We start from the raw sequence: 55,641 nt of genomic DNA, 5'->3' as shown, positions 1-55,641 counted from the left end.
GGGTCGTGTCGGTTCGGGCTTCAGACATGTGGGAAGTCACCCCGTTGTGATCGCTTACGTGTTTGTCTCCGGAGCCGTCACGCCACCGTCACCCGAGAACGGTCACCGTCGGCGACCCCCGGTGCGTGGATGCGTGAGCCCCGGTCCAACCTTAGACCGGAGGGTCTAACGGGGACCCGTACGCCCCACCAGAGGCGCCTGTCCCAGTGGAACCGGTCTGCACAGAGAAGGAGGCGCCACGGCCGCGGACGGTTGCATATCGCTTTCCGTTAATCGGGCGTCCGGGAATCCGCTGTCCGGGCATCCCGGCCGCGGGTGTCCGGCTTGCGGGTATCCGGACGCGGACGGTCCGGCGGCCCGTTCCACGTCCGGCGGCGCCTCCAGGAACGCCACCGCGCAGTCCGTCTCCCCGTTCGCGTACGGAAGTCCGAGCACTCCCTCGCGCGTCCATACGCCGCTGCCGGCCAGCCACCCCTCGGGTACGGGGAGCTGGTGCAGCCGGCGGCCCGCGGGACGCCACACGCCCACCCAGCTGCCCGCCGCCCCGTCGATCCGCAACGCCACCGCGCAGCTCTCCGGCATCAGCATCTGTCCCGGCTGCACGGCGAACGGTGTCACCGCGACATCCGGCAGCCGAAGGCACTCCGGGAATCGCACCGGCAGACAGCTGCCCAGCACGCCCCAGCCCAGCCGGTCGTGCCCCGGCGCGTCCGAGCGGATCAGCAGGAGGCCGCTGTCCGGGTCGGCGAGCAGCAGCCGGTCGTCGCTGTCCGGCGCGATCTGCAGCAGCGGTGTCATCTCGGCCCCCCGGCCCAGATCCACCGCGACCGCCTTCACCGGGCCGCCCCCCACCGGCTCCCGGTTCAGGGCCAGCAGCCGGCCGTCCCGGTCCAGCCAGACCCCGCCGGAGCAGCGCCCCGGCAGATCCGCCACCTGCTCGGGCCCGAACGCGCCGCCGGCCACCAGCCAGAGTTGGGTGGAGTGCTCACCGACGGACAGGGCGTACGCGCTGACGCCGTCCGGCGAGGGCGGCAGCAGGGTCAGTTCCGCGCACTCGACCGCCCCCAGTGGCAGTTCGCCCGTACCGGGCCCGGTCGGGTAGAGCAGCGAGAGGGTGTGCCGGTCCGCGACCCGGCGCCTGATGAGCACTCGCCCGTCGGCGAGCGGCAGCACCTGTGAGTCGGGCTCCTCCGGCTGGTCGAGGGGGAGTGGCACGGCGTACGGCTCGGGCCCGTCCAGCGTCCAGCGCTCCGGGAACCAGGCCGTGGCGGCGTCGGTGCCCGGCTCGCCGTTCCCGGCGCAGCCGGTCGTGAGCCGCGCCGCGTACGCGCCGTTCGCCGTGATGGTGAACGGGGGAGCCGGCGCGGCTGTCGCCTTCGCATCGGCCGACGCGGATACGACCGCCGGAAAAACCGTTTCAGCAGGGGCGGTTTCAGCAGGGGTTTCAGTAGGGACGGAATCAGCGGGGACAGATTCAGTGAGGGCAGATTCAGCGGGGACGGCTCCGGCGGGGCCCGACTCGGCTGGGCCCGTCCCGGCGGGGCTCGCCTCCGCCGGGACCGATTTCGCCGGGTCCGGCTCCACAGCCGAATACCCCACAGCGAAATGCCCCACAGCCAGTTGCCACACAGTCAGTTGCTCCGCCGGCGTGCGCTCCACCGGCAGGCCCCGGGGTTCAGCCACCCCGGCCGTCGCGTCATCCGTATCCGTATCCGTCACGGCGTCAGCCGACGCGTCCGCCGCCGGCTCCGCCGGCTCCTCGGCCCCGTCCGGCTCCGGCTCGTCGGACCCCGGCTCCACCGTCTCGCCGGCTTCGACCGCCGCCGCGGTCCCGTCCTCGATGGCACAGGCAGTCATCGACTCGTCACCTCCGGCAACCGAAGCTAGTTTTCGCACTTCCTGCCGAACAACACGAGCCCCGTCACTTCACACATATGGGTGGCGGTGCCCGGATTCGCCTGAGAGTGAGGGGGCGGCTGTGCTGCGCGAGAAGGGCGCGCCTAAGGTGAGGCATCCCTAAGTGTTGCCTGTGTGGCCCCTGTGACCTCTGAGACCTTTGAGATCCCTGTGGCCTCCGTGACCCCCAGCTGGAGCAAGTGATGTCCCTTCGACGCCGCGGCACCGCCGCAGTCGGCTTGGCCGTAGTCGCCGCCCTGTCCCTCTCGGCCTGCGGAAGCGACGACGGAGGATCCGGCGGCTCGGGCAAGTCCGGATCCGGGGGCGAGAAGAAGGCCGCCGTCGCGACGGGCGGCAAGGACTTCGGTGACGCGGCGAAGAAGACCGCGGAGTACGGGACCGACGCCCCGGCGGGCACGTTCCCCCGCACGCTCACCCACGCCATGGGCAGGACCGAGCTGAAGGCCACCCCGAAGCGCGTCGTCGTGCTCGACGTCGGCGAGTTCGACAACGTCGTGTCGCTGGGTGTGAAACCGGTCGGCTACGCCCCGTCCGAAGGGGACGCGGCCATCCCCTCGTACCTGAAGAAGGACGCGGGCAGTCCCAAGAACGTCGGCACGATCAACAACCTCAACCTCGAGGCGATCGCGGGTCTGAAGCCCGACCTGATCCTCGGCAGCCAGCTGCGCGCTGCCGACAAGTACGACGAGCTGTCCAAGATCGCGCCGACCGTGTTCTCCATCCGTCCGGGCTTCACCTGGAAGGAGAACTACCTCCTCAACGCCGCGGCGCTGGACAGGACCGCCAAGGCCGAGTCGGAGCTGGGCGCCTACGAGGCGAACGCGAAGAAGCTGGGTGAGGACATCGGCCCGAAGAAGCCGACCATCTCCATGGTCCGCTACCTGCCGGACCGGATCAGGCTCTACGCCAAGGCGTCCTTCATCGGCACGATCCTCGAGGACACCGGTCTGCCGCGGCCCAAGAACCAGCAGATCAACGAACTCGCCGCGGAGATCAGCCCGGAGAAGATCGACGAGGCGGACGCCGACTGGATCTTCACCGGGGTGTACGGCGAAGCGAAGGCGACCAAGCGCGACACCACCCAGTCCAACCCGCTGTGGAAGAACCTCCGGGCGGTCAAGGAGGGGCGGGCCAAGAACGTCTCCGACGAGACCTGGTACCTCGGCCTCGGCGTCACGGCCGCGAACCTGGTCCTCGACGACCTGCGCGCCGACCTCGTGAAGTAACGATTCATGACTGGCCGTCGCCCGGTCGTACGGGACGCGGCGGCCATGCTCTGCGGGGCACGGAGGGCAGGTAGCCTTTCCTCCGTGCCCCGTCTGTCTGAAGTCATCGCCGAGCTCGACGCCCTCTGGCCGCCCGAGCGGGCCGAAGGATGGGACGCGGTCGGCACCGTCTGCGGTGATCCGGACGCCGAGGTCGACCGGGTGCTCTTCGCCGTCGATCCCGTCCAGGACATCGCGGAAGAGGCGCTGAAGCTCGGCGCCCAGCTGATCGTCACCCACCACCCGCTCTATCTGCGCGGTACGACGACCGTCGCGGCCGGCACCTTCAAGGGCCGGGTCGTGCACACGCTGATCAAGCACGACATCGCGTTGCACGTCGCCCACACCAACGCCGACTCCGCGGACCCCGGTGTCTCCGACGCCCTCGCCGGCGCCCTCGACCTGCACGTCGAGCGGCCCCTCGTACCGGACCCGACGGACCCCGCGGGCCGCCGCGGCCTCGGCCGGATCTGCTCGCTCGGCCATCCGCAGACCCTCGGTGAGTTCGCCGCCCGCGCCGCCGCCCGGCTGCCCGCCACCGCGCAGGGCATCCGGCTGGCCGGTGACCCCGACGCCCTCGTGCGCACCGTCGCCGTGAGCGGCGGATCCGGCGACAGCCTCTTCGACGCGGTGCGTGCCGCGGGGGTGGACGCCTTCCTCACCGCGGACCTGCGCCACCACCCGGCCTCCGAGGCTGTCCAGCACTCGTCGCTCGGCCTGGTCGATGCCGCACACTGGGCCACCGAATGGCCCTGGTGCGAACAGGCCGCCGCACAGCTCGACGCGATTTCCGACCGCCACGGATGGGACCTGCGGGTCCACGTCTCGAAGCAGGTCACCGACCCCTGGACCACCCACCACTCTTCTGGAGCCCCCAACTGAACGCCGCGCCCGCCGACCAGATCCGACTCCTCGACGTCCAGGCCCTCGACCAGCGTCTCTCCCAGATCGCGCACAAGCGCAATTCCCTTCCCGAGCACGCCGAGATCGAGTCGCTCACGACCGACCTCGCCCAACTCCGTGACCTCCTCGTCGCCTCGACGACCGAGGAGAGCGACACCGCCCGCGAGCAGGTCAAGGCGGAGCAGGACGTCGACCAGGTGCGCCAGCGCGCCACCCGCGACCAGCAGCGCCTGGACTCCGGGGCTGTCACCTCGCCCAAGGACCTGGAGAGCATCCAGCGCGAGATCGTCTCGCTCGCCAAGCGCCAGGGCGACCTGGAGGACGTCGTCCTCGAGGTCATGGAGCGCCGGGAGTCCGCCCAGGAGCGCGTCACCGAGCTGACCGACCGCGTCTCCGCGGTCCAGGCCAAGGTCGATGACGCGACCGCCCGCCGGGACGCCGCGACGAAGGAGCTCGACGAGGAGGCCGGGAAGGTCACCAAGGAGCGCGAGATCGTCGCCGGTTCCGTCCCCGCCGACCTGCTCAAGCTGTACGACAAGCTCAGCGCCCAGCAGGGCGGGGTGGGCGCCGCCCGCCTCTACCAGCGCCGCTGCGAGGGCTGCCGTCTCGAGCTCAACATCACCGAGGTCAACGACGTGAAGGCCGCGTCCCCCGACACGGTGCTGCGCTGCGAGAACTGCCACCGCATCCTGGTCCGCACCGCGGACTCGGGCCTGTAGTGACCCTCCCGCACCAGTTCGTCATCGAGGCCGACGGCGGCTCCCGGGGCAACCCGGGGCCCGCCGGGTACGGCGCGGTCGTCATCGACCCGGTGACGGGGGAGACGCTGGCCGAGGCGGCCGAGTACATCGGCGTCGCGACCAACAACGTCGCCGAGTACAAGGGCCTCATCGCTGGCCTCAGGGCCGCGAAGGCGCTCGTGCCGGACGATGCCCCGGGCGACGGCGGGATCCGGGTGCACGTCCGGATGGACTCCAAGCTGGTCGTGGAGCAGATGTCGGGCCGCTGGAAGATCAAGCACCCGGACATGAAGCCGCTCGCGGCCGAGGCCGCCCGGATCCTCCCGGCGTCCGCCGTCAGCTACGAGTGGATCCCGCGCGAGAAGAACAAGCACGCGGACCGGCTCGCGAACGAGGCGATGGACGCGGGCAGGAGCGGCAAGCAGTGGGAGCCGTCGTCATCGACGGCCGCGCTCGACACTCCGAGGTCAGCGGTGGCCGGTGCTCTGCCGCCGGTCTCCGGACCGCCGGGTGACGCGGCGGCCGGCGCGGCCAGGGCCAGGGCGGCGCTGAACCGGCCCGGCACCGACATCGCCCGGCCCGCCGCCGAAACCCCGCAGGTCGGCTGGGGCGCCGCCGCCGACCTGGGCGCGCCCGCCACCTTCGTCCTGCTGCGGCACGGCGAGACTGCCCTCACCCCGCAGAAGCGGTTCTCCGGCAGCGGCGGCACCGACCCCGAGCTCTCTGCCGCCGGCCGCCGCCAGGCCGAGCACGCCGCCGATGCCTTCGCCGCGCGCGGCACGGTGCAGGAGATCGTCAGCTCCCCGCTGTTGCGCTGTCGTGAGACGGCCGGTGCGGTGGCCGCTCGGCTGGGCCTTGAGGTCCGGATCGAGGACGGCCTGCGCGAGACGGACTTCGGTGCCTGGGAGGGGCTGACGTTCGGTGAGGTGCGGGAGCGCTACGGCGCCGACCTGGATGCCTGGCTCGCCTCCGAGGAGGCCGCCCCCACCGGTGGCGGCGAGAGCTTCGCCGAGGTCACCCACCGCGTCTCGGCCGCCCGCGACCGCCTCGTCGCCCGCTATGCGGGGCGGACCGTGCTCGTGGTCACGCACGTCACGCCCATCAAGACCCTGGTCCGGCTGGCGCTCGGTGCACCGCCGGAGTCGATGTTCCGGATGGAGCTCTCAGCGGCGTCCGTGTCGACCGTGGCCTACTACGCGGACGGAAACGCCTCGGTACGGCTGCTGAACGACACGTCCCACCTGCGCTAGCCGCGGGGGTCGCTGCCCCCCCGGACAGCACTCGGCCCCATCGGCGGGGGGAGGCCGATGGGGCCGAGGCGGTTCCGGCAGGCCGGGGGATTGCCTGCCGGAACCCGGGTCACCCGGAGTCCCGGGTCACGTGTCCCTGAAAGGTCTCGTGCCCCGGCTGCCGGGGAGCATGCACGCGAATCCGCGCAAGTCCGCGGTGATCGGTGAACAGCGGTCCGCGAACGACGGTCCGCGAACGTGATCGGTGAACTGCGGTCAGCGAAGAACGGCGATCAGCCGCGCAGCGCCGCCGCCTCGGCCGCCAGCCGCTCCACACGAGCCCAGTCCCCGGCCGCCACGGCGTCGCCCGGCACCATCCAACTGCCGCCCACGCAGCCGACGTTGGGCAGGGCCAGATAGGAGGGCGCAGAGGCGAGCGAGATGCCGCCCGTCGGGCAGAACCGGGCCTGCGGGAGCGGGGCGGACAGAGCCTTCAGATACGCCGTGCCGCCCGCGGCCTCGGCGGGGAAGAACTTCATCTCGGTGACCCCGCGCTCCAGCAGGGCGACCACCTCCGACGTCGTCGAGACGCCCGGCAGGAACGGCACCCCCGACGCCTTCATCGCGTCCAGCAGGGTGTCGGTCCAGCCGGGGCTGACCAGGAACCGGGCCCCCGCGGCCACGGTGTCGGAGACGTTCCGCGCCGAGATCACCGTGCCGGCACCGACGACGGCGTCCGGGACCTCCGCGGCGATGGCCTTGATCGCGTCCAGTGCCGCGGCGGTCCGCAGGGTCACCTCGATCGCCGGGAGCCCGCCCGCGACCAGGGCGCGGGCGAGCGGCACCGCGTCGGCGGCGTCCTCCAGGACGACGACGGGCACGACGGGGGCGAGGTCCAGCACGGATGAGGTCATGACCTCATCCTGCCGCGAAGACCGCATCGTGCGCAACGAGCGTTGCACATAATGCAACGAGCTCGTGAGCTCACGCGGGCTCAGGCTCACGCGGGCTCAGGCCCACGCGGGCTCAGGCCCACGCGGGCACGAGCTCCCGCGTGCACGGCCTCAGTGGATCTCCGTCACCACCACATCGAGCTCCCATGCCCGCCCGGACCGCGCGGGCGCCTCGGCCTCCACCACGTACCCGAGGTCACGCAGGACCGTCACCAGCTCCGCGGGTCCCTTCGGTGCGGCGCCCGACTCCAGAAGGTCCCGGACCATCCGGCCCTTCGTCGCCTTGTTGAAATGGCTCACCACCGACCGCTTCTCCACCCCGTCCACCAGTTGGGAGTGCAGCACGCGCACGCTCGCCGTGCGCTCCGCGACCTCACCCTTCGGCTTCCACGCCGACGTGTACGCGGACGAGCGCAGGTCCAGTACCAGGCCGTCCCCGGCCGCCTCCGGCATGACCTCCGCCATCGGTGTGCGCCAGAACGCCCCCAGCGCCCCGAGGCCCGGCAGCTTCACCCCCATCGAGCAGCGGTACGAGGGAATCCGGTCGCCCACCCGTACCGCGCCCCACAGCCCGGAGAACACCAGCAGCGACTTCCCGGCCCGGCGGCGGGCGGCGGTGTCCAGGGACGCCAGATCCAGCGCGTCGTACAGCACCCCGGTGTAGATCTCCCCGGCCGGACGCGTGCCGGCCGTCCGCAGCTCGACGTTCTTCGCGATCTCGCCGCGCAGGCCCTCGCTCAGCCCCAGCACCACGCGGGCCTTCTCCTCGTCCGCCACGGACAGCTCCACCAGGGCGTCCAGTACGGCGGCCCGCGCCCCGGCCAGACCGGGCAGCGACAGCGACTCGGGCTTCAGGGGCGCTCCGCGCCCCGAGGCGGCCTTTCCTTCGGAGGGCGGCAACAGCACGAGCACGGCGGTTCTCCTTCGTACGTACGGAAAGGGGGCGACCGGACGGCCGGCGTTGCGGACCGGCACACGGCTCCCGGCCCCCGGCGGTGCCGCCGGAGACCGTCACACCCCTCGCGCCAGCGTACGGGGAAGTCCGGGCCCGGCCTCCGCCACCCGGGATGCCGCCCGCCCGGCCCGGCCATACGCTCGGTCCATGCCCCGCCGCCATCTCCATATGACCGGCGCAGCCGGCACCCCGCTGCGGGCGGCCCTGCGCGGGCTGCGTACCGAGCTCGGACTCCCCGGCGACTTCCCGCCCGACGTGCTCGCCGAAGCCACCGAGGCGGCCGGGAACCCGGAGATCGCCGGCCACGAGGACGCCACGGAGCTTCCGTTCCTCACGATCGACCCGCCCACCTCGACCGACCTCGATCAGGCCATGCACCTCGAACGCCGCTCCCACGGCTACCGCGTCCACTACGCGATCGCCGACGTCGCCGCCTTCGTCCGCCCCGGCGGCGCGCTCGACACCGAGGCGCACCGCCGGGTGACGACCCTCTACTTCCCCGACGGCAAGGTGCCGCTGCACCCCACGTCGCTCTCCGAGGGCGCTGCCAGCCTCCTCCCCGGGCAGACCCGGCCCGCCGTGCTGTGGGAGATCGACCTCGACGCCGAGGGCGGCGCCGTCGCCACCCGGGTGCGCCGGGCACTCGTACGCAGCCGCGCGAAGCTCGACTACGCGGGCGTGCAGCGGCGGATCGACGCGGGCAACGCCGAGGAGTCGCTCGCGCTGCTCAGGGAGATCGGCGCCCTCCGCGAGGAGCAGGAGGTCGCCAGGGGCGGCATCTCCCTCAACGTGCCCGAGCAGGAGATCGTCGAGCGCGACGGTTCGTACGGGCTCGAGTACCGGGCCCCGCTGCCCGCCGACGGCTGGAACGCCCAGATCTCACTGCTCACCGGCATGGCGGCGGCCCACCTGATGACCGAGTCCGGCACCGGCATCCTGCGGACGCTGCCGGTAGCCCCGGACGGCGCCGTCGCCCGGCTCCGGCGCTCGGCCGAGGCCCTGCACATCGCCTGGCCGCACCACGTCCCGTACGCGCGGATCGTCCGCTCGCTCGACCCGAGGAAGACCAACCACGCGGCCTTCCTCCAGGACTGCACCACACTGCTGCGCGGCGCCGGCTACACCGTCTTCGAACACGGCGAACTGCCCACCCCCGCCGTCCACGCGGCCGTCGCCGACCTCTACACGCACTGCACCGCCCCGCTGCGCCGCCTCGTCGACCGGTACGCGGCCGAACTGTGCGTCGCCGCGGCGGCGGACCGGGAACCGCCCGAGTGGGTCCTGGCCGCGCTGCCCGCCCTGCCGAAGGAGATGGCGGACGGAACCCGGCGGGCCAACACGGTGGAACGCGAGTGCGTCGACCTGGTCGAGGCCGCGCTGCTCAAGGACCGGATCGGTACGGTCTTCGACGCATACGTGGTGGATGTGAAGGAACGGGAGCCGACCACCGGCACCGTCCACATCGACGACCCGGCGATCGTCGGCCGGATCGAGGGCGGCACCACCGGACTCCCCCTAGGGCAAAGACTGCGGGTGCGGCTCACCCAGGCAGATCCGGGCTCGGCGAAGGTGCTGTTCGCACCGGCGTGAGTGCGGCGACGACGGACCGCGGGTCATCGGCGTGGAACCGCACCGTGTGCGCCAGCCCGCGGCCCCCGAGCGGCCGTACGAAGCCGGCCGGCGCGGTCAGCTCCACGGTCACCGTCGTCTGGCTGCCCACCGCGATGTCCAGCACCCCGTCCGGGTGCAGCCGCACCGGCCTGCCGTCCGGATAAAGCCGTTCGACCCTGGCCGAGGCGACAGCGGCAGCCGGGACCCGTAGGTCGAACAGCACCCCGTAGCGGATCCGCAGTGACCCGTCCGCGCCCACCACGTGCGGCCGGGTCACGCACGAGGCGTGCAGGGCGAGCACCATCACCACCCCGTACACATCCAGGACAAGCAGGATCCGGTGCACGACCGGCCAGGGGACGAGCAGCGCGAACATCACCGTCTCCACCACGGACACGAAGAGCAGCCCGTAGATCATCGCGGTCTGCGGTCCGGTGTACGGGGCGGCCAGCGCCCCTTCCGACACGGCGTGCCGCCGCCGCAGCACCCACAGCCCCAGGCTGTACAGCCCGCGCACCTCGTGTCCGAGAAGCCGGCGCGCCTGCTCCGGTACGACCGTGCGCAGCACCGCAACCAGCGCCTCCCGCGGCGTGGCGCCCGCCCGCCGGCCCGTGCGCCACAGCTGCCCCAGCACGACGGCCTCCAGGGCCAACGCGGCCAGTACGGCACCCTCGACGCCGGTCAGCAGGGCGTTCGGTATCCGAACCCCGGCCAACAGGGACACGGCCAACGTCAGTTCGGCAGGAACCGCCACAGCGGCAATGAGCCGTGCCCCTCGTATCCCGTTCATTGCGGCCCACTCTCCCTGTCGCTCCTGCTCCGCACGGTCAACGCCTCCATCACCCGGCGCACCACCTCGGCCTGCGCCAGCGGGTAGTCCGCCAGCAGGGCCTCCCCGAATCCGGCCATCACCGGCCCTTCGTCCGGGATCGCGGCCAGCACCTCGTCCGGTGCGAGGGCGGCCATCGCCTCGGCCAGCGGACCGATTCGGGGATCGTCCGGGGAGGCCGTCGCGAGTGCGTCCAACTGTTCGTACAGCGCAAGCACGGCCGGATCGCCGGCCAGCGGCCGCAGCACCTCGTAGAACTCGCTGCCGCCGCGGATCGCGTCCAGCAGCATGAGGTGTTCGCGGTCCTTGGCGGCGGACGGGGAAGCGGTGACCGGTGAAGCAGCCAGCAGCTCGGCCAACGCGGGCGACACGGGCTCCGCACTCTCCACCGGCCTGGCCAGCAGACCGGCCAGCCGCAGCCGCCGCTCCCGGATCTCCCGCTCCTGCCGGGCCAGATCGGCATCCAGCTCCCGCAGTACGTCAGCGAGCTCACGCCCGGCGTCATCCGCGAGCACCTTGCGCACCTCGTCCAGGCCGAGTCCCAGTTCGGTGAGTCGCCGGATGCGCGCCAGCAGTACGGCGTCACGCACGCAGTACGAGCGGTAGCCGTTGGCCCGGCGTGCGGGCTCGGCCAGCAGACCGATGTGGTGGTAGTGCCGAACGGTCCGTGGTGTGACCCCGACGAGTGCGGCGATCTCTCCGATACGCATGGGGCCAGTAGAAACCTTGACGCTGCGGCAAGGTCAAGCAGCCCCGCAGCCCGGCGCTGAGGTTTCCGGGCGGTGGGTGGCCGGTGGTCGTCCGGGTGGCATAGGCGTTACGGCAGGGGAGCCGGGCGGACGTGCCCGGGCGCATGGTTCAGTTCCAGAGCGTGAGCTTGTGGGGGTTCATCATCATCCGGATATCGGTCACCAGCCCGGCGGCCTCTTCGAGCGTGACGACACCGATGATTCGCCCCTCGTCCCACAACGCGAACCCGAGCCCGTCGGGCGTCTCCTGTTCCAGGACCGCGGCTTGCGGGTTCTTCCCGAGCGCCCCGAAGAGGAACCGTGCGATCTTCTCCGCGCCGACGACAGGGTTGCGTGCTGCCGTCACCACGCCGCCACCGTCGGAGCGCAGTACAGCGCCCGGGTCGAGGACGGCGATGAGACCGGCGAGGTCGCCGTTGCGCGCGGCGGCAGCGAATGCCCTGACGATTTCGTCGTGCTCGGCGCGGGACGCCCGCCGTGCGCGACTCTTCTGCACCCGGCGGCGGGCCGAGGTGGCGAGCTGGCGGCACGCAGCCGGCGTGCGGCCGACCACTTCGGAGATCTCGCCGAACGGCATCGCGAACACGTCGTGAAGCACGAACGCGACGCGCTCGGCGGGTGTCATGGCCTCAAGGACGACGAGCAGAGCCGTGCTCACCGACTCGTCCAGGGTGGCGTGATCGAGGGGGTCCTCGGCGGCCGGCGGCGACGCCGGGAAGGCGTATGCGGGGACCGGCTCCGGCAGCCACGGGCCGACATAGGACTCGTGCCGGCGGCGCGCGGAGGTCAGGACGTTGAGACAGACACGGCTTGCCACACGGGTCAGCCAGGCCCGCGGAACCACAATCGCATCCCGCTCCTCCTGGCTCAGCCGGTACCAGCGGATGTAGGTCTCCTGTACCGCGTCCTCCGCCTCGGCAACGGTGCCGAGCATCCGGAACGCGAGCGAGACAAGATGCCGTCGCTCACCGAGCACATCTGCGTACATGGCGTCATGTTGGCCCTGCTTCATCACGTTCTCCTTCACCCGTCCCATCGGTCTGACGACGCAGCGGGGTGAATTGTGAGGCCGGACCTCACATTCGGGACGTCTGCGAGGTCGGGAGGGTATGAACACAGAATCCCGACCGGCCCGGCCCCTGCCGGCCCCGCTGCGCACCGAGTACAGGGCGGTGGCGCGATGAAGATCGTTGTCGCAGGCGCGACCGGCACGCTGGGAAGCCATGTCGTGGACGCGGTGCGTGCCGCAGGACACGAGCCCGTGCCGCTCAGCCGGGCCTCCGGTACCGACCTGATGACCGGCTCCGGCCTCACGGAAGCCCTGCGCGGGGCGGCGGCGGTCATCGATGTTTCGGCGACCAGCAGCACCTCGACGAAGGAGTCCGTCAACTTCTTCGGGACCGTCACCCGCAATCTGCTGGCGGCGGAGCGCGCGGCGGATGTGCCGCACCACGTGACGATCTCGATCATCGGCGCGGCGAAGGTCAATGCGAACTACTACGCGGGCAAGGCCGCCCAGGAAGAGATCCTGGCCGCGACCGGCGAAGGTGGCTATTCGCTGCTTCGGACGACCCAGTTCCACGAGTTCGCCAAGCAACTCGTCGGGCACGGGAAGATCGGCCCGCTCCAGGTGGTGCCGAAGATGCGAGCCCAGCCGGTGGCAGCGGCAGAGGTCGCTGCCGAGCTCGTCGCGATCGCCGCAGGCGACCCCCGCGGCATCGAGCCCGATTTCGCCGGACCGCGTGAGGAGCGGATGTCGGACCTGGTCCGCCGCTACCTGGCGGCGACCGAACAGCGCCGGCCGGTCGTCGAAGTGGCGCTGCCGGGTGCCTGGGGGCGCGGCATGCGGGACGGATCGCTCCTTCCGAAGCCCGGTACGCGCCTTGGCCGGCAGACCTTCGACGAGTGGCTGGCCGGACAGACCGGCTGAGCCGCTCACGGCCGCACATCCCGTCGAGCGCGGGACCGAGCGCCAACAACCCTTTTGAACGCGTCACGGAACGAAAGGACGACCATGCGTATCTTCCTCGCCGGTGGATCCGGCGTCATCGGCAGTCGGCTCATACCGGAACTCGCGAAGGCGGGCCACGAAGTCGTCGCGACGACCCGTCGAGCCGAGAACCTCGGCTATCTGCGGGAGCGCGGAGCCGAAGGAGTCGTGGCCGACGTCTACGACGCCCCGCACCTGGCGGCGGTCGTCAAGGAGGCCCGGCCCGGTCTCGTCCTCCACCAGCTGACCGATCTGGGCGACTTCGACACCGAAGCCAACGCGCGGCTTCGGCGTGCGGGGACGGCGAACCTCGTCGCTGCGGCGAAGGCCGCCGACGTGGGCCGCATGATGGTCCAGAGCATCGCCTGGGCGTATACCGCCGGCGACACTCCAGCCACCGAGGACGACCCGATCGAGCCGGACTCGGCCGTGGCGGCCATGGAGGACTCGGTCCGCCGGATGCCGCGCGCGACCGTTCTCCGCTACGGAATGCTCTACGGACCCAGCACCTGGTACGCACCCGGTGCACGGATGGCCAACGCGGTCGTGGCCGGTCTCGTACCGGCCACTGCGGCGGTCACCTCGTTCGTCCACATCGATGACGTGGTCACCGCGACTGTCCAGGCGATCGACTGGTCCGACGGCACCTACAACGTCGTCGACGACGAACCGGCCCCAGCCACCCAGTGGCTGCCCGCGTACGCTGCCGGCCTGGGCGCACCCGCACCGGAGCCCGGGGACCTGCCGGAAGGAGCTGCGCGGGGACGCGGAGCATCGAACGCCAAGGCCCGCGCCGCCGGTTGGGTGCCCGAGTACGCCTCGTGGCGCGAGGGATTCCCCCGCCTGCGGTGAGCCTTCGAAGGGGCGCGGAGCACAGCTCGGTCTGTGCTCCGCGCCCCTTCGTGTTACGCGGACCGCGGATGGCGGCGGTGGGCGCGTTCCGCGAGTTCTTCGGCGCTGACATACGTCAGCATCTCCTGCCCCGGCGGGCAGACCATCACCGCGATGAACGTCGTGACGGCATCGGCCAGATTGTTGGCAGCCCGATAGTGGATGACGTCGCCGCCGGGCTCCCAGAACGCCTCTCCGGCGCGGATGACACGCTCCGGTTCACCTTCGAGCTCGAAAATGAGCTCACCTTCGACGAGGTAGCCGAAGACCGGGCCGGAGTGGCGGTGCGGCGGCGACCCGGCCGATCCGGGTTCGAGCGTGATGCTGACAGTCATGACAGGGGTGGGACCGATGCCGTTCTCAAGAAAGGCTTGGTCCAAAAGACGCATGTCAGATGTGGGGTCGACCATGACCGGATGCTCCCTTCGGGACGACGGACTGGCCCGTCTCCATGTATGACCGCCGCCACCCCCGAAATGTGAGGGCCTGTTCGTACGCATGACGAGCCGGGCGCCGCTGATGCCGGTCCCGTCAGTGCTTGTTGTGGCTGTCGAGCCAGGTGACGACGTCGGTGGCGGCACCACCCTCACTGCCGGGGGTGAGCACCGAGTAGTGGTCCTTGCCCGGGTACAGCCGGAACTCGGCCGGGGCGCCGTCCGAGCGGGCGTTGCGAGCCGCCTGCTCGGTCACCGAGATCCTGATCGACGGGTCGTGGTCGCCCTGGAGCAGCAGCATGGGCTTCGAGGCCTTCTTGCGGGGCACGCTCTGCTCGTCGAGCCAGCTCTGCATCTTCAGCGCGGCGGCCGGGGACTGCGGGGCGAACTGGTAGTCGTTCAGCTTGTCGCCGAAGTCGGCGGAGAAGTCCTCCCAGATCTTCGTGGTGCAGTCCTTCTCGACCTGCGGCATCATCGCGAGGGCCTGGCTGCCGAGGAACTGCCCGTACCGCAGTTCGGGGTGCACGCTCTTCAGTCCGTGCAGGGCCAGCAGATAGAAGCCGCGGTCCACCGGTCCCGGGGCGCCGTACGAGTAGGCCACCCCGACGTTGGTCACCGGCGCCAGTCCGACCGTGCCCCGGAAGTCCAGGCCTCTGCCCCAGGTCCCGGCAAGCTCGCCGGCCGCGATGGCGGCCTGGCCGCCCTGGGAGTGCCCGACGAAAGTGACCGATCGCGACAGTGACGGATCGGCCTGCATGGCGGCGCGGGCGGCGTCGATGACGCTGCGGCCCTCGCTGTCGGCCACGATGTACGGGTGGTCTCCGTCGGTGCCCAGGCCCTCGTAGTCGGTCGCGGCGACTGCGTAACCGGCCTTGAGCAGCCCGGCGACGAAATCACCGTACCCGTACAAGTCGATCCTGCCGTCCGCGTCGGGTGTGGTGGAAGGCGCGCACAGGTCACTGATCCCGCTGGAGCCGTGGGCCCAGGAGACCACCGGCCAGCCGCCCTTCGGCGCCTTGCCCTTCGGTGTGAGAACAGCACCGCTCACGGTGATGTCATCGCCCTTCAGCGAACGTGAGTGGTAGAGCATCCGGTCGGCCCGTCCGGCCGCCGAAGCCAGTGCCGGGGCCAGGTGGGCGATGGGCTTCGCCGATTCGAGCCTCCCTGCGCCTTCGGGGCCCGTCACCGGGCGTACCCGCGCAGCCGAAGCGGCCGGGTGCGCCACCGGGGCCGGGGTGTCGCTGTGCGGCACGGCGGACGGTACTCCCACGACCAGGGCCGCGGTCGCCGTCACGCCGAGCGTGAGACTGCGGGACTTCATTCGATGCACTGGGACTCTCCTCGGATCGCACCGGCCTGCCCGAACGGCGCCGGTGTCCTTGTCTGCCGTCACCTTCATGACGGGAAGGAACACATCCCGCGTGACGGTGCGCGCTGTGACGGCACACACACGGACTCGACGGCCCGGGCGCCTGACCCGCCCTGGGTGCGCGGACTCAGTCGTCCGGTGTGAGCAGTGCGAGCTTGTCCGGGTTGGCCATCCACTGCACGCCGGTGATGCGGCCGTCCGCGATCTCGAACGCACAGATCTGCCACCGGGCTCCGAGCCGGACCTGCAGTCCGCTCTGCCCGTTGAGCTCGGCGACCCGGAAATCGACGGAGGCGTGCTTGGCGATCGTTCCGGCCAGCAGCCGGGCCACGCGCTCCGCGCCCGACACCGGCCGCAGCGCCGCACTGACCTTGCCGCCACTGTCGCTCCACAGCGTCACGTCCTTGGCCAGGAGCCCTTCCAGCGCGGCCCTGTTCCCCGTACGGGCTGCGGCCAGGAACCGTTCCACCAGGTCACGGTGGACGCCCGGGTCGGCGGTGAAGCGGTCACGTCCAGCGGAGAGGCGGGCGGAGCCACGGCGGTACAGCTGGCGGGCATGAGCCTCCTTCAGCCCGAGGATGCCGCCGATCTCTTCGTACGGCAGGTCGAAGGCCTCGCGCAGGACGAACACCGCACGCTCGGGCACGGAGAGTCTCTGCAGCAGCCTCAGCATGGCAAGCGACAGCGTTTCCCGCTGAGCGGCAGTATCCGCGGGGCCCAGTGGATGCCTCTCGTCGGTGAGGACCGGTTCGGGCAGCCACGGGCCGACATGGGTCTCCCGCTGCCGGTATGCCAGCCGCATGCGGTCGATCGACAGGCGGGTGACCACCGTGACCAGGAACCGGTCGGGCTTCTCGACCGCAGACCGGTCTTCGGCCGACCACCGCAACCAGGCTTCCTGCACCACGTCCTCGGCGTCGGCGAAGCTGCCCAGCATCCGATAGGCGACACCCAGGAGCAGGGCACGGTGCTGCTCGAACACCGGGAAGCAGGCAGGGCCAGACGTCACCAGCGGAGCCGGAGGGCTCATCGCGGTCCCGGCCCCCGCTCGCCTCACATCGTCCGGCGTTGCCGCCGTCGGCCTCGAAACCGGCGCCGCCATCCGGCACCCCTCCGAACGCATCAGGGCCGCCCCACAAGCGGCGGTACGGGTACGGACATGATCACGAACTACCGCCGGAGCGCCGTTCCGGAATGAAGAGGGCGGCGGTGACGAGCACCAGCAGGCCGAGGAACACGACGTTGAGGATCTTGTCGACGGTGTCGTACACGTGCAGGTGCTGCAGATGGAAGATGCAGTGGAGCACATTGAAGACGAGCCAGGCCGAAGCGGTGATCCGGACGACCGTCATGGTGCGCGCGTAGTGGACGGTGAGCAGGGTGAGGACCGCCAGCGCAAGGAACATGGCGCCGTCGTCCTTGGCGAGGTGCATGTTGTACGGACCGAGCTGCGGCAGCCAACTGAACCCGAAGCCCGGGAAATTCGCATACCAGTTCTCCGGAGCGAAGTAGGCCCAGCCTCCGGTATAGAGGCCGACGAGGGCCAGCAGAGCCAGCAGTGCACGGCGAAGTTTGATGCTCATACCCACTAGGACGGGACAGGGCGCTGATGTGTGAGGTGCCGGCCGAGGGTGAGCGGGCGCGAGCCCGCTTTCGGGTGAATCTGCTGGATCCGCCGGCTCAGGACCAGGAACCTAGCTTCTCCGGGTTCAGCGTGAGCCACACATCGGTGACGCGGCGCTGTGCGATGTTCAGGGAGACCACCGCGACCACCGCCCCGTTCGACCGGCACACCAGCGCAGGACGCCGGCCCGCGTTCCGCAGCTCCACATCGAGCGGGGACCCCTTCTGCCATACGCCGACCAGGTAGCGGGCGGTCTTGTCGGCCCCGAGGATGGGCCGCGGCGCGGCGCTGACGTACCCGCCGCCGTCGGCTCGTGCGGTGACCCGCGGGTCCAGCAGTTCGAGCAGCCTGTCGAGCTCCCCCGTCTGGCACGCCCTCTTGAACTCGCGGACCACCTGCGGGTATTCGGACCGGTCCGCTTCGTTCCTGCGGGCCGAGGTGATGCTGCGGCGGGCTGCCACGGCGAGGGCCCGGCAACTCTCCGGACTGCGGTCGACGATGGCGCCGATCTCGGTGAACGGGACCTTGAACACGTCGTGCAGGACGAACGCCACTCTCTGCGCCGGGGTGAGCGACTCCAGCAGGACGAGCACGGCCATGGTGACGGACTCGTCCAGGGCGACCCGGTCCGCGGGATCCTCCGACCGGCTCGACAGCCGTACGCTGCTCCATACGGCGCTTTCCGGCAACGGCTCGGGAAGCCACTGCCCCGTATACCGTTCCCTGCGAGCACGGGCGGAGCCGAGGTGGTCCAGACAGATCCGGCTCGCCACGCGCACCAGCCAGGCCGGTGGCGACTTGATGCCGGCGCGGGCCTGCTCGGGCATCGCGTACCACCGGACGTACGTCTCCTGGACGACGTCCTCGGCGTCGTGCGTCGAGCCGAGCATTCTGAAGACCAGAGACATCAGCACGGCCCGGTCCGGGAGGGTGGTGTCCCGGCCGCGTCCGGACTGCGCTGCTTCTTTGCCCGCCATGGACATGGGGCCCCTCTTCGAGCTACGGGATACCTGTGCGACAGCCCTGGGTCTCTGCACAGGTGATACGCCGTCGTGCAGGTGGTCGCGGGACTGGCCCAACCTTCTCATCACGGGCGCGGCGATCCCGGGTGGACAGCGCGCACCGGCCCGCGTCTCGTACGATCGCGCTTCGGCCCTGTGCTCCGTGCCCCGCGCCCCCGTACGAAGGAAGGACCGGCGTGACCGACCTCGCCGCCCCGTCCGCCACCGACCGTCCCCGGCAGATCGTCGCCGCCGCCCGGACGCTGCTGGAACAGGAGGGCCCGGACGCGCTCACCATGCGCCGCCTCGCCGCACGCGTCGGCACCACGGCGCCCTCCCTCTACAAGCACTTCCCTGACAAGTCGTCCGTGGTGGACGCCCTCGTCGAGGTGATGCTGCGTGGGACGGCCGAGGCCCTCGAAGCGGCCGAGTCCGCCGCCCCGGGCTCCTTCCCGGCCCTGGCAGCCGCCTACCGCACCCACGCTCTGGCCCACCCCCACCTCTACCGCCTCACCACCGGCCGCCCCCTCCCGCCGGAACTGGAGGAACGCGCCGCGGCCCCGCTCCTCCGTGCCCTGAGCGGTGACGAGGGACGCGCCAGGGCGGCCTGGGCCTTCGCGCACGGGATGGTCGTGATGGAGCTCAACGGCCGCTTCCCCGGGGACGCCGACGTGGCGGCGGCATGGGCAGCGGGGATCGCGGCCTTCGCCCCGGGCCGCCGCTGACCCGCGTCCGCCGCCTCGCGAGCTTCCACGGCGTGGTGCCCGTGGCACCCCCGCCGCTGCGCAGTTCATCCGAGCGGCCCGCCGGCCATGCCCGGCGGCCCCCACCAGGCGGGTAGCATGGGCGCCACGGCAGACGAGCCGGGCGGACGGCCGCGTGAGGATCTTCGGACCCTCCCGAGGAACGTCCGGGCTCCACAGGGCAGGGTGATGGCTAACGGCCACCCGGGGTGACCCGCGGGACAGTGCCACAGAAAACAGACCGCCTTGGACTTCGGTCCTCGGTAAGGGTGAAACGGTGGTGTAAGAGACCACCAGCGCCTGAGGCGACTCAGGCGGCTAGGTAAACCCCACCCGGAGCAAGGTCAAGAGGGGCCGTCGCAAGACGGTCCTGCGCGAACGTTCGAGGGCTGCCCGCCCGAGTTCGCGGGTAGACCGCACGAGACCGGCAGCAATGCCGGTCCTAGATGGATGGCCGTCTCCCCGGCCGCCGCGAGGCGACCGGGCGACAGAACCCGGCGTACAGCCCGACTCGTCTGCCGCCACCTGCGGCTTGTCATGGAAGGGCCTCCGAGCTGTGTCGGAGGCCCTTCCGGCCGTTCGGGGGTCTGCCGCCTCGACGGGTGTTCCAGCGCAGCCGTCAGCCCCTGTGCTTTTCCTCGCCCCGCGGATGGCCGCTGCCGTCAGTCCTTGTGCCTTCCCCCGCTCCACGGATGCCGCATCCGGATCCAGACGTCCCGCGCCTGCCGGCCCGCCCGTGTCCTGCTCCGTGCCACGAGGACACGGGCCTGTTCCGGGGTCTCCACCATGGGCCCGGAACCGCGCAGCGGCTTGCCCGCCGTCTCGTGCAGGAAGAAGGTCGCGACGAGTCCGATCGCGCCGGCGACCATCAGGTAGTACGCGGGGATCATGTCGTTGTCCGTCAGCTCCACGAGCGCGGAGGTGAACAGCGGAGTGGTCCCGCCGAACAGCGACACGGAGATGTTGAAGGCGATCGACAGGGCGCCGTAGCGCAGTCGTGTCGGGAACAGCGCCGGAAGTGTCGAGGCCGACGTGCCGGCGAAGCAGACCAGGAGCAGGCCGAGCATCCCGCACCCGATCGCCGGAAGCAGGATGCCGCGCTCCCGGATGAGCAGGAAGGCCGGGATGGCGAACACGATGAGTGCCGCACTCCCCGCCATGAAGAGCGGGCGTCGGCCCCAGCGGTCCGAGGACTTGCCGACCACTGTGATGGTCAGGGCCACAAGGAGCATCGTGCCGAGGACCAGGAGCTGTGAACTCGTCTCCGGTTCGCCGAGCGTTTCGGACATGTACGTCGGCAGATAGGAGGTCACCATGTAGTTCGTGACGTTGTAGAGCAGCACCAGGCCCATGCAGATGAGCACCGCCTCCCAGTGCTTGGTGAAGATCTCCTTCAGCCTGCCCTTGCCGGACTGACGCGCCTCCTCGACCGGATCGCCCTCGGACAGCGCCTCGGCCTGTGCCTCCTCCTCGCGCTGGAAGGCGGGGGTCTCCTCCAGCTTCAGCCGCATGTACAGACCGATCAGGCCGAGCGGTCCCGCGACGAAGAACGGGATGCGCCACCCCCAGTCCGTCAGCCCGTCCGTGCCGAGCACCGCGGTCAGCACGGTCACGAGGCCGGAGCCCAGCGAGTAGCCGATGAAGGTGCCGAAGTCGAGCCAGCTGCCGAGGAAACCGCGGCGCTTGTCGGGCGCGTACTCGGCGATGTAGGTCGTGGCCCCCGCGTACTCGCCACCGGTGGAGAAACCCTGCACCAGACGGCACAACAGCAACAGCAGCGGAGCGGCGAAGCCGACCGTGGCGTACGAGGGGAGGAAACCGACGGCGAAGGTGCTCGCCGCCATCATGATCATGGTGACCGCCAGGACCTTCTGACGCCCGACCCGGTCACCGAGCGGGCCGAACACCAGCCCCCCGAGTGGACGCACCAGGAAGGCCGCGGCGAACGTCGCGAAGGTCGACACCACCTGCGCGCCCGGTGAGCTGGACGGGAAGAAGACCTTCCCGAGGGTGCCCGCGAGATAGGCGTAGACACCGAAGTCGAACCACTCCATGGTGTTGCCGAGCGCCGCCGCTGTGACGGCGCGGCGCACCTTGGGCGGATCGGTGACCGTCACGTCCTCGGCGGCCAGCGCCTTCTTGCGACGCCGCAGCAGCGTCCGCACCATCTGGTCCGTCGCACCCCGGTCGCCGCGGCGTCGGGGAAGGCGCGGCTGTCGTTTCGGTCCCGGCATGAATGCCCTGCCCTCCGCTGTGTCGCTCAGCTCTTCGCCGCACCGTGCGGCGCCGCCTCCTGTCGTCCCCGGCAGGCCCACCCTCCCTGTCCTGCCCTTGGAACGCCGCGTGACTGTGCCGTAAGGGTGAGTCAGGGAACCCGTACGGACGAGGGGGGACGGCTCGTGCGGCCTGTTCACGCGGACGGTCCCGGCCTCGTGAGCACGGCCGGACGTGGCGCGCGGTTCCCCTACAACCCGACGCCCGGACGCGCCACCCGGGGTGGAACGCGGAACGGTTCGCAGGCACCCCCGGTCGGAGCCTTCCGGGCATGGCCAGGGGCGGCGGCGACTGGCCGCCCGGCCGAGGTGCCAGCACACTGTTCGTGTAGGACTTCGTCTGCCGTCGCCTCACTCGTAACGGGTGAGGGGCCCGGCCGGTCACGGACCGCCGGGGTCTTTGGAGGTAGGTATGCCGCGACCCCTGTGGTCCGGGGCCATCAGCTTCGGCCTGGTCACGATCCCCATCAAGATCGTCAGCGCCTCGGAGGACCACTCCATCCGGTTCCGGCAGGTGCATCTGGAGGACATGGGCCGGGTCCGTACGCGCAAGATCTGCTCGATCGACGAGGAGGACGTGCCCCAGGAGGAGATCGGCAAGGGCTACGAGGTCTCGAAGGACGACATCGTTCCCGTCACCGACGAGGAGCTCGCCGAGATGCCGCTGCCCACGGCGAAGGCGATCGAGATCGTCGCGTTCGTCGAGGCCGGCAGCATCGATCCGGTCCGGATCGGCGACAGCTACTACCTGGGCGCCGACGGCCAGGTGGCGGCGAAGCCCTACACCCTGCTCCGCAAGGCCCTGGAGCGCTCCGACAAGGTCGCCGTCGCCAAGTTCGCGTGGCACGGCCGGGAGCGCCTCGGAGTGCTCCGGGTCCGTGAGGGCGCGATCGTACTGCACGTCATGCACTGGCCCGACGAGATCCGCAGTCCGGAGTCCCTCGCGCCGAAGGACGTCGAACTGGACGACACCGAGATCGAGCAGGCGGTCCAGCTCACCGAGACCATGGCGGCCGACGACATCTCAGGATTCCGGGACCACTACCGCGATGCCCTGGAGGAGCTGATCGAGGCGAAGTCCGAGGGCAGGCGGGCCCCCGAACAGGCCGCGGAGAAGGAGGGCGAGTCCGGCAAGGTCATGGACCTGATGGCCGCCCTGAACGCCTCCGTCAAGGCCGCGAAGGAGAACCGGGGCAAGGAGGACGAAGGCGGGGACGCGACCGTGCACCCGATGCCGTCGCGCGGGCGGACGGCGGCCGGGAAGGCCACGGCGAAGAAGACCGCGGCCAAGAAGGCCACGGCGAAGAAGTCCGCCGCGGGCAAGTCCACGGGCGGCAAGTCCGGTGCCAAGAAGGCCTCGACGAAGAAGACCGCGGCCGGAAGGACGGCTGCCGGGAAACGCAACGCGTCCTGAGGGAACCGCTGAGGGCCCGGCTGTTCCCATCGCGGCCTCCGCGTCGGCCGCGTACCCCTCACGGCGCCGCCACCGGGCGCGCCCGCCCACTCGCTGGACGGACCGGCGTTCGGGCGGGGTCAGCGGTGGCTCAGGACGTTGACGACGCGGCCGTTGGGATCGCGTACGAAGAAGCGGCGTACGCCCCATTCCTCGTCCCGCGGTCCGTACACGATCTCCGCGCCCTCGCGCACCAGCGCCGCGTGCACGGCGTCCACGTCCGTCACCTCCACGCTCATGTCCGGGGTGACCGGCCCGGTCCTGTCGGCGGTCATGATGCTGACCTGGGCGGTGGGTTCGGACGGCGAGGCGAGCGTCGTGATCCAGCCGAGGTTCATGACCTCCTCGAATCCCAGCAGTTGGTAGAAGGCGGCGTTCGCGCGCAGGGCGCCCGCCTCGGCTTCGGGATCCTTCCCCGCGCCGACAGCGATGTTGGGGACGATGCGTCGGACGGACATCGGCGACTCCTGTCACATGACTGACTTGGCGTCACCGACCATACGGGCGGCGGGGACGGCTGTAGATTCGGCCGCAGCGGTGATTCCGTACGGTATTTCCGGACCGCCCGGTCTGCTTTCGGCCATCAAGCACCCGACTCAGACGGTCAGTTGGGAGTGCCGACCTGGCTGGGTACGGTTTCGAGGCGGCTGAGCAGACGCTCACCGCGATCTTCGGCCATATCCAGAGTGGCCAGTACGGCGGGTGTCGAGATGCTCGGCAGGACGTAGTGCAGCAGGACCGAGATCCGCCGCCCGAGGTCCTCGCGGTTGGACAGCACCTGGGACATCACCTGGATGCCGGAGAAGGATCCGGCCAGCATTTCGGCCGTCTCGCCCGGGTCGACGTGCGGCAGCAGCTCGCCCTGGCCCTTCGCGGCACGCAGCAGGTGTTCGAGCCGGTCTATCCAGGCCCGGAACGGCGTACCCCGGTCGAGCCCCTCCACGGCCTGGTCCATGGCGAGGCCCACGCTGGCCCGAACCAGTGGCTCGTGGCGCAGGCGGTGGGCGAGGATCATGCCCTGGTCCACCAGCTCCTGGAGCTTCGTCAGCTGAGGGGGCAGCGGGTCGCTGTGCAGCTGGATGTCCATCACCCCGAGCGCGAGATCCTCCTTCGAGGCGAAGTGGAAGTAGAGCGCGCCCTTGGTCACCCCCGCCCGCGCGAGGATCTCGCTGATGGTGGCGCTGCTGTAGCCGCGCTCGTCGAACACGTCGGCGGCCGCCACCAGGATCGACCGCCGGGTCTGGATCGCGCGCGCCTGCTGTGCCATCAGCTTCTCTCTAGTGGTGGCGGGGACGGTGCCACATGGGGTTGGCTGGAAAGTAAAACCGGGCTGTCAGTATCTTACTGCGGGACTGCTCGGCTCTTTGACTCGGATCCTCCTGGGGGAACTTCATGGTTCAGCTCACCTCACGCAGCGCTTCGGTGTCGGCCGAGAGCGTCGGGAACGAAGTCGGGGACGAAAGGGGCACCGGGGCCACCAGTGCTCCCGGCGGAGCCCCGGAGTCCGTCACCGTCGCCGGAACGGACGAACCGGTGCGCAGAGGAAGATCGCCCGAACGGCTGAGAGAGCTCGTCCACCGGCCGGACCCGCTGGACGTCTTCCCCACCGGACTGACCCGGCTCACCGAATCCCAGTTCTCCGTGTCGGCCCACTGGCCGCGGTCCCACCGCTTCTTCTCCCCGGTCGCCGGCCGTCATCAGGACCCGCTGCTGATCGCGGAGACGATGCGGCAGACGACGATGCTGATCGCGCACGCCGAGTTCGGGGTGCCGCTCGGCGACGCCTTCGTGATGTGGGAACTGCGCTACGTCTCCGAGGCCGAGCGCCTCGTCCTGGGAGAGGACCCCTGGGACATCACGGTGGACGTGTCCTGCTCCCGCATCCAGCGCCGCGGCCGGAGCCTCGGCTCCATGCACCTCGAACTGCTCCTGCACCGCCGCGGCACCGTGCTCGCCTCCGGCGGCGGGCGGATCAGCTGCACATCGGCCGGGGCGTACCGGCGGCTGCGAGGTCACCGGAGCCACATGCTCGACGCACGGATACCCCTCCTGCCCGCCGTCGCCCCGCGCACGGTGGGCAGGACCTCCGAGAACGACGTCGTCCTCGCCCCCGCGCAGGAGCCCGACACCTGGGCACTGCGGCTCGACACCAGGCATCCGACGCTGTTCAGTCACTCCAACGACCATGTGCCGGGCATCCTGCTGCTGGAGGCCGCCCGCCAGGCCGCCCAGGCCGCCTCTCCAGGACGCGCCTTCCTCCCGACATCGATACAGGCCGACTTCCTCCAGTACGTGGAACTGGACCGTCCCTGCCGGATCGAGGCCCTGCCCGTCCCCGCCGACGGCACCTCGCCCCCCGGGGTACGCATACGGGCCGTCCAGGACGACGAACCCGCTTTCACCTGCACCCTCCGCACGCCGGATCTCCGCCAGACCGGCCTCAGCGACGCCCGGAGCCGCTGCTCATGACCACGCGCATCCTCATCACCGGCGCGGCCGGATTCGTCGGCAGCCGGGTGGCCGCCGCCGCCCGCGCCACACCCGGCCTCAGCCTCCGGCTGATGACGCACCGGACCGAACTGGAGGAATCGGCCCAGCCGGCCGACGGTTCCGGCTTCGAGACGGTGTACGGGGATCTCGCCGACCCAGTGACGCTGCGCGGCAGCTGCGACGGCGTCGACGCCGTGATCCACTGCGCCTCGCACGTCGGCTCCGGTGAACGGATCGCCCGGACCGTCAACGAACAGGGCACCCGGGCCCTGGTGGATGAGGCGGTGCGCGGTGGAGTCGGCCGGATCGTCCACCTGAGCACCGCGTCCGTCTACGGCCGGGGCCCGTTCACCGCGCTGCGGCCGGGCGTCGCCGAGCCGGCGCCCGCCTCGGCCACCAGCCTGACCCGGGCCGCCGCCGAACAGCACGTCCTGGCGGCCGGGGGAGTGGTCCTGCGCCCGCACATCGTGCACGGGGCGGGGGACCGGTGGGCGATTCCGGGGCTGGTCGCCCTGTTGCGGTACCTGTCGGCCGGGCCGGCCGGCTGCGACGCCCGGCATTCGATGATCGACGTGGAGACGCTGGGGCGGGCGCTGCTCGGGGCGGCGCTCTCCCCGAAGGACCCGACGGGTGTCTACCACGTCAACCACCCGGAGCCGGTGACCTGTTCGGAGCTCCTTTCGGCCGTTCTCACCGAACTCTCGCTGCCCTGGGCCCGGACCGAGATCGCGATGGATGAGGCCCGTGCCCGGCTGGTCGGAGTCCCTTACGCCAAGCACCACTTCGAGATGCTCACCGTGGACCACTGGTTCGCGGACGACCGGATCCAGGAGGACTTCGGGTGCGCGCCGGGTCCTGACTTCCGTACGTCCTTCGCCGAACACGCCCCCTGGTACCGGAAGTTCCTCAGCCGCTGACGGGCCGCCGGTGGGCGGTGCCCACCGGCGGGCGTGTCACGCGCCGGCCGGCGCCGGGATCCCGGTGCCGGTCCCGCTCACCCGTACCCGGGCGTCGCCCGCCCGCAGCGCGACGGTGAGCGTGCCGGGCCGACCCATGTCCTCGCCCTGGTACAGGGTCAGTTCAGTGGTCTCCGGCACCAGGGACAGGGTGCGCAGGTACGCGCCGAGGGCGGCTGCCGCCGCACCCGTCGCCGGGTCCTCGACCACCCCGCCGACCGGGAACGGGTTGCGGACGTGGAAGACGGATTCCGAGGCGCGCCAGACCAGTTGGAGCGTGGTCAGGTCGATCCGGTGCATGAGTGCTTCGAGGCGGGCGAAGTCGTAGTCGAGCGCGGCCAGCCGTTCGCGCGTCGCGGCGGCCAGGACGAGGTGCCGGGCGCCCGCGTAGGCGATGCGGGGCGGCAGGGCCGGGTCGAGATCGGCCGCCGGCCAGTCCAGGGCGGCCAGCGCCTCCGTCAGATCGCCCGGGGCGACGTCCGAGACGTGCGGTTCCACACTGGTGAGGGTGGCCCGCAGCTCGCCGCCCTCGCGCACGACCGTCACCGGCACCGGGCCGGCGAGGGTCGCGAACTCGATGTCGCCCGGCCCGTCCCGTTCGGCGAGGGCCACGGCCGTCGCGACCGTGGCGTGCCCGCAGAACGGGACCTCGGCCTTGGGGCTGAAGTAGCGGATCGCGTAGCCGCGGGCGCCCGGCGCGGTCGCCTCGGCCGGCCCGGTCAGGAAGGCCGACTCGCTGTAACCGAGCTCCGCCGCCACGGCCAGCATCGACGCCTCGTCCAGCCCGGACGCGTCGAGCACGACGCCGGCCGGATTTCCGCCGTCCGGATCGGTGGAGAAGGCGGTGTAGCGCAGGATCTCGGTCGCGGGAAGTTCAGTCATGTGCCGCACAACCGTGCCGTGGGCCGGGGCATTCCCGCCGGTCCCGCCGGCCTCATCGGCGGGCGGGACCGGGGCCGGGCAGCCGGTTCAGTGGCAGTTCTTGGTGCCCTTGCTCGACTTCGTCCAGGAGCAGGAGTCCAGCAGCTTGCCGTTCGGCTTGATCAGCCGCGCCTTGTCACCGGTGTTGTTCCAGACGTACGAACCGCGCTTCCAGTACACATGGCCGGGACTGATCTTCCCCCCTCCGGTGTGGACCTTGACGGTCTTGCCCGCGCTGACGTTGTAGCTGCCGAAGGTGAAGGTGTACCCGGAGTTGTCCTTCAGCTTGTAGCCCTTGAGCTGCACCTTCGACTTGGTGTTGTTGTGGATCTCCACCCATTCGGCGTTGAGCGAGCCGTTGGACCCGGTGTCCTTGCCGGGGCTGTCGTACTGGATCTTGCCGAGGTGCACTCCGCCCTGGTGCGCGGCGGCCGAGGCCGGGGCCGCGACGAGCAGCGAAGCGGCGAGGGCGGTGGTTGCGGCCAGGGCGAGGGGCACCGCGGTGGATATGCGCATGCTGTGTTCCTTGTGTGTCGTTCCGGTGAAGGGAGCTGAGCATAAGGGCAGCACGCGCTTGCCGGACCGGCTGGGGTGCCATTCCGGCAAGCTTTGACCGTTCCGGTGTGGGGGTTGGTCAGTTCTGTTCGTTCAAGGGCTATTTCTGACCGAGGTGGGTCAGCCTCGGCCCACGTACGGCATGGCAGTCGCCATGACCGTCGCGAACTGGATGTTCGCCTCCAGCGGCAGCTGCGCCATGTGGAGCACGGTCCCGGCCACGTCCGCGGCCGCCATCACCGGCTCCACGGCCAGCTCGCCGTTGGCCTGGAGGATTCCGGTCCGCATCCGCTCGGTCATCTCGGTCGCCGCGTTGCCGATGTCGATCTGCCCGCAGGCGATCCGGTACGGGCGCCCGTCCAGCGACAGCGACTTCGTCAGACCGGTCATGGCGTGCTTCGTTGCGGTGTAGGCGACCGAGTGCGGGCGCGGGGAGTGCGCGGAGACCGAGCCGTTGTTGATGATCCGGCCGCCCTGCGGGTCCTGCTCCCGCATCTGCCGGTACGCCGCCTGCGCGCACAGGAAGGCGCCCGTCAGATTCACGTCGACGACCGTGCGCCAGTCCTCGTACGAGAGGTCCTCGACCGGCACCCCGCCGGGACCGAAGGTGCCCGCGTTGTTGAAGAGCAGGTCGAGGTGGCCGAAGGTCTCGCGCACGCAGGAGAACAGTGCCTCCACATCGCCGGGGCGTGAGACGTCGGTGGGGACGGTGATCACCCGGGCGTCCTCCCCGGCCAGGGCGGCGGTCTCGGTCAGCGGCCCGGGGCGGCGGCCCGCGAGCGCCACCGACCAGCCGGCGCCGGTCAGGGCCAGAGCCACCGCGCGGCCGATCCCGGAGCCCGCGCCCGTGACCACGGCCGTCTTCGTCGCGGAGTTCAACAGATTGTTGCTCATGGTGCGGCAGCGTACGCCCAGGGCCCGATCCGGCGGTTCCGGTACCGGCCACCGGCGATTCCCGGGATATCGGGTCCGGAGTTAACGATCATGGAGTCGGCCGCATATGCGGAGTTTGCCCCTGGGGACCCATTCCTGCCGCATTCCTCATCCCGGCGACGCCCGCGCGACGCGAGCACGACAACCGCCGGATGTGCTGGACCGGTGGACTTCCCCCACATCACCAGTCAGGGGAGGGACAGATGACGCACTCATCGCACCAGCAGGAGCTGCGCGACGCCGCCCGGCACACGGGCCGCCGCCGATTTCTCACCGTCACCGGTGCAGCCGCCGCGCTCGCCTTCTCGGTCGGCCTGCCGACCGCCGGCACCGCGGCCGCCGCCGAGCTGGACGCCCGGCAGATCGGCGAGGACCCGTTCACCCTCGGCGTCGCCTCCGGCGACCCGCTGCCCGACTCCGTCCTGCTGTGGACGAGGCTCGCGCCCCGCCCGTACGAGCCCGACAGCGGACTGCCCCGTGCCCGCGTCGAGGTCCGCTGGGAGCTGGCCCGCGACGAGCGCTTCACCCGCATCGTCCGGCGCGGCTCGGCCACCGCCCACCCCGAGTTCCACCACAGCGTCCACGTCGAGGTCAAGGGACTCGACGCCGACCGCGTCCTCTACTACCGCTTCCGCACCGGCAAGTGGACCAGCCCGGTCGGCCGCACCCGCACCGCGCCCGCCCCCGGCGCGCACAAGCGCGAACTCCGCCTGGCCGCCGTCACCTGCCAGGCCTACCACGACGGCTACTTCACCGCCTACAAGCACCTCGCGCGGGAGGACGTCGACGTCGTCTTCCACCTCGGCGACTACCTCTACGAGTACGCCGTGAACGCGGTCGGCGGTGCCCGCAACTACACCGACCGGACCCTGCCCGCCCTCTTCAACCGGGAGACGACCACGCTGGAGGACTACCGCCTGCGGTACGCCCTCTACAAGTCCGACCCCGACCTGCGCGCCGCCCACGCCGCGCACCCCTTCGTCGTCACCTGGGACGACCACGAGACCGAGAACAACTACGCCGGGGACACCTCCGAGGACAACGTGCCGCCGGAGGAGTTCCTGATCCGCCGGGCCGCCGCCTACCGCGCGTACTGGGAGAACCAGCCGCTGCGCGCCCCGCAGCGGCCGACCGGCCCGGACATGAAGCTCTACCGGCGCCTGCAGTACGGCCGGCTCGCCCAGTTCGACATCCTCGACACCCGCCAGTACCGCAGCGACCAGGCGTACGGCGACGGCTGGCAGACCCCCGGACCCGAGTCCGAGGACCCCTCGCGCACCATCACCGGCGCCGCACAGGAGCGCTGGCTGATCGACGGTTGGCGCCACTCGCGGGCCACCTGGAACGTCGTGCCGCAACAGGTCACCTTCGCCCAGCGGCGCGACGTGCCGACCGACGCCTTCAAGCTCTCGATGGACTCCTGGGACGGATACACGGCCTCCCGGGACCGCGTCCTGAAGGGCGCCGAGGCCGCCGGCGTGGACAACCTGATGGTGCTGACCGGCGATGTGCACGTCAGCTACGGCTTCGACATCAAGCGGGACTTCGACGACCCGGCGTCGCGCACCCTGGGCACCGAGATCGTCACCACGTCCATCACCAGCGGCAAGGACGGCTCGGAGAAGCCGTCCAACTGGAACAACCTCACGCAGGCCAACCCGCACCTGAAGTTCTACAACGGCCGGCGCGGGTACGCCCTCGTCACCCTCCAGGAGCGGCAGGCGCGCGCCGACTTCCGCACGGTCTCCGCCGTCACCACGCCGGGTGCCCCCATCACGACGGCCGGCTCCTTCACCACCGAGGTCGGCAACCAGGGCCTCACCCCGGCCTGACGACAGGTCCTAGGGGACGTCCACCGGGTAGCGGACGCCGATGCGGTCACGTACCGCGTCGAGCGTCCGCATCACCGCGAGCGAACCATCCAGCGGCACCAGCGGGGACTCCCTCTCGCCGGCCCGGATCGCGCGCATCACCTCGGCCGCCTCGAACTGCATCCCCGTCAGACCCTGCGGCCCGGGACCGGAGGTGATCTCCTCGGGCTCGGCGCCCGCCCGGTGCAGCACGAAGCGGTGCGGGTGGAAGAAGCTGTCCGGGAATTCGATCCGGCCGGCCGTCCCGGTGACCGTGGCGGCCGTCGCATGGTGCCCGACGATCGAGCAGGCGAGCAGGGCGGTGGCGCCCGAGTCCCAGCCCAGCAGCATGCCGGTGTTCAGGTCGACGCCCTCGGGGGACAGCAGCGCGTCCGCCCGGACCCGGTCCGGCTCACCCAGCAGCAACTGCGCGAACGACACCGGGTAGACCCCGAGGTCCAGCAGCGCGCCGCCGCCCAGCGCGGGATCGCGCAGCCGGTGTCCGGCGTCGAAATCACCCGCGAAGCCGAAATCGGCCTGCACGGTGCGGATCTCGCCGATCGCCCCGTCCCGCACCAGCTCCGTCATCCGCCGGATGACCGGGTTGCAGTACGTCCACATCGCTTCCATCAGGAAGAGACCGCGGTCCCGGGCGAGCTCCACCAGCTCCCGGGCCTCGCGCTCGTTGAGCGTGAACGCCTTCTCGCACAGCACGTGCTTGCCGGCCTCCAGGGCCAGCGCGGCGGCCTCCCGGTGCGCCGAGTGCGGTGTGGCCACGTACACCACGTCCACATCCTCGTCGGCGACGAGCTCGGCCCAGCTGCCGTACGCCCTGGATATCCCGAACCGTTCGGCGAACGCCTTCGCCGACGTGTCCGTGCGGGAGGCCACGGCGACGACCTCCGCGTCGGGCATCGCCAGCAGGTCAGCGGTGAAGGTCGCCGCGATGCCACCTGTCGCCAGCACGCCCCAACGGACAGTCCTGCTCATGCACGCTCCCAAAAAGGTGTCGACCATTCCGGCTGAGCTGAGAGCATAGAGGCGGATTCAACAACCATGGAGATGAGAATGCCGGAGAGCGGCGTCAGCCGGGCCCAGCAAGCAGACATAACCGACACCGCCGGAATCGGACTTCCCGGCGTACCCGTCACCTCTCCACCCGGCCCCGTCGCCACCGCGGCGGCCCGGCGCACCGGACTCCTCGTCACCCTGGTCCTCGGCGGTCTGACCGCGCTGCCGCCGCTGTCCATGGACATGTACCTCCCGGCGCTGCCCGCCGTCACCGACGCGCTGCACGCACCGGCCGCCACCGTCCAGCTCACACTCACCGCCTGCCTCACCGGCATGGCGCTCGGCCAGCTCGTCGTCGGACCGATGAGCGACCGCTGGGGCAGGCGCAGGCCGCTGCTCCTCGGCATGATCATCTACGTCTTCGCCACCGCGATCTGCGTCTTCGCCCCGACCGCCGAACTCCTCATCGGCTTCCGGCTGCTCCAGGGACTCGCCGGCGCGGCCGGCATCGTCATCGCGCGGGCGGTGGTGCGTGACATGTACGACGGCGTGGAGATGGCGAAGTTCTTCTCCACCCTGATGCTGATCTCCGGGGTCGCCCCGGTCATCGCCCCCGTGATCGGCGGGCAGGTCCTGCGGATCACCGACTGGCGGGGCATCTTCGCCGTCCTCACCGTGGTCGGCGTCCTGCTGACCCTGGTCGTCTGGAAGTGGCTCCAGGAGACCCTGCCGCCCGCGGAACGCCACACCGGCGGCATCGGCGACGCGCTGCGCACCATGCGCGGGCTGCTCGCGGACCGCGCCTTCACCGGCTACATGGTCGCGGGCAGCCTCGCCTTCGCCGCCCTCTTCGCCTATGTGAGCGCCTCGCCGTTCGTCGTGCAGGAGATCTACGGCGCCTCCCCGCAGACCTTCAGCCTGCTCTTCGGCATCAACTCGGTCGGACTGATCGCCGTCGGCCAGATCAACGGCAAGATCCTGGTCGGACGGATCAGCCTCGACAAGGCGCTCGGCTTCGGGCTCTGTGTCATCGTGCTGGCCGCGACGGCGCTGCTGCTGATGACGTCCGGGGTCTTCGGTGACGTCGGTCTCGTGCCGGTGGCGTCCGGACTCTTCGTCCTGATGGCCGCGATGGGGCTGGCGATGCCGAACACCAACGCGCAGGCCCTGATGCGCACCAAGCACGCCGCCGGGTCCGCCTCCGCGCTGCTCGGCACGTCCCAGTTCCTGATCGGTGCCGTGGCCTCGCCGCTCGTCGGGATCGCGGGGGAGGCGACGGCCGTGCCGATGGCCGTCGTGCAGCTGGTGTGCGCGGTGGGCGCGATGGTGTGCTTCCTGGGGCTGTGCAGGCCCTGGCAGCAGGCGGCCGGGCGTCCGTGAGGGAGCGAGGCTCCGAGGCCCCGGGGTCTCGGACCGGCCTGCGGGGTCACTCCGCGCGCGGGTAGCCGATCAGGTGCAGGCGGTCCCGCTCGTCCGTCGAGCGGAACAGGCCGACCCCCTCCGCCCCCTCCGCGCCCGGCACCCGCACGTTCGCGGGCAGCGGGTCCGTCGTCCCGGAGATGACATCGGCCTTGACCGGGAAGCCGCCGCCGGCCAGCACGTCCGCCGCGTTGCGCACGCTCGTGGCCCCGTACGCCGTTCCGTCGTCGGTCACGGACGCCAGCGTCAGCGCCTTCGAGCCCGAGGAGTCCTCGAAGCAGTAGCCCTTCTTGGCGCTCAGGTCGAAAGCGATGTTCCCCGCCACCAGATAGCTGCCCGAGGGCGAGACGACGGCCTGCGGGTACTGGCCGGGCTCGATCGCCGGTTTGTGGCACCGCACCGAGACCAGCGCCTTGCCCGTCTCCGAGGCGTGCACCGTCCACAGATCGTAGGTCTTCGCGTCCTTCGACCCCTTGGCGAGCTGCCACTTGGCCAGCACCACCTTGCGCGCCACCGAGGTGGGGACACCGCTCCGGGGATCGGCGCCCTTGGGCGCGACATTCCGGCTGAACCAGCCGCCCTGCACCCAGAACTCGCGCGCACCGCTGACCAGCAGGCCCTTCGAGGTCAGCCCGCGCACCTCGGTGAGCTGCTTGCAGGTCGCGCAGTCCTTCGGGTACTTCAACGACTTGGCCGGGACCTTGCTGATCCTGCCGGTCTTCGGGTCCACCACCACGCTGTTGGCGTGGCCGTCGCTGATCACGATGCCGGGGCCGGTGGCCGTGACGGTCGGCACGGTGTTCCACGGCACCTCTACACGCTGCCGGGCACCGTCCTCCACGTCGTACACGTCCAGCGAGACGATCGTGTCGGCCGGGACCAGCGCGTTCTCACCGACCTTCCCGTACGACCAGGTCACGAAGTACTCGTGGTCCTCGGTGGCGACCGTGAGCAGGTTCGGGAAGTGCTGCACGGCCGGCGGCCGCCACTTCTCACCGCTCCAGCCGGCCCGCCCGGTCTCCGAGTCGATGGTCCGCAGCTGGTACTGGTCCCCGGCGGCCCGCACCAGGAACGCCAGCCGCCCCGTCGTCCGGGAGAGCGCGTAGTCGGGCGAGGTGCCGATGAGCTCCCAGCCGTGCTTGGTCGTGTACGCGGGCGGCACGGGCAGCTGCGTCGCCGGGCCGGTGCTCTTCACCGGCTTCTTCGCACGGCCGCCGTCCTTGCCACCGGCGCCGCCGCAGGTGGCCAGCAGGAACAGCAGGGCGAGCACCAGCACTCCGGCGACCAGGGTCAGGCGTACGACTCTCTCCCGCACGGTTCCCTCGGTGACCAGAGCCAGGCTCACGATCTTCCGCCTCATGGTCCCCCCGAAGAGCAATTCCCGACCTCGCGCCGGTCAGCGTAGCAACTGGTCCGTAACGGTCCGCAGTTCGGCTCCGTACGCGTTCTGCCCCGATTCCGCGCGCGACACCGGGGTCGGCACCGCTCCTCGCGGGCCGCCTACACTTCGTCGGTGAACGTCACCCTCCCCACCGCGGACGCCCTGCGCACGGCACTGGCCGGCCTCCTGGACGGGCTGCCCCCCAAGCAGGCCACCCAGGCCGTCGACCGGCTCATCGCCAGCTACCGGGGGACCACTCCCACCGACACCCCGGTGCTCCGCGACCGCTCGGACGTCGCCGCGTACGCCGCGTACCGGATGCCCGCCACCTTCGAAGCGGTACGGTCCGCCCTGCACGCCCTGCGCGAGGCCGTCCCGGACTGGTCGCCCGCCACGCACACCGACGTCGGCGGGGGCACCGGAGCGGCGAGCTGGGCGGTCGCCGGGGCCTGGGAGGGGCCGCGGACCACCGTGCTGGACTGGGCCGAACCCGCGCTCGCCCTGGGCCGCGAACTGGCCGGCGCCTCCGGCGTCCCGGCACTGGACTCCGTCGACTGGCGGCGGGCCCGGATCGGCGCGGACCTCGAACTCGACGCCACGGACCTGGTGACCGTCTCGTACGTGCTGAACGAGCTGACACCGCAGGCCCGCACCGCCCTCGTCGGCGCCGCGGCCCGAGCGGCCCAGGCCGTCGTGATCGTCGAGCCCGGCACCCCTGACGGCTACGCACGGATCATCGAGGCCCGGGATCTGTTGACCGCCGCCGGATTCACCGTCGCCGCGCCCTGCCCGCACAGCGACGCCTGCCCCATCGAGCCGGGCACCGACTGGTGCCACTTCTCGGCCCGGGTCAGCCGCTCCTCGCTGCACCGGAAGGTGAAGGGCGGCTCACTGCCGTACGAGGACGAGAAGTTCAGCTACGTCGCGGCCACCCGCTTCACCCCGGAGCCGGTGGAGGCCCGGATCACCCGCAGGCCGCAGATCCGCAAGGGCCAGGTGCTGCTGGAGCTGTGCACCCGCGACGAGGGGCTCCGGCGGGCCACGGTCACCAAGCGGCACGGCGAGCTGTACCGGGCCGCCCGGGACATCGACTGGGGCGACTCCTGGCCGCCCCCGCAGGACGCCGGCTAGCCGCGCAGCTCCTGGGTGCAGCACTTCACGCTGCCGCCACCCTTGAGCAGCTCGCTCAGGTCCATCGGCAACGGCTCGAAGCCACGCGCCCGCAGCGGGTCGAAGAGGCCCGTGGCGGCCTGCGGCAGCAGCACATGGTGCCCGTCGCTCACCGCGTTCAGCCCGAGCGCGGCGGCGTCCGCCTCCTCGGAGATCAACGCGTCGGGGAAGAGCCGGGCCAGCACCGCACGGCTGCCCGGCGAGAAGGCGGCCGGGTAGTACATGATCTCGTCGGCCGCCTCGTCGAGCACGCTCAGCGCCGTATCCAGGTGGTAGTAGCGCGGATCGACCAGATCGAGCCCGATCACCGGACGGCCGAAGAACTCCTGCGCCTCGTTGTGCGAGAGCGGACTGGACCGGAACCCGCGCCCCGCCAGCAGGTAGGACGAGGTCACCGCGAAGTCGCCCTCGCCCTCGTTGACGTGGTCGGGCTCATGGATCTCGGTGAAGCCGTGCTCACGGAACCAGTCGCGGTGGGCGGCCGCCTCGGCGAACCGCTCCTGATAGGCGAAACGGGCGCCCAGCACCCGGCCGTCGACCACGGTGGCCCCGTTGGCCGCGAAGACCATGTCGGGCAGCTCGGGGTCGGGGGACAGCACCTCCACGGTGTGGCCGAGGGCGCGGTACCGGTCGCGCAGGTCCTCCCACTGGGTCAGCGCCAGCGGGAGATCCACGGGCTTGGTCGGATCCATCCACGGATTGATGGAATACGTCACCCTGAAGTGGGCCGGGGCGCACATCAGGTAGCGGCGGGGTGTGGCCTGACGGCTGGGTGTGGCTTCACGAGGCAACTAGGGCTCCTCACGAATGGTCGCGGCGGCGTTGGTGGCCGCCGGCGGCTGCGTCGCACGGGTGTGTGCGTGAGCCCATGGTGCGCCGTCCAGGGCCTGCCGCGCAGTGATCCGAACGGGTGGTTCCGGGGGAGTAATGCGACAAAGAGGTGTGATAGTGCTCACCTCGTCCCACCGATCTCCGCCCCCCGCTTCGGGACTCTGGCCACCCGAGGCGCAGGATGGTGGGACCATGGGCAGGGGCAACGCAGAGGTAAGGGGATAGATGGGCGCCGATTTCGGCCGTAGTCGCGGCTCTGAGAGCAAGTTTTCCCACTGGCTGCGCCGACGACCCAAACCGCAGCGGAGCGAGGTCGACGAGACCGCACGGGAGGCACTGCTCCTGGCTGTCGCCGAGGCCGGAATGCCGATCGCGCCCGCGGCCCATCCGGTCGGCTACCGGTGTTCGTGCGAACGCATGGGCTGTCCGACCCCCGCCAGGCACCCGATCTCGTTCGCCTGGCAGACGCAGTCCACCACCGACCGCGCCCAGATCGAGCGCTGGGCCCGCAGCCAGCCGCAGGCCAACTTCATCACGGCCACCGGCATGATCCACGACGTGCTCGACGTCCCGCTGTCGGCGGGTACGCAGGCACTGGAGCGGCTGCTCGCCGCCGGTATCGAAGTGGGCCCGGTGGCGAGCTCGGGCGAAGACCGGATGCTCTTCTTCACCGCGACACGGGGTACGCCGGAGGTCGAGGACGAGTGGTGGCCGTGCGAGCTGGACTGCCACCCCGAGACGATGGACGAGCACCCCGGGCTGCGGTGGCACTGCCGCGGCAGCTACGTGCTGCTGCCGCCCGCGCGGCTCCCTGGTGAGCTGGACGTGCGGTGGGTGCGGGGGCCGGAGAACCCGCTGCCGGATCCGCTCACGTTGCTGGAGACGTTGACGGACGCGTGTGCGCGGTTCGTGGGGTCCGCGGAGCAGAGCGATGTCGACCACGAGTCGGTGGCCTGGCCGCTGAGCCGGTAGGCGGCGGCCAGGCGAGTCGTCCGGGGGCGGTGCCGGGGTGCCCTCGATCGCCGGGCGGGCTGGGAACGATGCCCTCAAACGCCGGGCGGGCCGGCTCGGCGCGCTCCGGCGGGCCCGGTTCCGGGTTCCTGGTTACGAGCCCTTGGCCGCCGTCAGGCCGGGGAGGCGGTTCAGTACCGTCACCTTCCCGGTGCCGGAGCCCTTCTTCGGGACGTACACCAACTGGCTGGAGACGCGCTCCTTCGTCAGCGTGCTCTTCACCTCGCCGGACAACAGCGCCCGCACGTCAGGCGTGACCGCCGGACGCAGTCCCTCCGCCGCGGTCTGCCGCTCGAAGTGCTTGCTGCTGAAGAAGACCAGCGCCCCGCCGTCCTCGGTCTCCAGACCGAGCGGACCGAACGCGCCGCTGTCCAGCGGCTGGTCGATGTACTGGTACGAGAACCCCGCCCGCCGGGTGTCCCGACGCGTGGTGCGCCACTGCGAGGTGGACGGCCCGGGGGTGAAGACGTCGGGCTCGCCCTTCTGCAGGTAGCCCGTGTACTGCTTGCTCAAGTCCGCGGGAGAGACCGCCAGTTCGGCGCTGTCCGCCGGTACCGGCTTGGCGCGGCCGTCGCCGTCCTTCGCGAAGCCGGGCAGCCGCGACGGGGCGACGACCGACAGGTAGACGGCCTTCCACCCGGCGCCGGGGCCGGACTTGGTGAAGACGAGCAGCCAGCGGGTGTCCGTCTTCCCGTTGTCCTGGTCCCGGTTGGAGTCGGTGTCCGCTACGAACCAGCGGGGCCAGCCCGCCTTCTTCGGGATGAGGTAGGTGGCGTCGGTCAGCTCCAGCTGCCGGTGATTCGCGTTGCCGTCCGGGTTGTTCTTCTGCCGGGCCTTCAGGCCCGCCTGGTTGATCGCCCCGAGCGAGCCGCCGATCTGCTCCTCGTCCAGCGAGGGATCGTAGGCCTTGTCCGCCGCGTTGTACGCGTCGGTGAAGGCCTTCAGGGCCTGCGCGGCCTCAGATCTCGTCGCCGCCGGTACGACTTCCAGCTCGCCGTGCACCGTCACGCAGCCGCTCGCCGTCATGCTCAGCACCGTCGCCGCCGCGAGCCCCGTCACCAGCCGAACCGGCCTCAGACTTCTCATCCGTTGCTTTCTGCGCCTTCTGATCCGTCGCCCGCACTGACCGTGCGAACCCTACCGGGGCGAGGAACAGCGCGAGCGTGGGGATCAGATACAGCACCCACACCGTGATCTGGAGAACGGTCGGATCGGGCTGGAAGTTGAAGGTGCCCTTCAGCAGCGTTCCGTACCAGCTGTCCGGCGGAATCGCCGAGCTGATGTCGAACGCCCGGTCCTGCAGACCGCCGAGGAACTCCGCCTCCTGGAGGTCGTGCACCCCGTAGGCGAGCACGCCCGCCGCGACGACCACCAGCATGCCGCCGGTCCAGGTGAAGAACTTCGCCAGGTTGATCCTCAGCGCACCCCGGTAGAACAGCCAGCCCAGCACCACGGCGGCGGCGATGCCCAGCACCGCGCCGATCATCGGATGCCAGCCGTCGTCCGCCGCGTGCACCGCACGCCACACGAACAGCGAGGTCTCCAGCCCCTCCCGGCCCACCGCGAGGAGCGCCGTGGCGACCAGCGCGCCGGTCCCCATCGCGAGCGCCGCGTCGAGCTTGCCGTGCAGCTCCGCCTTCAGGTGCCGCGCGGTACGCCGCATCCAGAAGACCATCCAGGTGACCAGGCCGACCGAGAGGATCGACAGCGAACCGCCGAGCGCCTCCTGCGCCTTGAACGTCATCTCCTGGGACCCGAATTCGAGCCCCGCGCCGAACGCCAGGCTGACGACGACCGCGATGGCGACACCGATCCAGATCGGCAGCAGCTTGTTCCGGTTGCCCGTCTTCACGAGATAGGCGATGAGAATGCAGACGACCAGGCTGGCCTCGAGGCCTTCGCGCAGGCCGATCAGGAAGTTGCTGAACACGTTTCGGATCCCTTTCCGCTTCGAGGCACTCGAGAGGGCCTAGGAGAACAGCGCCCGGCCCCACCAGTCGTCCTTGTCGCGGACGCCCGGCGGGACGGCGAAGTGCGCCGAACCCACGTGCTGGATGTACTCGTTGAGTGCGTCGTGTGCCGCCAGACGACGCTGGAGCGGTACGAACGCCTTGCGGGTGTCGCGCTGGTACGCGAGGAAGAACAGCCCGGCGTCGAGGCGGCCGAGGCCGTCCGTGCCGTCGGTGAAGGAGTAGCCGCGCCGCAGGATCGTCGCCCCGGCGTTGCTGTCCGGGTGGGCGAGCCGTACGTGCGCGGTCGGCAGCATGGCCTTCAGGAACGGCTCGTCGCGCTCCTTGGCCTTGCCGACCGGGGCGCCCTCGCCCTTGTCGCGGCCGAAGACGTCCTCCTGCTCCTGGAGCGGGGCGCGGTCCCAGGTCTCGATGTGCATCCGGATGCGCCGGGCCACCAGGTACGAGCCGCCGGTCATCCAGCCGGCGCGGTCCTTCCCACCGACCCAGACGTGCTGGTCCAGCGCGGCGGTGTCCGTGCCGGAGATGTTCCGGGTGCCGTCCTTGAAGCCCATCATGTTGCGCGGGGTCTGCGCGCCGGGCGTCGTCGAGGACGTCTTGCCGAAGCCCAGCTGCGACCAGCGGATCGCGGTGCGGCCCATGCCGATCCTGGCCAGGTTGCGGATGGCGTGCACCGCGACCTGCGGGTCGTCCGCGCAGGCCTGGACGCACAGATCGCCGCCGCTGCGGGCCGCGTCCAGGTTGTCGCCGGGGAACCTGGGCAGGTCGACCAGGGCGTCCGGCCGCCTGCCCTCCAGACCGAACCGGCCCTTGGCGAACAGCGAGGGGCCGAAGCCGACCGTCAGCGTCAGCCGGGACGGCTTGAGCCCCAGCGCCTCGCCCGTATCGTCCGGCGGGGCCTCGGCCGGACCGCCGTAGGCCCCTTCGCCGACCGCGTGACCGGCCGTCATCCGCTCGGCCGCCCGGGTCCACTCCTTGAGCAGCGCTACCAGTTCGGACCGGTCCTTCGTGGTCACGTCGAACGCGGCGAAGTGCAGCCGGTCCTGGACGGCGGTGGAGATCCCGGCCTGGTGCGCACCGTGGAACGGCACCGCCGCGCCACTGTCCGCGGCCGGGGCCTGATCGTCGCCGGAGCGGACCGCGGCGACGGCGCCGCCGGCCGCCACCGCGCCGAGTGCCAGGCCGGCGCCGCCCCAGCCGAGCAGCGCCCGCCGCGAGGGGGCACCGGCGGCATCCGTGTGCCGCGGGTCCCCGCCCTGCGCGCCCTCGTCCTGCGCGCCCTCGTCCTGCGTCTCCTCGGACATGCCCGGAGCCTCTCTGTGACGTGTTACTTGGTCACCGCGGCGGCGAGCCTGGAGAGCGGCTCGGCCAGGGCGTTGACCGCGTCCGACAGGTCCTTGCGGTCCGCCTTGCCGACCTTCTCGTACGAGGTGAACTCGTAGGAGGACGTGTCCTTGCGGTACGTGTCCAGCAGCTTGTTCAGCTCGGCGAACCGCTTGTCCAGGGTGGCGGACAGCGCCGCGTCGTTCTTCGAGGCGATCGGCTTCAGCAGCTCGTAGGACTTCTCCGCGCCCTCGACGTTCGCCTTGAAGTCGACCAGGTCGGTGTGGCTGTAGCGCTCCTCCTCACCGGTGACCTTGCCGGTCGCGACCTCGTCGAGGAGTTCCTTGGCGCCGTTGGCCATCGAGGTCGGGGTGATCTCCGCCGTGCCGACCCGCTTCTGCCAGTCGAGCAGATCCTTGTAGAGGGTCGGAGCGAGTGCCTTCTCGTCGGCGCCCAGCTTCTTGTCCTGCCACAGCGCCTTCTCCAGGCGGTGCCAGCCGGTCCACTTCTGGCCGTCCTCCAGCCCGTCCGCGCGGACGTCGACCTTCGGGTCGATGTCGCCGAAGGACTCCGCGACCGGCTCGGTGCGCTCCCAGCCGAGCCGGGAGTCGGCGTAGACCTTCTTGGCGGCCTCGATGTCACCCGCGGCGACGGCGTCCGTGAAGAGCTTGGCCTTCGGGAGCGTCTCGTCGGCCTGGTCCTGGACGTAGGTGCGGTACGCGGCCACGGCCTTGTCCATCTCGGGGCTGCGCTTGGCCGCCTTGCCTCCGCTGACCTCCAGCTTCTGCCGGATGCCGTGGCCCTTCATGCCGGGCTTGCACGCGATCTCGTACGAACCGGCCTTGATCTCAGCCGTGATGGTGGCCTTCGTGCCGGGGCCGATGTTCTCGCGCTCGGCGACGATGCGGTCGTCGGGGAACAGGACGTAGACCTCGGTGACCTTGGATCCCTTGTTCTGCACGGCCAGCTCGATGTGCCCGGCCGGCAGCTCCTTCTTGGAGACCTCGCAGGAGTCGTCCTTCGCGACGACCTGGACGGCGCCGTCACCCTTGCCGTCGCTCTTTTCGGCGCAGCCCGTGACGGCGGTCAGAGCGGCCACGGTGGCGGCAGCGGTGACGACGGAGAGACGAACGGCTCGCATACGGGCTCCACATGAGGATGAAGGAGAAGAGGAGGGAACGGCTGTACAGGCCGGACACAGGCTGGACACAGCGTGGTGAGGCGGACCTAACTTAACCGAGCCTTACCTGGCCGGTACCCACCCACGCAGTGATTCAGCTCTCACTGCGCGACAGCGGGAACGGGGTGGTCACAACCGACCCATGGGCGAGCCCGGCCGGGGCAAAGCAATGGTCAAACGGTCCGGTCGGGCACGACGAGGGGCACCCCGGTCCGCGGGTGCGGGAACACCTCGACCGGCTGCCGGTAGACCTCGCCGAGCAGCGCGCTCGTGAACACCTCGGCCGGCGGGCCGGCCACCGCTATCCGCCCGTCGTGCAGCACGGCGGCCCGGTCCGCGTACGCGGCCGCCAGTCCCAGGTCGTGCAGCACGACGACGACCGCGTCACCGGCGGCGGCCCGCTCCCGGCAGATCCGCAGCACCAGTTCCTGATGGCGCAGGTCCAGCGCGGCGGTCGGCTCGTCGAGCAGCAGCAGCGGGGCGCGCTGCGCCAGTACCCGGGCGAGTGCGACCCGGGCCCGCTCGCCGCCGGACAGCGCGGAGAACGGGCGGGCGGCGAATTCGGTGACCTCGGTGGCCGCCATCGCCGCGCGGACCGCCGGATCGTCCTCGTCCTCGCGCTCCGTACCGGCCCAGGGCGCGCGCCCCATCCGTACGACGTCCTCCACCTGGAAGGGGAAGGAGAGTGCGGCTGACTGCGGCAGCACGGCCCGGCGCAGGGCCAGTTCGGGCGGGGTCCAGTCGGTGACCGGCCGTCCGTCGATCCGTACCGAGCCGTTTCCGGCGGGCAGATCGGCGGCCAGCGCGGCCAGCAGCGTGGACTTCCCGGCGCCGTTCGGGCCGACGAGCGCCAGCACCTCGCCCGCGTGCACCGTCAGCTCGATGGAGTCGAGCACCTGACGCCCGCCCAGCTGGACCCGCAGGCCGAGCGCCTCGGCGACCGGGGCGCCGGGCGCGACGGGGGCCGGCAGCCGCCGGTCGCGTACCGCGAACAGGTTCCGCAGCGTCCTCATGCCCAACCACCTTGCTTGCGACGGGTCCTGCGCAGCAGCCAGAAGAAGAACGGGCTGCCGAAGAGCGCGGTCAGCACGCCGAGCGGCAGCTCGGCCGGATCGGCGACGGTACGCGCCGCGAGATCACCCGCGACCAGCACCAGAGCACCGCCGAGCGCGCTGCCGGGGACGAGGAAGCGGTGCCCGGGGCCGTTCGCCATCCGGAGCAGATGCGGCACCAGCAGCCCCACGAACGAGATGATCCCGGCGACCGCCACCGCGGCAGCGGTCAGCAGCGCCACGACGAGCACGAGCACCACGCGGAGCCGTTCGACGTCGACGCCGAGGTGCCGGGCCGGCCGCTCGCCGAGTGCGAGCAGATCCAGCTTCCGGGCGTAGAACGGTGCGAGGACGAGTCCGAGCGCCGCGCACGGCAGTACGGCCAGCACCTTGGGCCAGGTCGCCTGTGCCAGCGAGCCGAGCTGCCAGAAGGTGATCTGGGTGATCTGCGCGTTGTCGGCGAAGAAGATGAACAGTCCGATCAGCGCGCCCGCGAAGGCGTTGACGGCGATGCCGGTGAGGATCAGCGTCACCACCTCCGTCCGGCCACCGGACCGCGACAGCGCGTAGACGAGCAGGACGGTCAGCAGTCCGGCGACGAAGGCGCAGACGGTGATGGTCCAGTTGCCGAAGAAGCTCAGCCCGAGTGCGATCGAGGCGACGGCACCGACCGCGGCGCCCGCCGAGATCCCGATGACGCCCGGCTCCGCGAGCGGATTGCCGAACACCCCCTGCATCAGGGCGCCCGCGCAGCCGAGGGACGCCCCGACCAGCAGGGCGAGGACGACCCGCGGCAGCCGTACGTTCCACAGGACGCTCTCGCCGACCCGGTCCAGCGCGTGACCGCCGAGCCCGGTCCGGTGCTGCACGGAGGCGAGTACGTCACCGAGCGGGATGCCGTACGCGCCGAGTCCGGCGGAGAGCAGACAGCACAGGACCAGGGCCACGAGCAGTCCGGCGGTCAGGGTGATGGCGGTGGAGCGACGGGGTCCGGGCGGCGAGTCCGCGCCCGGGGTCTTCTCCTCGGTCCCGGCCGGCCGGGTGCGTTCCTGGTAGGGGGCGGTCACTTGGCCGCCCCGTCCTTCGGGTGGAGCTGGGCCACCAGTTCGCTCAGCACCCGGTCGGTGCGCGGCCCGTAGTTCAGGAGCACCCCGTCGTCGACGGAGAGGATGCGGCGGTCCATGCCGGCCGGGGTCTCGGCGACGCCCGGGATCTTCACCAGCCCGTCGACACCGCCGACCGATTCGAGCCCCTTGGTCATCACCAGGATCGCGTCGGGAGCGGCTTTGGCCAGTGCCTCGCTGGTGATGGCGGTGAAGTCCTTCTTCAGTCCGGAGGCCTTGCCCGCGTCGACCGCGCCCGCCGCTTCGAGCAGCGAACTCGCGCCGGACTCCCGGCCGCCCAGCAGATAGACGGAGGCGGAGCCGCGCAGGTAGAGGAAGGCGACCCGCGGCTTCCGCTCGCCGTCGGCCGGTGCGGGCACGGACTCGCGGACGGCGTCGATGCGGTCCTGGGTGCGCCGCTTGAGCTCGGTGCCGGACTCCGGTACGCCCAGGGCGGTGGCCACCGTGTCGATGCGGCGGCCGACATCGGCCAGTTCCGTGGCCGGTTCGACGACGATGAGCGGGATTCCGGCGTCCCGGATCTGCCCGATGGCCTCGGCCGGTCCGGTCGTGGTGTCCGCGAGGACGACGGTGGGTTTCAGGGAGAGCACGCTCTCCGCCGACACGTCGTGGGCGCGGGTCACCACGGGGAGCTTCTCGGCCTGCTCGAAGGTGGCGGTGATGTCGCGGGCCACGACCTGATTGCCGAGGCCGAGCGTGAAGACGATCTCGCTCAGGCTGCCGGTCAGCGGCACGATCCGGTCCGCCGATGTGATCGTGGTCCGCTTGCCGTCCGCCGACTTCACGGTGACGGGCAGCCGCGGTGCGGGCACGGTGGCCAGCGGCTCGATCCGGTCGGCGTCCGCGGACGGGCCGGACGTGCTGTCCGATGCCTTCGCCGCAGGGGACTCCGCACCCCCGCAGCCGGTCAGCAGCAGAGCCGCCGCCAGGGACACGACGGCCGTCAGGACGCCGGTGCGCCCGCGCCTCGGTTGCGCGGAGTCCCGGCCCGGCGGGGCGAAGTCCTGCGAGAAGCGCACTGGGGCACCGTCCTGTCGTTCTGCGGTGTGCAGTTGGGAGTGGAATGCGAAGGATGTGACGGAAGGGGGTACCGACACACGACGTACATACCTTAGGTTAGCCTTACCTGAGCTTCTAGACCTCGGAGGGGTCCATGCCGCCGTACAGACCTGCCCGCGCGCTCGCCGTCGCGCTTCTCGCGGTACTGCTGGGAGCGCTGCTCCCAGCCACCGCCGCGCACGCGGCGAACCGGACGGTGCAGGGCGGGCGGCTGGACTGGGGCATCAAGTCCTCCTTCCAGAGCTATGTCACGGGCCCGATAGCCCAGGGAAGTTGGAGCCTGATCGGCGGCGCGGCCACGGTCGGCGGCAGCCAGTTCCGCTTCCACTCAGCCACCGGCTCCTACGATCCGGCGAGCGGCGCCCTCAGCTCCGGCTTCTCCGGCGGTGTCCGCTTCACCGGACACAAGAAGTCCGACGGCTCCTACGAACTCGACCTCACGATCAGCCGCCCCACCGTCCGCATCCGGGGCGGCAGCGGCACCGTGTACGCGGACATGGTCAGCAAGGACCGGGGGAGTGGACGCGTGACCTCCACCGCCCAGGTCCCGCTGGCCACCCTCGGACTCTCCGGGATCGACATGAGGGGCGGCTCCACGCCCATCGCCCTCAACAACGTCCCGGCCACCCTGACTTCACAGGGCGCGAAGTCCTTCGCCGGCTACTACACGGCCGGGACCCCGCTGGACCCGGTCAGTCTCTCCGTGGACACCAGGGGACCGGCGCCGAAGCCCACCGCGACGAGGTCCACGGCGTCGAAGTCCCCCGGGAAGGCCGCCGACGGCGCCGGGGCGAAGAAGAAGGAGACGGCGGGCCGCTTCGAGGACGCCGCGGTCGACTGGGGTGTGCGCCGCACCTTCCGCGAGTACGTCACCGGCTCGATCGGCAAGGGCGAGTGGACCCTGGCCGGGGGCGCCCAGGACGGTGGCGCGCTCTTCCGCTTCCCGAAGGGCAAGGGCACCTACGATCCGGCGAAGCAGACCCTGGCCGCCACCTTCGCGGGCAGTGTCCGCTTCACCGGGGCGGGCGGCCTCGATCTGACGCTCTCCCGGTTCGCGGTGGCGCTGAAGGCGGGCAAGGGCACGCTCAGCGCCGATGTCCTGAGCGACGGCGACACCGGCAAGGCCGTACCGCTCGTCACCTTCACCGCCGAGGACTTCGCGCCGAAGGACGGCCTCGCGGTCCTCACGGAGGCCCCCGCGACGCTGACCGACGGCGGCGCCAAGGCCTTCGGCTCCCTCTACAAGGCGGGCACCGCGATGGACCCCGTCTCGCTCGCCGTCGCCGTCGACGCCAAGGCGAAGCTGCCCGCACTGCCCGACCTGGGCAGCGATCCGGCACCGTCGGACTCCCCTTCGCCGGAGAGCACCGTGGCCGCGGCGGCGTCCGTGTCGGACGGGGGTTCCCCGACGGCGCTGCACCTGGCAATCGGCGGCGCGGCCGTGCTCGTCGTGGCCGCGGCAGGCGTGCTCCTCCGGGTGCGCCGCAACCGCTCGACGCCGGACACCCCCTCCTGACCCCCGCACTCCCCCCGCGCCACCCCCCGTTGATTCCTGTTCAGCTCTGAGGAGACCCCGACCATGGCAGCCACCCGCCGCCCCATAGCCCTCGCCGCAGCCGTCGCCACCGCTGCCGCCCTCGGTGCCGCCTTCGCCCTCCCGGCGTTCGCGGCCGGACAGTCCGCCCAGGACGGCACCACCACGGCCGCCCCGGCCATGGAGCTGAAGGACGGCACCCTGGACTGGGGCTTCAAGGAGTCGTTCCGCAAGTACATCGGCGCCGCAGGCAGGATCACGGTCACGGACGGTGCCACCCAGGCCGACAACAACGGTGTGTTCACCTTTGTCAACGGCAAGGGCACGTACGACATGACCACCCACGGCACCGACACCGCCTTCGAGGGCGGCGTCAACTTCTCGGCCCACGGCGGCGTTCTCGACATCACGCTCTCGGACGTCAAGCTGTCCACCTCCGGCACCGGCGGTGCGATCACCGCCGACGTGGCGACCCCGCAGGGCACCCAGGACGACGTGGCCGTCGCCGACCTCGATCTGTCGGCCGTGAAGCCGGGCCAGGGCGCGGGCGGGGCGATGGTCTTCAAGGACATCCCCGCGAAACTGACGAAGGCCGGCTCCGAGGCCTTCAACGGCCAGTACCAGGAGGGCGAGGTCCTCGACCCGGCCACGCTCACGGTGAAGGCGGTCGCGGCCCCGACGCAGGAGCCGACCGACCCGGCCGAGCCGACCGAGAAGCCGACCGACCCGGCCGAGCCGACGGAGAAGCCCACCGAGAAGCCCACCACGCAGCCGACGGACTCGACGCCGAAGCCGTCCCCGACCGTCACGGCCACCGACGAGCTGGCCGCCGACCCGGGCGCCGTCGTCGACGGCACCCTGGACTGGGGCGTCAAGGCCTCCTTCCGTACGTACGTCACCGGCCCCATCGCCAACGGCAAGGTCGAGACGACGGGCGGCGCGACCGCGTCCGGCGACGGCTACCGCTTCCCCGACGCCACCGGCCACTTCGACGCCGACAAGAAGACCCTGAACGCCGAGTTCGACGGCAAGGTCCGCTTCCTGGGCCACCTGGAGGACGGCGCCTACACGCTGGACCTCTCCCTGGCCAATCCGGAGATCCAGGCCGACGGGGCCAAGGGCAAGCTCATCGCCGACGTGACCACCAAGGACCGTGAGACGAAGAAGGTCGCCACCTACACCGGCCTGGCCGTCGCCGATCTCGAACTGCCGGCCGGCGGACTCACCGCCAAGGACGGCGTGGTGACCCTCTCGGGCGTTCCTGCCACCCTCACCGCCGACGGCACCAAGGCCTTCGGCGGGATGTACCAGGCGGGCGAGCAGCTCGACGCGCTGACCGTCGCGGTCGCCCTGGACAAGGACGCCGAACTGCCGTCCACGGGCGGCTCGTCCACGGGCGGTTCGACGGGCGGATCGTCCACGGGCGGCTCCACCACGGGCGGCTCGTCCGCCGGCGGCACCGTGGGCGGCGGTGGCACCGTCGGCGGCTCGGGCGCCCTCGCCTCCACCGGCTCCGACATCCCGACCGGCGCGCTGTTCGCCGCCTCCGGCCTCATCGTGGCGGCCGGCGCCGGAGCGGTCGTCGTGGCCCGCCGTCGCCTCACCGTCTGATCCGGCCCCAACGCGCGACACCGCCGCCCGGTTACCGCCCTCTCGCAGGGCCGGTAACCGGGCGGTGCTTGAATGCGCACGTGAGTGACTACGACGTACCCGCCGGCATCGACGTCCTACGTGTGTTCTGCGGTCCCGACGGCCGGCACGGCAACGCCCTCGGAGTCGTACGCGACGGACGCCACCGCCCCGACGAGCCGTCCCGGCAGGACCTCGCCCGCCAACTGGGCTTCAGCGAGACGGTGTTCGTGGACGACCCGGAACGCGGCCACCTGGACATCTACACCCCGGCCCGCCGGCTGCCGTTCGCCGGCCACCCGGTGGTGGGCGCCGCGTGGCTGCTCGACCTGGAGGTCCTGGAGCTGGAGGTGGGGGAGGTCTTCGCCCGTCAGGACGGCGAGTTCAGCTGGATCACCGCGCGCCCCGAGTGGGCCCCGCCGCGCACCCTGCGGCGGTACGGCTCCGCGGCCGAGGTCGACGCACTGCCCGCCCCGCCGCCGGGCGAGGGCTGGCTCTACGCCTGGGCGTGGGAGGACGAGGCGGCGGGCCGGGTCAGGGCACGGGCGTTCCCGAGGCGGGGCGACGGGATCATCGAGGACGAGGCGACGGGGGCGGCGGCGCTGCTGCTCAGCACCCAGCTCGGCCGGGCCCTGAACATCACGCAGGGCCGAGGCTCCCAGATCCTGACGGCCCCGGCCCCGGACGGCGCGGTGGAGATCGGCGGCAGAGTGCGGCTGGCCGTCCAGGGCTGACCGGAGAATCAAGCCGTCCGGCGATCGAGGACGGAGGCAGGGCAGCGAAACGAAGCGGCGGAGCAACCCGGGCCCGGGTCACTCCGCCGCCTCCCGCCAGGTCTACGCCCCCAGCGGGAAGACCTCCCCCAGCTCCCGGAAGACCGCGGTGTTCAGCGCGAACGCCCGCTTGCACTCGTCCACGATCCGCCGCTTCTCCAGCTCGTCCGCGTTCACCGCGTCCAGCAGCTCGCGGTAACCCCGCTTGAAGGAGGCGGGATTGGCTATGCCCTCGAAGACGTAGAACCGGACCCCGTCACCCTTGCGCTCGAAGCCCCAGGTGCGCTCCGCCTTGTCACGGATGATCTGGCCGCCCGACAGGTCGCCCAGGTAGCGGGTGTAGTGGTGCGCGATGTACCCCGCGGGCCAGGTGCGCGCGCACTCGGCCACCCGGTCGGCGTAAGCGGCCGTGGCCGACAGCGGTTCCAGGCCCTCGCGCCAGCCGGCACCCCGCAGATGGGCCAGATCGCGCTCCAGCTCACTGGTGCGCATCAGCTCGGACTGGATGAACGGCCCGGCGACCGGGTCGTCGCGCAGCGCCTCGGCGCCGTCCTCCAGGGCCCGGTACACGAACCACAGCTGCTCCGTGTAGCGCGTGTACGCGTCCACGCCGAGGCGTCCGCCGAGCAGGTCGCTCATGAAGGTCGAGGTCTCCGCCTCGGTGTGCTGCTCGTGCGACGCGGTGCGGATCAATGTGGAGAAGGGCGTGGCGGTGACGGTTGCGTCCAAAGCGGGCCTCCGGGGACCAAGGGGACGGGAAGTCCAGAAAGAGACGGAAACATCGGCCTGCCACAGGTGTCCGCCGCAGCGCCGCCGATGGGTCGATCTTCCTACTTAGGTAAACCTAAGTCAACTGCTTCCCGACGCCCTGTCGGTAAAAACGGCGGGAGAAAACAGGAACGGCCGCCCGGAGGGGGCGGCCGTTCCTGGCACCGATCAGGGAGGCGGGGAGGGCTACGGGAGGGTGAGGATCTCGGCCCCGGTCTCCGTCACCACCAGGGTCTGCTCGAACTGCGCGGTGCGCTTGCGGTCCTTCGTCACCACGGTCCAGCCGTCGTCCCACATGTCGTAGTCGTGGGTCCCGAGCGTCAGCATCGGCTCGATGGTGAACGTCATGCCGGGCTTCATCACGGTGGTGGCGTGCGGGCTGTCGTAGTGCGGAATGATCAGCCCGGAGTGGAACGAGGAATTGATCCCGTGCCCGGTGAAGTCCCGCACGACCCCGTACCCGAACCGCTTCGCGTACGACTCGATGACCCGCCCGATCACATTGATCTGACGGCCGGGCCGGACCGCCTTGATCGCCCGGCGCAGCGACTCCTCGGTGCGCTCCACGAGCAGCCGCGACTCCTCGTCCACGTCGCCGCAGAGGTAGGTGGCGTTGTTGTCGCCGTGCACTCCGTTGATGTACGCCGTCACGTCGAGGTTCACGATGTCGCCGTCGCTCAGCACCGTCGAGTCCGGGATGCCGTGGCAGATGACCTCGTTGAGCGAGGTGCAGAGCGACTTGGGGAAGCCCCGGTAGCCCAGTGTCGACGGGTAGGCGCCGTGGTCGCACATGAACTCGTGGGCGACCCGGTCGAGTTCGTCGGTCGTGACGCCCGGGGCGATGTGCTTAGCGGCCTCACCCATCGCCTGAGCGGCGATCCGCCCCGCGACGCGCATGCGCTCCACGGTGTCGGCGTCCTGGATCTCCGGACCGGTGTACGGCGTCGGAGCGGGCTTGCCCACATACTCGGGGCGCCGGATGTTTCCGGGCACGGAACGGACGGGAGTGAGCTCCCCTGGTACAAGCAGCGACTGGCCAGACATGTCAGCGAGTTTAGGGCAGGCCCCAACCAGCGCGGATGGGGCAGCATGGCACCGAGGAAAGGAGTCGACGATGGCCCTGTTCAAGAAGCGCACGGTCGGCAAGCCCGGCGAGTGGTACTACTGCCTGGAGCACAAGAAGGTCGAAGAGGGCCCCGAGTGCCCGGCCAAGGACCGCTTCGGCCCGTACGCCTCCCGGCAGGAGGCGCAGCACGCCATGGAGACCGCCCAGGAGCGGAACCTGGAGTGGGAGACCGACCCCAAGTGGCACGACCGCCAGGGGCCGGACGAGAGCGCGGGCGGCTGAGGGCGCGGGCCCGGGGCGCGGCGGCCGGGACCAGTCGGCGGCCGGGACCACCGGGCCCTCCTCGCCGCGCGCGGCCCGCCGGCGCGACGCGTCCTCGTCCGCGGCGGAGCCGTACGGCAGCGGCTCCGGAAGCGCCACCGTAGCCACGCACACCACACGCCCCGGGCCGGACCCGGGGGGACCGGTGGCACCCGCGCCGCCCCATCCCGGCGTTCACCACCGCGGCGGCGGGGGCGCCGTCAGCCGGTCGGCGAGCCGGGACAGCCGGTCGCGGAAGCGCCGCCGCCCACGTGCGATCGGCGCGCTGTTCTCCCCGGCCGCCGCGCTCACCAGGTGCTGGACCGTGTCCAGGTCCACATCGTCGCCGCCCGCCAAGGACAGCGCCTCATGGGCGAGGCCCCGGACCTCCGGATCGCCGTTGTCCAGGGACAGCACCGTCGCACCCGCCCGGCGCGCGTCGTGCACCCGCTCCAGCAGGCCCGCCCCCGGCGACCGGGGCACCACCACGAGCAGCGTCTCGCCCCGCCCGGCCGCCTCGATCCGGCCCAGGCCGACGGAGAGGTGGGCCGGGTCCCCGGGCTCCACCCGGTGGCGCACCAGCGTGGGCGTCAGCTCGGGCAGCCCCGACCAGGTGGACTCGTCGACCAGATGCGCCGCCAGATGCCACGGCTCGTACGCCTCGGTCCCCACCAGCAGCAGCCCGCCGCCGTGCGGGACGACGGACGAGCGCAGCGTCCCGGCGAAGCGCCGGGTGGCGGCCGGCCACTCGGTCCCGGCGAGCACCTCACGCAACAGCGCCACACGTACGGCATCCATGGCCCGGCATCTTGCAGCACATCCGGGCCCCCGTGCCGGGGAACCGGCCCGGAACCATCCGAACGGGGCGCCGGCTCCTGCGTCCCGTCGCGGTCCGCCGGTGCGGTGTCCCATGTGCTACCTGGCAGTAGTGTCGGGGCCATGACTACGAATGACAGCGGCAGCGCGCCCAAGCCCCCGGCCAAGGACCCCTGGGACCTCCCCGACGTGTCCGGGCTGACCGTCGGCGTGCTCGGCGGCACCGGCCCGCAGGGCCGCGGACTCGCCTACCGGTTCGCCCGCGCCGGACAGCAGGTCGTCATCGGCTCGCGCGCGGCCGACCGCGCACAGACCGCCGCGGAGGAGATCGGCCACGGCGTCCGGGGCGCGGACAACGCCGGATGCGCCGCGGCCAGCGACGTCGTGATCGTCGCCGTGCCGTGGGACGGCCACGCCAAGACCCTGGAGTCGCTGCGGGACGAGCTCGCCGGGAAGCTCGTCATCGACTGCGTCAACCCGCTCGGCTTCGACAAGAAGGGCGCCTACGCCCTGAAGCCCGAGGAGGGCAGCGCCGCCGAGCAGGCCGCCGCCCTGCTGCCCGGGTCCCGGGTCACCGCCGCCTTCCACCACCTGTCGGCTGTGCTGCTCCAGGACGAGGCGATCGAGGAGATCGACACCGATGTGCTGGTGCTGGGCGAGGCCCGCGCCGACACCGACCTCGTCCAGGCACTGGCCGGCCGGATCCCCGGAATGCGGGGCATCTTCGCGGGCCGGCTGCGCAACGCCCACCAGGTCGAGTCGCTCGTCGCCAACCTGATCTCGGTCAACCGCCGCTACAAGGCACACGCGGGGCTGCGCGCCACCGACGTCTGAGCGGTGTCCCGGCGGCCACACCCTGCTCGGAGCGGCCGGGGGCATGGGGGACACTGGAGGGGACCGCGCACCATCCCCCGACAGGAGCCACCCCCATGCCCCGCCTAGCTCTCTACGCCGTCGCCTTCTGCGTCCTGTCCGTCGTGGCGGCCGTGATCTCCTTCGTGCAGGGCAGCTGGCCCCTGGGGATCGTCTGGGTGCTCCTGGTCGGACTCTCGTCCAACATGGCCTGGTACTACCTGCGCCGGCAGCGCGGGGCCCGCACCACCCCGAGCGCCTCCTAGCCGTTCCACGAGCAGATCCCGTTGGACGTCTGCCAGAACCGGTAGGTGTCCAGACCGCAGTACGTGTCGAATTCGCTGACGCCGAGCGACCGCAGCAGCGCGTCGATCATGTCGAAGAACGCCGCGTTCACCCCGGGGATCCACAGCAGGGCGAAGACCGCGATCAGCCCGAACGGGGCGAACGGCTCCACCTGCCGGCGCACCTTGTACGAGAGCCAGGGCTCGATCACCCCGTAGCCGTCCAGACCCGGTACGGGCACGGAGTTCAAGATCGCCGCCGTCACCTGGAGCAGCGCGAGGAAGCCCAGCGCGTACCGGAAGGCGGCCGGGACGCCGTCCAGCGCGTCCAGCCAGAACGGCGCCGTGCACACGACGGCGAACAGCACATTGGTCAGCGGCCCGGCCGCCGAGATCAGGCTGTGCCGCCAGCGGCCGCGGATCCGGCCGCGCTCGATGAACACCGCGCCACCCGGCAGACCGATCCCGCCCATGATCACGAACAGCACCGGCAGCACGATGCTCAGCAGGGCATGGGTGTAGCGCAGCGGGTTCAGCGTGAGGTACCCCTTGGCGCCGATGGAGATGTCACCGCTGTGCAGGGCGGTCCTGGCGTGCGCGTACTCGTGGAGACAGAGCGAGACGACCCAGGCCGCCGTGACGAACAGGAACGTGGCGAAGCCGGGCTGAGAGGCGAAATCCGTCCACACCGCCCAGCCGGACACCGCCGCGACGGCGACGATCCCGAGGAAGACCGGGCTGATCCGCCGGTCGCTGCGGGCTGTTGCGGTGGTCATCGGCGAGCTCCTGATGGCTGTGGGAGGGACGGGAGCGGGCGGGCGGCGAGCCCCGACCGTACAGGCGACACGCCGGAAACGTCTGGCATCGGGCCGGTGGTTCCATGAAGGGTGGAGGCATGACAGCAGGTACGGCGGACGGCCCGCGGGGATACGGCCGGGGCGCGGTCCCGCTCCTGCCCCCGGTCACGGACAATGGGCGCGTGCGCTACAGCATCCTCGGTACCACTCAGGCACTCCGCGACGACGGCACCGCCGTCGCCATCGGCGGGGCGCGACTGCGCGCCCTGCTCACCGTCCTCGCGCTGCGGGCCGGCCGGACCGTGCCGGCCGCCGTGCTCGTCGGCGAGGTGTGGGACGGGGACCCGCCCGCGGATGCGCCGGGCGCCCTCCAGGCACTCGTGGGCCGGCTCCGCCGGGCGCTGGGCCATGAGGCGATCACCTCGGCGGAGAGCGGCTACCGGCTGGCCGCCGAACCGGACACCGTCGACCTGTACCGCTTCGAACGGCTCGCCGGGGAGGGGGCTCGGGCCCTGGAGGAGGGCGATCCCGCGAAGGCCGTGAGCGTCCTCGACGACGCGCTGGGCCTGTGGCGCGGCCCGGTACTCGCCGATCTCCCGGACCGCCGCGCGGACGAGGTCCGCTGGACGGCCCGCAGGCTCGACGCCCGCCGCACCCGGCTCACCGCCGCGCTCGCCCTCGGCCGGGCCGAGGAGGTACTGCCGGAACTGGCGGCGCTCTGCGGCGAGCACCCCCTCGACGAACCGCTCCAGGCGCTGCGGCTGCGCGCCCTGCGCGACGCCGGACGCACCGCCCAGGCACTGGCCGCGTACGAGGAGGTGCGCACCGTGCTCGCCGACCGGCTCGGCACCGACCCGGGCGCCGAGCTGAGCGCCCTGTACGCCGAGCTGCTCCGCCAGGAACCCGTGCGTCCGCGCTCGCCGGCGGCCGCTCCGCCCGCGCGCCCCGGCCCCCGGGCCCCCGCGGCCCCGCCCGGCAACCTCCGGGTCCGGCTCACCAGCTTCGTCGGCCGGGAGAGCGACATCGACGCCCTGCGCGGCGACCTCTCGCGGGCCCGGCTGGTCACCCTGCTCGGCCCCGGCGGCGCCGGCAAGACCCGGCTCTCCCAGGAGGCCGCCGAATCCGTCGGCCCCGCCGCCTGGCCGGACGGGGTGTGGATGGCCGAGCTCGCCCCGGTCGACGACCCCGAATCGGTGCCGGAGGCCGTCCTCACCGCCCTCGGCGGCCGGGAGACCGTACTGCGCGGTGCGGGCGCCGAGGAGCTCCGGGCCGCCGAACGGCACGGCGGCGAACCGCTCAGCAGACTCACCGAGCACTGTTCCGGCCGCCGCATGCTGCTGCTCCTGGACAACTGCGAGCACGTCATCGAGGCCGCCGCCGCCCTCGCCGACCATCTGCTGGCGCGCTGCCCGGAACTCACCGTCCTCGCGACCAGCCGCGAACCCCTCGGCGTACCGGGCGAGTTCGTCCGGCCCGTCGACCCGCTGCCCGATCCGATGGCGCTGCGACTGTTCGCCGAGCGCGGCGCCGCCGCGCAGTCCGGCTTCCGGGTCGACGCGGACGAGCGGACGGCGGAGGCCGTCGCCGAGATCTGCCGCCGGCTGGACGGTCTCCCGCTCGCCATCGAACTCGCCGCCGCCCGGCTGCGGATGCTCAC

At 71.4% G+C, this 55,641-nt stretch carries 53 protein-coding genes and 1 other RNA gene (1 of these 54 cut by a window edge); 23 read left to right on the top strand and 31 right to left on the bottom strand.

What is annotated here, in order from left to right; translation table 11 throughout:
• Window positions 1–165 precede the first annotated feature (165 nt).
• Complete coding sequence (locus tag ACFVJX_RS10085) at window positions 166–1,599, bottom strand: hypothetical protein (RefSeq protein ID WP_384125637.1); 1,434 nt, start codon at window positions 1,597–1,599, stop codon at window positions 166–168.
• Window positions 1,600–2,099: 500 nt separating this feature from the next.
• Here ACFVJX_RS10085 and ACFVJX_RS10080 point away from each other — a divergent pair, with 500 nt between their 5' ends.
• The 4 genes from ACFVJX_RS10080 (at window position 2,100) to ACFVJX_RS10065 (ending at window position 6,075) form a co-directional block, all read left to right on the top strand.
• Window positions 2,100–3,143, top strand: coding sequence for an ABC transporter substrate-binding protein (locus ACFVJX_RS10080; protein ID WP_384125471.1), 1,044 nt, complete (start codon window positions 2,100–2,102; stop codon window positions 3,141–3,143).
• Window positions 3,144–3,227: 84 nt separating this feature from the next.
• Window positions 3,228–4,064 carry a Nif3-like dinuclear metal center hexameric protein gene (locus ACFVJX_RS10075; protein ID WP_384125473.1) on the top strand — a complete coding sequence of 279 codons (837 nt, stop codon included), beginning with the start codon at window positions 3,228–3,230 and terminating at the stop codon, window positions 4,062–4,064.
• Window positions 4,061–4,804 (top strand): zinc ribbon domain-containing protein, encoded by a 744-nt coding sequence (locus ACFVJX_RS10070; protein WP_384125639.1) that lies wholly within the window; start codon window positions 4,061–4,063, stop codon window positions 4,802–4,804. Before ACFVJX_RS10075 ends, ACFVJX_RS10070 begins: the two co-directional genes overlap by 4 nt.
• Window positions 4,804–6,075, top strand: coding sequence for a bifunctional RNase H/acid phosphatase (locus tag ACFVJX_RS10065; protein WP_384125475.1), 1,272 nt, complete (start codon window positions 4,804–4,806; stop codon window positions 6,073–6,075). The genes ACFVJX_RS10070 and ACFVJX_RS10065 overlap by 1 nt, the downstream gene beginning before the upstream one ends.
• A gap of 272 nt (window positions 6,076–6,347) precedes the next feature.
• Here the strand turns inward: ACFVJX_RS10065 and eda are convergent, their stop codons facing one another.
• Complete coding sequence (eda, locus tag ACFVJX_RS10060) at window positions 6,348–6,968, bottom strand: bifunctional 4-hydroxy-2-oxoglutarate aldolase/2-dehydro-3-deoxy-phosphogluconate aldolase (protein WP_384125477.1); 621 nt, start codon at window positions 6,966–6,968, stop codon at window positions 6,348–6,350.
• A 150-nt stretch (window positions 6,969–7,118) separates the two neighbouring features.
• Window positions 7,119–7,919 (bottom strand): peroxide stress protein YaaA, encoded by an 801-nt coding sequence (gene yaaA, locus ACFVJX_RS10055; protein WP_384125479.1) that lies wholly within the window; start codon window positions 7,917–7,919, stop codon window positions 7,119–7,121.
• 190 nt (window positions 7,920–8,109) lie between these two features.
• On the opposite strand from yaaA, the gene ACFVJX_RS10050 reads away from it, so the two are divergent.
• Entirely contained in the window at window positions 8,110–9,552 is a 1,443-nt protein-coding gene (locus tag ACFVJX_RS10050; RefSeq protein ID WP_384125480.1) for an RNB domain-containing ribonuclease, read from the top strand.
• On the opposite strand, the gene ACFVJX_RS10045 is transcribed toward ACFVJX_RS10050, so the two are convergent.
• The 3 genes from ACFVJX_RS10045 to sigJ (ACFVJX_RS10035) form a co-directional block, all read right to left on the bottom strand.
• Window positions 9,503–10,363 (bottom strand): hypothetical protein, encoded by an 861-nt coding sequence (locus ACFVJX_RS10045; protein ID WP_384125482.1) that lies wholly within the window; start codon window positions 10,361–10,363, stop codon window positions 9,503–9,505. The genes ACFVJX_RS10050 and ACFVJX_RS10045 overlap by 50 nt on opposite strands.
• On the bottom strand, window positions 10,360–11,112 hold the full coding sequence (locus ACFVJX_RS10040) for a MerR family transcriptional regulator (RefSeq protein WP_384125484.1): 753 nt from the start codon (window positions 11,110–11,112) through the stop codon (window positions 10,360–10,362). The genes ACFVJX_RS10045 and ACFVJX_RS10040 overlap by 4 nt, the downstream gene beginning before the upstream one ends.
• Window positions 11,113–11,260: 148 nt before the next feature.
• Complete coding sequence (sigJ, locus tag ACFVJX_RS10035) at window positions 11,261–12,163, bottom strand: RNA polymerase sigma factor SigJ (RefSeq protein WP_384125486.1); 903 nt, start codon at window positions 12,161–12,163, stop codon at window positions 11,261–11,263.
• 168 nt (window positions 12,164–12,331) lie between these two features.
• Here sigJ (ACFVJX_RS10035) and ACFVJX_RS10030 point away from each other — a divergent pair, with 168 nt between their 5' ends.
• The gene (locus ACFVJX_RS10030; protein ID WP_384125488.1) at window positions 12,332–13,081 is read left to right on the top strand and encodes an SDR family oxidoreductase; all 750 of its coding nucleotides are present in this window, start codon (window positions 12,332–12,334) and stop codon (window positions 13,079–13,081) included.
• A gap of 84 nt (window positions 13,082–13,165) precedes the next feature.
• A complete protein-coding gene (locus tag ACFVJX_RS10025; RefSeq protein WP_384125490.1) occupies window positions 13,166–13,993 on the top strand; it encodes an NAD-dependent epimerase/dehydratase family protein in 828 nt (275 codons plus the stop codon).
• 53 nt (window positions 13,994–14,046) lie between these two features.
• Here the strand turns inward: ACFVJX_RS10025 and ACFVJX_RS10020 are convergent, their stop codons facing one another.
• The 5 genes from ACFVJX_RS10020 to sigJ (ACFVJX_RS10000) form a co-directional block, all read right to left on the bottom strand.
• Window positions 14,047–14,442: a cupin domain-containing protein gene (locus ACFVJX_RS10020; RefSeq protein ID WP_384125492.1), complete on the bottom strand. Its 396-nt coding sequence runs from the start codon at window positions 14,440–14,442 to the stop codon at window positions 14,047–14,049.
• Window positions 14,443–14,563: 121 nt separating this feature from the next.
• Window positions 14,564–15,787, bottom strand: coding sequence for an alpha/beta hydrolase family protein (locus tag ACFVJX_RS10015; RefSeq protein ID WP_384125494.1), 1,224 nt, complete (start codon window positions 15,785–15,787; stop codon window positions 14,564–14,566).
• Window positions 15,788–15,962: 175 nt separating this feature from the next.
• The gene (gene sigJ, locus ACFVJX_RS10010; RefSeq protein ID WP_384125496.1) at window positions 15,963–16,844 is read right to left on the bottom strand and encodes an RNA polymerase sigma factor SigJ; all 882 of its coding nucleotides are present in this window, start codon (window positions 16,842–16,844) and stop codon (window positions 15,963–15,965) included.
• A gap of 154 nt (window positions 16,845–16,998) precedes the next feature.
• A complete protein-coding gene (locus ACFVJX_RS10005) occupies window positions 16,999–17,418 on the bottom strand; it encodes a hypothetical protein (protein ID WP_384125498.1) in 420 nt (139 codons plus the stop codon).
• 97 nt (window positions 17,419–17,515) lie between these two features.
• Entirely contained in the window at window positions 17,516–18,442 is a 927-nt protein-coding gene (sigJ, locus tag ACFVJX_RS10000; RefSeq protein WP_384314336.1) for an RNA polymerase sigma factor SigJ, read from the bottom strand.
• 215 nt (window positions 18,443–18,657) lie between these two features.
• On the opposite strand from sigJ (ACFVJX_RS10000), the gene ACFVJX_RS09995 reads away from it, so the two are divergent.
• Window positions 18,658–19,185, top strand: a complete 528-nt coding sequence (locus tag ACFVJX_RS09995; protein WP_384125501.1) for a TetR/AcrR family transcriptional regulator — start codon at window positions 18,658–18,660, stop codon at window positions 19,183–19,185.
• Window positions 19,186–19,319: 134 nt separating this feature from the next.
• Window positions 19,320–19,721: RNase P RNA component class A (gene rnpB, locus ACFVJX_RS09990), an RNA gene on the top strand.
• Window positions 19,722–19,865: 144 nt separating this feature from the next.
• Here rnpB and proP read toward each other — a convergent pair.
• A complete protein-coding gene (gene proP / locus ACFVJX_RS09985; protein ID WP_384125503.1) occupies window positions 19,866–21,371 on the bottom strand; it encodes a glycine betaine/L-proline transporter ProP in 1,506 nt (501 codons plus the stop codon).
• Window positions 21,372–21,888: 517 nt separating this feature from the next.
• Here proP and ACFVJX_RS09980 point away from each other — a divergent pair.
• Window positions 21,889–22,890: a Ku protein gene (locus ACFVJX_RS09980; RefSeq protein WP_384125505.1), complete on the top strand. Its 1,002-nt coding sequence runs from the start codon at window positions 21,889–21,891 to the stop codon at window positions 22,888–22,890.
• A 119-nt stretch (window positions 22,891–23,009) separates the two neighbouring features.
• Here the strand turns inward: ACFVJX_RS09980 and ACFVJX_RS09975 are convergent, their stop codons facing one another.
• Together ACFVJX_RS09975 and ACFVJX_RS09970 are read right to left on the bottom strand one after the other, a co-directional pair.
• The gene (locus ACFVJX_RS09975; protein WP_384125507.1) at window positions 23,010–23,387 is read right to left on the bottom strand and encodes a VOC family protein; all 378 of its coding nucleotides are present in this window, start codon (window positions 23,385–23,387) and stop codon (window positions 23,010–23,012) included.
• A gap of 146 nt (window positions 23,388–23,533) precedes the next feature.
• Window positions 23,534–24,196 (bottom strand): ScbR family autoregulator-binding transcription factor, encoded by a 663-nt coding sequence (locus ACFVJX_RS09970; protein WP_384125509.1) that lies wholly within the window; start codon window positions 24,194–24,196, stop codon window positions 23,534–23,536.
• Between the two features lie 125 nt (window positions 24,197–24,321).
• Between ACFVJX_RS09970 and ACFVJX_RS09965 the strand changes: the two genes are divergently transcribed.
• The gene (locus ACFVJX_RS09965) at window positions 24,322–25,398 is read left to right on the top strand and encodes a ScbA/BarX family gamma-butyrolactone biosynthesis protein (RefSeq protein WP_384125511.1); all 1,077 of its coding nucleotides are present in this window, start codon (window positions 24,322–24,324) and stop codon (window positions 25,396–25,398) included.
• The gene (locus ACFVJX_RS09960) at window positions 25,395–26,336 is read left to right on the top strand and encodes an NAD-dependent epimerase/dehydratase family protein (protein ID WP_384125513.1); all 942 of its coding nucleotides are present in this window, start codon (window positions 25,395–25,397) and stop codon (window positions 26,334–26,336) included. Before ACFVJX_RS09965 ends, ACFVJX_RS09960 begins: the two co-directional genes overlap by 4 nt.
• Window positions 26,337–26,372: 36 nt before the next feature.
• Here ACFVJX_RS09960 and ACFVJX_RS09955 read toward each other — a convergent pair whose 3' ends face one another.
• From ACFVJX_RS09955 to ACFVJX_RS09945, 3 genes are all read right to left on the bottom strand, one after another.
• On the bottom strand, window positions 26,373–27,257 hold the full coding sequence (locus tag ACFVJX_RS09955) for a PhzF family phenazine biosynthesis protein (protein ID WP_384125515.1): 885 nt from the start codon (window positions 27,255–27,257) through the stop codon (window positions 26,373–26,375).
• A gap of 87 nt (window positions 27,258–27,344) precedes the next feature.
• The gene (locus ACFVJX_RS09950) at window positions 27,345–27,812 is read right to left on the bottom strand and encodes a lamin tail domain-containing protein (RefSeq protein WP_384125517.1); all 468 of its coding nucleotides are present in this window, start codon (window positions 27,810–27,812) and stop codon (window positions 27,345–27,347) included.
• Window positions 27,813–27,971: 159 nt separating this feature from the next.
• Complete coding sequence (locus tag ACFVJX_RS09945) at window positions 27,972–28,745, bottom strand: SDR family oxidoreductase (protein ID WP_384125518.1); 774 nt, start codon at window positions 28,743–28,745, stop codon at window positions 27,972–27,974.
• 242 nt (window positions 28,746–28,987) lie between these two features.
• On the opposite strand from ACFVJX_RS09945, the gene ACFVJX_RS09940 reads away from it, so the two are divergent.
• Entirely contained in the window at window positions 28,988–30,616 is a 1,629-nt protein-coding gene (locus ACFVJX_RS09940; RefSeq protein WP_384125520.1) for an alkaline phosphatase D family protein, read from the top strand.
• Window positions 30,617–30,625: 9 nt separating this feature from the next.
• Here ACFVJX_RS09940 and ACFVJX_RS09935 read toward each other — a convergent pair whose 3' ends face one another.
• A complete protein-coding gene (locus ACFVJX_RS09935) occupies window positions 30,626–31,624 on the bottom strand; it encodes a Gfo/Idh/MocA family protein (protein ID WP_384125522.1) in 999 nt (332 codons plus the stop codon).
• Window positions 31,625–31,702: 78 nt separating this feature from the next.
• Between ACFVJX_RS09935 and ACFVJX_RS09930 the strand changes: the two genes are divergently transcribed.
• A complete protein-coding gene (locus tag ACFVJX_RS09930) occupies window positions 31,703–33,025 on the top strand; it encodes a multidrug effflux MFS transporter (RefSeq protein ID WP_384125524.1) in 1,323 nt (440 codons plus the stop codon).
• A 46-nt stretch (window positions 33,026–33,071) separates the two neighbouring features.
• Here ACFVJX_RS09930 and ACFVJX_RS09925 read toward each other — a convergent pair whose 3' ends face one another.
• Complete coding sequence (locus ACFVJX_RS09925) at window positions 33,072–34,379, bottom strand: hypothetical protein (RefSeq protein ID WP_384125641.1); 1,308 nt, start codon at window positions 34,377–34,379, stop codon at window positions 33,072–33,074.
• A gap of 198 nt (window positions 34,380–34,577) precedes the next feature.
• Here ACFVJX_RS09925 and ACFVJX_RS09920 point away from each other — a divergent pair, with 198 nt between their 5' ends.
• Window positions 34,578–35,576 carry a small ribosomal subunit Rsm22 family protein gene (locus ACFVJX_RS09920; protein ID WP_384125526.1) on the top strand — a complete coding sequence of 333 codons (999 nt, stop codon included), beginning with the start codon at window positions 34,578–34,580 and terminating at the stop codon, window positions 35,574–35,576.
• Here the strand turns inward: ACFVJX_RS09920 and ddaH are convergent.
• Window positions 35,573–36,406, bottom strand: coding sequence for a dimethylargininase (gene ddaH / locus ACFVJX_RS09915; RefSeq protein WP_384125528.1), 834 nt, complete (start codon window positions 36,404–36,406; stop codon window positions 35,573–35,575). The genes ACFVJX_RS09920 and ddaH overlap by 4 nt on opposite strands.
• Window positions 36,407–36,671: 265 nt before the next feature.
• On the opposite strand from ddaH, the gene ACFVJX_RS09910 reads away from it, so the two are divergent.
• Window positions 36,672–37,418, top strand: a complete 747-nt coding sequence (locus ACFVJX_RS09910; RefSeq protein WP_384125530.1) for a bifunctional DNA primase/polymerase — start codon at window positions 36,672–36,674, stop codon at window positions 37,416–37,418.
• Between the two features lie 132 nt (window positions 37,419–37,550).
• Here ACFVJX_RS09910 and ACFVJX_RS09905 read toward each other — a convergent pair whose 3' ends face one another.
• The 7 genes from ACFVJX_RS09905 to ACFVJX_RS09875 all read right to left on the bottom strand — a co-directional run bounded on the left by ACFVJX_RS09905 (window position 37,551) and on the right by ACFVJX_RS09875 (window position 45,125).
• Window positions 37,551–38,483 (bottom strand): hypothetical protein, encoded by a 933-nt coding sequence (locus tag ACFVJX_RS09905; RefSeq protein WP_384125643.1) that lies wholly within the window; start codon window positions 38,481–38,483, stop codon window positions 37,551–37,553.
• On the bottom strand, window positions 38,416–39,387 hold the full coding sequence (efeU, locus tag ACFVJX_RS09900; RefSeq protein ID WP_384125532.1) for an iron uptake transporter permease EfeU: 972 nt from the start codon (window positions 39,385–39,387) through the stop codon (window positions 38,416–38,418). The genes ACFVJX_RS09905 and efeU overlap by 68 nt, the downstream gene beginning before the upstream one ends.
• A gap of 39 nt (window positions 39,388–39,426) precedes the next feature.
• On the bottom strand, window positions 39,427–40,731 hold the full coding sequence (gene efeB / locus ACFVJX_RS09895; RefSeq protein ID WP_384125533.1) for an iron uptake transporter deferrochelatase/peroxidase subunit: 1,305 nt from the start codon (window positions 40,729–40,731) through the stop codon (window positions 39,427–39,429).
• Window positions 40,732–40,754: 23 nt separating this feature from the next.
• Complete coding sequence (efeO, locus tag ACFVJX_RS09890) at window positions 40,755–41,891, bottom strand: iron uptake system protein EfeO (RefSeq protein ID WP_384125535.1); 1,137 nt, start codon at window positions 41,889–41,891, stop codon at window positions 40,755–40,757.
• A 212-nt stretch (window positions 41,892–42,103) separates the two neighbouring features.
• Window positions 42,104–42,943, bottom strand: a complete 840-nt coding sequence (locus ACFVJX_RS09885; protein ID WP_384125537.1) for a heme ABC transporter ATP-binding protein — start codon at window positions 42,941–42,943, stop codon at window positions 42,104–42,106.
• Window positions 42,940–44,049 (bottom strand): FecCD family ABC transporter permease, encoded by a 1,110-nt coding sequence (locus ACFVJX_RS09880; RefSeq protein ID WP_384125539.1) that lies wholly within the window; start codon window positions 44,047–44,049, stop codon window positions 42,940–42,942. Before ACFVJX_RS09880 ends, ACFVJX_RS09885 begins: the two co-directional genes overlap by 4 nt.
• Window positions 44,046–45,125 (bottom strand): hemin ABC transporter substrate-binding protein, encoded by a 1,080-nt coding sequence (locus tag ACFVJX_RS09875; protein WP_384125541.1) that lies wholly within the window; start codon window positions 45,123–45,125, stop codon window positions 44,046–44,048. The genes ACFVJX_RS09880 and ACFVJX_RS09875 overlap by 4 nt, the downstream gene beginning before the upstream one ends.
• Window positions 45,126–45,259: 134 nt before the next feature.
• Here ACFVJX_RS09875 and ACFVJX_RS09870 point away from each other — a divergent pair, with 134 nt between their 5' ends.
• From ACFVJX_RS09870 to ACFVJX_RS09860, 3 genes are all read left to right on the top strand, one after another.
• Entirely contained in the window at window positions 45,260–46,681 is a 1,422-nt protein-coding gene (locus ACFVJX_RS09870) for an HtaA domain-containing protein (RefSeq protein WP_384125543.1), read from the top strand.
• Window positions 46,682–46,744: 63 nt separating this feature from the next.
• Window positions 46,745–48,310, top strand: coding sequence for an HtaA domain-containing protein (locus tag ACFVJX_RS09865; protein WP_384125545.1), 1,566 nt, complete (start codon window positions 46,745–46,747; stop codon window positions 48,308–48,310).
• A gap of 80 nt (window positions 48,311–48,390) precedes the next feature.
• A complete protein-coding gene (locus tag ACFVJX_RS09860; protein ID WP_384125547.1) occupies window positions 48,391–49,062 on the top strand; it encodes a PhzF family phenazine biosynthesis protein in 672 nt (223 codons plus the stop codon).
• Window positions 49,063–49,164: 102 nt separating this feature from the next.
• Here ACFVJX_RS09860 and ACFVJX_RS09855 read toward each other — a convergent pair whose 3' ends face one another.
• Window positions 49,165–49,830: a heme oxygenase (biliverdin-producing) gene (locus tag ACFVJX_RS09855; RefSeq protein WP_384125549.1), complete on the bottom strand. Its 666-nt coding sequence runs from the start codon at window positions 49,828–49,830 to the stop codon at window positions 49,165–49,167.
• Between the two features lie 225 nt (window positions 49,831–50,055).
• Window positions 50,056–50,913: a type I methionyl aminopeptidase gene (map, locus tag ACFVJX_RS09850; RefSeq protein ID WP_384125551.1), complete on the bottom strand. Its 858-nt coding sequence runs from the start codon at window positions 50,911–50,913 to the stop codon at window positions 50,056–50,058.
• 70 nt (window positions 50,914–50,983) lie between these two features.
• On the opposite strand from map, the gene ACFVJX_RS09845 reads away from it, so the two are divergent.
• Window positions 50,984–51,217: a hypothetical protein gene (locus tag ACFVJX_RS09845; protein WP_384125553.1), complete on the top strand. Its 234-nt coding sequence runs from the start codon at window positions 50,984–50,986 to the stop codon at window positions 51,215–51,217.
• Window positions 51,218–51,430: 213 nt separating this feature from the next.
• Here ACFVJX_RS09845 and ACFVJX_RS09840 read toward each other — a convergent pair whose 3' ends face one another.
• A complete protein-coding gene (locus tag ACFVJX_RS09840) occupies window positions 51,431–52,033 on the bottom strand; it encodes a hypothetical protein (RefSeq protein WP_384125555.1) in 603 nt (200 codons plus the stop codon).
• A gap of 141 nt (window positions 52,034–52,174) precedes the next feature.
• Here ACFVJX_RS09840 and npdG point away from each other — a divergent pair, with 141 nt between their 5' ends.
• Window positions 52,175–52,885: an NADPH-dependent F420 reductase gene (npdG, locus tag ACFVJX_RS09835; RefSeq protein WP_384125557.1), complete on the top strand. Its 711-nt coding sequence runs from the start codon at window positions 52,175–52,177 to the stop codon at window positions 52,883–52,885.
• A gap of 95 nt (window positions 52,886–52,980) precedes the next feature.
• Complete coding sequence (locus ACFVJX_RS09830) at window positions 52,981–53,169, top strand: hypothetical protein (RefSeq protein WP_384125558.1); 189 nt, start codon at window positions 52,981–52,983, stop codon at window positions 53,167–53,169.
• Here the strand turns inward: ACFVJX_RS09830 and ACFVJX_RS09825 are convergent.
• Window positions 53,166–53,963: a site-2 protease family protein gene (locus ACFVJX_RS09825; RefSeq protein WP_384125560.1), complete on the bottom strand. Its 798-nt coding sequence runs from the start codon at window positions 53,961–53,963 to the stop codon at window positions 53,166–53,168. The two genes, ACFVJX_RS09830 and ACFVJX_RS09825, sit on opposite strands and share 4 nt — an antisense overlap.
• Before the next feature lie 203 nt (window positions 53,964–54,166).
• On the opposite strand from ACFVJX_RS09825, the gene ACFVJX_RS09820 reads away from it, so the two are divergent.
• On the top strand, window positions 54,167–55,641 hold the beginning of the coding sequence (locus tag ACFVJX_RS09820) for a BTAD domain-containing putative transcriptional regulator (RefSeq protein WP_384125561.1). Its footprint extends 1,858 nt past the window's final position; only the first 1,475 of its 3,333 coding nucleotides appear in the window; its start codon is at window positions 54,167–54,169; its stop codon lies beyond the right edge, outside the window.

Source organism: Streptomyces sp. NPDC127177 (assembly GCF_042672475.1).
In the GTDB taxonomy this organism is placed as follows: Bacteria; Actinomycetota; Actinomycetes; order Streptomycetales; family Streptomycetaceae; genus Streptomyces.
The sequence above is the reverse complement of the archived record's forward strand: the minus strand, read 5'-3'. Positions and strand labels throughout refer to the sequence as shown.

Coding starts and splice junctions, on each gene's coding strand:
- ACFVJX_RS10080 (WP_384125471.1), top strand. CDS start 2,100: ATGTCCCTTCGACGCCGCGGCACCGCCGCAGTCGGCTTGGCCGTAGTC.
- ACFVJX_RS09940 (WP_384125520.1), top strand. CDS start 28,988: ATGACGCACTCATCGCACCAGCAGGAGCTGCGCGACGCCGCCCGGCAC.
- ACFVJX_RS10045 (WP_384125482.1), bottom strand. CDS start 10,363: ATGAACGGGATACGAGGGGCACGGCTCATTGCCGCTGTGGCGGTTCCT.
- ACFVJX_RS09970 (WP_384125509.1), bottom strand. CDS start 24,196: ATGGCACAGCAGGCGCGCGCGATCCAGACCCGGCGGTCGATCCTGGTG.
- ACFVJX_RS09960 (WP_384125513.1), top strand. CDS start 25,395: ATGACCACGCGCATCCTCATCACCGGCGCGGCCGGATTCGTCGGCAGC.
- ACFVJX_RS09905 (WP_384125643.1), bottom strand. CDS start 38,483: ATGACGGCGAGCGGCTGCGTGACGGTGCACGGCGAGCTGGAAGTCGTA.
- efeO (WP_384125535.1), bottom strand. CDS start 41,891: ATGCGAGCCGTTCGTCTCTCCGTCGTCACCGCTGCCGCCACCGTGGCC.
- eda (WP_384125477.1), bottom strand. CDS start 6,968: ATGACCTCATCCGTGCTGGACCTCGCCCCCGTCGTGCCCGTCGTCGTC.
- map (WP_384125551.1), bottom strand. CDS start 50,913: ATGTCTGGCCAGTCGCTGCTTGTACCAGGGGAGCTCACTCCCGTCCGT.
- ACFVJX_RS10005 (WP_384125498.1), bottom strand. CDS start 17,418: ATGAGCATCAAACTTCGCCGTGCACTGCTGGCTCTGCTGGCCCTCGTC.
- ACFVJX_RS09955 (WP_384125515.1), bottom strand. CDS start 27,257: ATGACTGAACTTCCCGCGACCGAGATCCTGCGCTACACCGCCTTCTCC.
- ACFVJX_RS09930 (WP_384125524.1), top strand. CDS start 31,703: ATGCCGGAGAGCGGCGTCAGCCGGGCCCAGCAAGCAGACATAACCGAC.
- ACFVJX_RS09845 (WP_384125553.1), top strand. CDS start 50,984: ATGGCCCTGTTCAAGAAGCGCACGGTCGGCAAGCCCGGCGAGTGGTAC.
- ACFVJX_RS10025 (WP_384125490.1), top strand. CDS start 13,166: ATGCGTATCTTCCTCGCCGGTGGATCCGGCGTCATCGGCAGTCGGCTC.
- ACFVJX_RS10040 (WP_384125484.1), bottom strand. CDS start 11,112: ATGCGTATCGGAGAGATCGCCGCACTCGTCGGGGTCACACCACGGACC.
- efeB (WP_384125533.1), bottom strand. CDS start 40,731: ATGTCCGAGGAGACGCAGGACGAGGGCGCGCAGGACGAGGGCGCGCAG.
- npdG (WP_384125557.1), top strand. CDS start 52,175: ATGACTACGAATGACAGCGGCAGCGCGCCCAAGCCCCCGGCCAAGGAC.
- ACFVJX_RS09830 (WP_384125558.1), top strand. CDS start 52,981: ATGCCCCGCCTAGCTCTCTACGCCGTCGCCTTCTGCGTCCTGTCCGTC.
- ACFVJX_RS10050 (WP_384125480.1), top strand. CDS start 8,110: ATGCCCCGCCGCCATCTCCATATGACCGGCGCAGCCGGCACCCCGCTG.
- ACFVJX_RS09975 (WP_384125507.1), bottom strand. CDS start 23,387: ATGTCCGTCCGACGCATCGTCCCCAACATCGCTGTCGGCGCGGGGAAG.
- ACFVJX_RS09980 (WP_384125505.1), top strand. CDS start 21,889: ATGCCGCGACCCCTGTGGTCCGGGGCCATCAGCTTCGGCCTGGTCACG.
- sigJ (WP_384314336.1), bottom strand. CDS start 18,442: ATGTCCATGGCGGGCAAAGAAGCAGCGCAGTCCGGACGCGGCCGGGAC.
- ACFVJX_RS09945 (WP_384125518.1), bottom strand. CDS start 28,745: ATGAGCAACAATCTGTTGAACTCCGCGACGAAGACGGCCGTGGTCACG.
- ACFVJX_RS10030 (WP_384125488.1), top strand. CDS start 12,332: ATGAAGATCGTTGTCGCAGGCGCGACCGGCACGCTGGGAAGCCATGTC.
- ACFVJX_RS09885 (WP_384125537.1), bottom strand. CDS start 42,943: ATGAGGACGCTGCGGAACCTGTTCGCGGTACGCGACCGGCGGCTGCCG.
- ACFVJX_RS09865 (WP_384125545.1), top strand. CDS start 46,745: ATGGCAGCCACCCGCCGCCCCATAGCCCTCGCCGCAGCCGTCGCCACC.
- ACFVJX_RS09910 (WP_384125530.1), top strand. CDS start 36,672: ATGGGCGCCGATTTCGGCCGTAGTCGCGGCTCTGAGAGCAAGTTTTCC.
- ACFVJX_RS09950 (WP_384125517.1), bottom strand. CDS start 27,812: ATGCGCATATCCACCGCGGTGCCCCTCGCCCTGGCCGCAACCACCGCC.
- ACFVJX_RS09870 (WP_384125543.1), top strand. CDS start 45,260: ATGCCGCCGTACAGACCTGCCCGCGCGCTCGCCGTCGCGCTTCTCGCG.
- ACFVJX_RS10020 (WP_384125492.1), bottom strand. CDS start 14,442: ATGGTCGACCCCACATCTGACATGCGTCTTTTGGACCAAGCCTTTCTT.
- ACFVJX_RS09965 (WP_384125511.1), top strand. CDS start 24,322: ATGGTTCAGCTCACCTCACGCAGCGCTTCGGTGTCGGCCGAGAGCGTC.
- proP (WP_384125503.1), bottom strand. CDS start 21,371: ATGGTGCGGACGCTGCTGCGGCGTCGCAAGAAGGCGCTGGCCGCCGAG.
- ACFVJX_RS09825 (WP_384125560.1), bottom strand. CDS start 53,963: ATGACCACCGCAACAGCCCGCAGCGACCGGCGGATCAGCCCGGTCTTC.
- ACFVJX_RS09935 (WP_384125522.1), bottom strand. CDS start 31,624: ATGAGCAGGACTGTCCGTTGGGGCGTGCTGGCGACAGGTGGCATCGCG.
- ACFVJX_RS10015 (WP_384125494.1), bottom strand. CDS start 15,787: ATGAAGTCCCGCAGTCTCACGCTCGGCGTGACGGCGACCGCGGCCCTG.
- ACFVJX_RS09840 (WP_384125555.1), bottom strand. CDS start 52,033: ATGGATGCCGTACGTGTGGCGCTGTTGCGTGAGGTGCTCGCCGGGACC.
- sigJ (WP_384125486.1), bottom strand. CDS start 12,163: ATGAAGCAGGGCCAACATGACGCCATGTACGCAGATGTGCTCGGTGAG.